The 55,700-nt window shown below is 61.4% G+C and carries 56 protein-coding genes (1 of these 56 running past the window's edge); 27 read left to right on the top strand and 29 right to left on the bottom strand.

What is annotated here, in order from left to right; genetic code table 11:
* Nucleotides 1–778: the beginning of a response regulator gene (locus AACY45_RS20875; protein ID WP_339547214.1), read on the bottom strand. 2,846 nt of this gene lie to the left of the window's left edge; 778 of the gene's 3,624 nt are visible here — the first part of the coding sequence; it begins with the start codon at nt 776–778; the stop codon falls past the left edge of the window.
* Between the two features lie 103 nt (nt 779–881).
* Nucleotides 882–2,108 carry an EAL domain-containing response regulator gene (locus AACY45_RS20870; protein WP_339547213.1) on the bottom strand — a complete coding sequence of 409 codons (1,227 nt, stop codon included), beginning with the start codon at nt 2,106–2,108 and terminating at the stop codon, nt 882–884.
* A 205-nt stretch (nt 2,109–2,313) separates the two neighbouring features.
* Here AACY45_RS20870 and AACY45_RS20865 point away from each other — a divergent pair, with 205 nt between their 5' ends.
* The 9 genes from AACY45_RS20865 to AACY45_RS20825 all read left to right on the top strand — a co-directional run bounded on the left by AACY45_RS20865 (nt 2,314) and on the right by AACY45_RS20825 (nt 10,955).
* The gene (locus AACY45_RS20865) at nt 2,314–2,940 is read left to right on the top strand and encodes a response regulator transcription factor (protein WP_339547212.1); all 627 of its coding nucleotides are present in this window, start codon (nt 2,314–2,316) and stop codon (nt 2,938–2,940) included.
* 171 nt (nt 2,941–3,111) lie between these two features.
* Nucleotides 3,112–3,663: a fimbrial protein gene (locus tag AACY45_RS20860; protein WP_339547211.1), complete on the top strand. Its 552-nt coding sequence runs from the start codon at nt 3,112–3,114 to the stop codon at nt 3,661–3,663.
* Between the two features lie 562 nt (nt 3,664–4,225).
* Nucleotides 4,226–6,766, top strand: a complete 2,541-nt coding sequence (locus tag AACY45_RS20855; RefSeq protein ID WP_339547210.1) for an outer membrane usher protein — start codon at nt 4,226–4,228, stop codon at nt 6,764–6,766.
* A 164-nt stretch (nt 6,767–6,930) separates the two neighbouring features.
* Nucleotides 6,931–7,626 (top strand): fimbria/pilus periplasmic chaperone, encoded by a 696-nt coding sequence (locus AACY45_RS20850; protein WP_339547209.1) that lies wholly within the window; start codon nt 6,931–6,933, stop codon nt 7,624–7,626.
* Nucleotides 7,627–7,954: 328 nt separating this feature from the next.
* Nucleotides 7,955–8,482 carry a fimbrial protein gene (locus AACY45_RS20845; protein WP_339547208.1) on the top strand — a complete coding sequence of 176 codons (528 nt, stop codon included), beginning with the start codon at nt 7,955–7,957 and terminating at the stop codon, nt 8,480–8,482.
* A gap of 26 nt (nt 8,483–8,508) precedes the next feature.
* A complete protein-coding gene (locus AACY45_RS20840) occupies nt 8,509–8,979 on the top strand; it encodes a fimbrial protein (RefSeq protein WP_339547207.1) in 471 nt (156 codons plus the stop codon).
* 32 nt (nt 8,980–9,011) lie between these two features.
* Nucleotides 9,012–9,479 (top strand): fimbrial protein, encoded by a 468-nt coding sequence (locus tag AACY45_RS20835; RefSeq protein WP_339547206.1) that lies wholly within the window; start codon nt 9,012–9,014, stop codon nt 9,477–9,479.
* Nucleotides 9,476–10,003: a fimbrial protein gene (locus tag AACY45_RS20830; RefSeq protein ID WP_339547205.1), complete on the top strand. Its 528-nt coding sequence runs from the start codon at nt 9,476–9,478 to the stop codon at nt 10,001–10,003. Before AACY45_RS20835 ends, AACY45_RS20830 begins: the two co-directional genes overlap by 4 nt.
* Entirely contained in the window at nt 9,996–10,955 is a 960-nt protein-coding gene (locus tag AACY45_RS20825; RefSeq protein WP_339547204.1) for a reverse transcriptase domain-containing protein, read from the top strand. The genes AACY45_RS20830 and AACY45_RS20825 overlap by 8 nt, the downstream gene beginning before the upstream one ends.
* Before the next feature lie 1,378 nt (nt 10,956–12,333).
* Here AACY45_RS20825 and AACY45_RS20820 read toward each other — a convergent pair.
* Together AACY45_RS20820 and AACY45_RS20815 are read right to left on the bottom strand one after the other, a co-directional pair.
* Complete coding sequence (locus AACY45_RS20820) at nt 12,334–13,158, bottom strand: alpha/beta fold hydrolase (RefSeq protein ID WP_339547203.1); 825 nt, start codon at nt 13,156–13,158, stop codon at nt 12,334–12,336.
* Nucleotides 13,159–13,194: 36 nt separating this feature from the next.
* Nucleotides 13,195–13,749, bottom strand: a complete 555-nt coding sequence (locus AACY45_RS20815) for a cysteine hydrolase family protein (protein ID WP_339547202.1) — start codon at nt 13,747–13,749, stop codon at nt 13,195–13,197.
* A gap of 96 nt (nt 13,750–13,845) precedes the next feature.
* Here AACY45_RS20815 and AACY45_RS20810 point away from each other — a divergent pair, with 96 nt between their 5' ends.
* The 3 genes from AACY45_RS20810 to AACY45_RS20800 all read left to right on the top strand — a co-directional run bounded on the left by AACY45_RS20810 (nt 13,846) and on the right by AACY45_RS20800 (nt 16,884).
* The gene (locus AACY45_RS20810) at nt 13,846–14,841 is read left to right on the top strand and encodes a GlxA family transcriptional regulator (protein ID WP_339547201.1); all 996 of its coding nucleotides are present in this window, start codon (nt 13,846–13,848) and stop codon (nt 14,839–14,841) included.
* Between the two features lie 185 nt (nt 14,842–15,026).
* A complete protein-coding gene (locus AACY45_RS20805; protein ID WP_339547200.1) occupies nt 15,027–16,136 on the top strand; it encodes a DUF3182 family protein in 1,110 nt (369 codons plus the stop codon).
* On the top strand, nt 16,126–16,884 hold the full coding sequence (locus AACY45_RS20800; protein ID WP_339547199.1) for an alpha/beta hydrolase family protein: 759 nt from the start codon (nt 16,126–16,128) through the stop codon (nt 16,882–16,884). Before AACY45_RS20805 ends, AACY45_RS20800 begins: the two co-directional genes overlap by 11 nt.
* 51 nt (nt 16,885–16,935) lie before the next feature.
* Here the strand turns inward: AACY45_RS20800 and AACY45_RS20795 are convergent, their stop codons facing one another.
* The 4 genes from AACY45_RS20795 to AACY45_RS20780 all read right to left on the bottom strand — a co-directional run bounded on the left by AACY45_RS20795 (nt 16,936) and on the right by AACY45_RS20780 (nt 24,514).
* Nucleotides 16,936–17,922, bottom strand: coding sequence for a lysylphosphatidylglycerol synthase domain-containing protein (locus AACY45_RS20795; RefSeq protein WP_339547198.1), 987 nt, complete (start codon nt 17,920–17,922; stop codon nt 16,936–16,938).
* Nucleotides 17,909–19,216 carry a cardiolipin synthase ClsB gene (gene clsB, locus AACY45_RS20790; protein ID WP_339547197.1) on the bottom strand — a complete coding sequence of 436 codons (1,308 nt, stop codon included), beginning with the start codon at nt 19,214–19,216 and terminating at the stop codon, nt 17,909–17,911. The genes AACY45_RS20795 and clsB overlap by 14 nt, the downstream gene beginning before the upstream one ends.
* Nucleotides 19,213–20,022 carry an endonuclease/exonuclease/phosphatase family protein gene (locus AACY45_RS20785; protein WP_339547196.1) on the bottom strand — a complete coding sequence of 270 codons (810 nt, stop codon included), beginning with the start codon at nt 20,020–20,022 and terminating at the stop codon, nt 19,213–19,215. Before AACY45_RS20785 ends, clsB begins: the two co-directional genes overlap by 4 nt.
* A gap of 145 nt (nt 20,023–20,167) precedes the next feature.
* On the bottom strand, nt 20,168–24,514 hold the full coding sequence (locus AACY45_RS20780) for a DEAD/DEAH box helicase (RefSeq protein ID WP_339547195.1): 4,347 nt from the start codon (nt 24,512–24,514) through the stop codon (nt 20,168–20,170).
* Between the two features lie 220 nt (nt 24,515–24,734).
* Here AACY45_RS20780 and AACY45_RS20775 point away from each other — a divergent pair, with 220 nt between their 5' ends.
* Together AACY45_RS20775 and AACY45_RS20770 are read left to right on the top strand one after the other, a co-directional pair.
* Nucleotides 24,735–25,619, top strand: a complete 885-nt coding sequence (locus AACY45_RS20775) for a sugar nucleotide-binding protein (RefSeq protein WP_320333112.1) — start codon at nt 24,735–24,737, stop codon at nt 25,617–25,619.
* Nucleotides 25,612–26,541: an NAD-dependent epimerase/dehydratase family protein gene (locus tag AACY45_RS20770; protein ID WP_339547194.1), complete on the top strand. Its 930-nt coding sequence runs from the start codon at nt 25,612–25,614 to the stop codon at nt 26,539–26,541. Before AACY45_RS20775 ends, AACY45_RS20770 begins: the two co-directional genes overlap by 8 nt.
* A 58-nt stretch (nt 26,542–26,599) precedes the next feature.
* On the opposite strand, the gene AACY45_RS20765 is transcribed toward AACY45_RS20770, so the two are convergent.
* From AACY45_RS20765 to AACY45_RS20745, 5 genes are all read right to left on the bottom strand, one after another.
* Nucleotides 26,600–27,298: an OmpW/AlkL family protein gene (locus AACY45_RS20765; protein ID WP_339547193.1), complete on the bottom strand. Its 699-nt coding sequence runs from the start codon at nt 27,296–27,298 to the stop codon at nt 26,600–26,602.
* A gap of 163 nt (nt 27,299–27,461) precedes the next feature.
* Entirely contained in the window at nt 27,462–27,980 is a 519-nt protein-coding gene (locus tag AACY45_RS20760; RefSeq protein WP_159998167.1) for a DUF3299 domain-containing protein, read from the bottom strand.
* Between the two features lie 9 nt (nt 27,981–27,989).
* Nucleotides 27,990–29,255 carry an ABC transporter permease gene (locus tag AACY45_RS20755; protein WP_339547192.1) on the bottom strand — a complete coding sequence of 422 codons (1,266 nt, stop codon included), beginning with the start codon at nt 29,253–29,255 and terminating at the stop codon, nt 27,990–27,992.
* A 1-nt stretch (nt 29,256) separates the two neighbouring features.
* The gene (locus tag AACY45_RS20750; protein WP_339547191.1) at nt 29,257–29,967 is read right to left on the bottom strand and encodes an ABC transporter ATP-binding protein; all 711 of its coding nucleotides are present in this window, start codon (nt 29,965–29,967) and stop codon (nt 29,257–29,259) included.
* A 151-nt stretch (nt 29,968–30,118) separates the two neighbouring features.
* The gene (locus AACY45_RS20745; protein ID WP_339547190.1) at nt 30,119–30,727 is read right to left on the bottom strand and encodes a DUF2796 domain-containing protein; all 609 of its coding nucleotides are present in this window, start codon (nt 30,725–30,727) and stop codon (nt 30,119–30,121) included.
* Nucleotides 30,728–30,860: 133 nt separating this feature from the next.
* Between AACY45_RS20745 and AACY45_RS20740 the strand changes: the two genes are divergently transcribed.
* Nucleotides 30,861–31,220, top strand: coding sequence for a hypothetical protein (locus AACY45_RS20740; RefSeq protein WP_339547189.1), 360 nt, complete (start codon nt 30,861–30,863; stop codon nt 31,218–31,220).
* A 48-nt stretch (nt 31,221–31,268) separates the two neighbouring features.
* On the opposite strand, the gene trxA is transcribed toward AACY45_RS20740, so the two are convergent.
* The 3 genes from trxA to AACY45_RS20725 are packed head-to-tail and all read right to left on the bottom strand — an operon-like array spanning nt 31,269 to nt 33,329.
* Nucleotides 31,269–32,141, bottom strand: coding sequence for a thioredoxin (gene trxA / locus AACY45_RS20735; RefSeq protein ID WP_339547188.1), 873 nt, complete (start codon nt 32,139–32,141; stop codon nt 31,269–31,271).
* Between the two features lie 31 nt (nt 32,142–32,172).
* Nucleotides 32,173–32,868 (bottom strand): class I SAM-dependent methyltransferase, encoded by a 696-nt coding sequence (locus AACY45_RS20730; protein WP_339547187.1) that lies wholly within the window; start codon nt 32,866–32,868, stop codon nt 32,173–32,175.
* Nucleotides 32,865–33,329, bottom strand: coding sequence for a YbaY family lipoprotein (locus tag AACY45_RS20725; RefSeq protein WP_339547186.1), 465 nt, complete (start codon nt 33,327–33,329; stop codon nt 32,865–32,867). The genes AACY45_RS20730 and AACY45_RS20725 overlap by 4 nt, the downstream gene beginning before the upstream one ends.
* Nucleotides 33,330–33,457: 128 nt before the next feature.
* On the opposite strand from AACY45_RS20725, the gene nrdR reads away from it, so the two are divergent.
* From nrdR to AACY45_RS20665, 12 genes are all read left to right on the top strand, one after another.
* Nucleotides 33,458–33,922 (top strand): transcriptional regulator NrdR, encoded by a 465-nt coding sequence (gene nrdR, locus AACY45_RS20720; protein ID WP_339547185.1) that lies wholly within the window; start codon nt 33,458–33,460, stop codon nt 33,920–33,922.
* Nucleotides 33,919–35,052 (top strand): bifunctional diaminohydroxyphosphoribosylaminopyrimidine deaminase/5-amino-6-(5-phosphoribosylamino)uracil reductase RibD, encoded by a 1,134-nt coding sequence (gene ribD / locus AACY45_RS20715; protein WP_339547184.1) that lies wholly within the window; start codon nt 33,919–33,921, stop codon nt 35,050–35,052. Before nrdR ends, ribD begins: the two co-directional genes overlap by 4 nt.
* A 43-nt stretch (nt 35,053–35,095) precedes the next feature.
* Nucleotides 35,096–35,761, top strand: a complete 666-nt coding sequence (locus tag AACY45_RS20710) for a riboflavin synthase (protein WP_339547183.1) — start codon at nt 35,096–35,098, stop codon at nt 35,759–35,761.
* Nucleotides 35,762–35,792: 31 nt separating this feature from the next.
* On the top strand, nt 35,793–36,884 hold the full coding sequence (gene ribBA, locus AACY45_RS20705; protein ID WP_339547182.1) for a bifunctional 3,4-dihydroxy-2-butanone-4-phosphate synthase/GTP cyclohydrolase II: 1,092 nt from the start codon (nt 35,793–35,795) through the stop codon (nt 36,882–36,884).
* Between the two features lie 91 nt (nt 36,885–36,975).
* A complete protein-coding gene (gene ribH / locus AACY45_RS20700; protein WP_003228649.1) occupies nt 36,976–37,452 on the top strand; it encodes a 6,7-dimethyl-8-ribityllumazine synthase in 477 nt (158 codons plus the stop codon).
* A complete protein-coding gene (gene nusB / locus AACY45_RS20695; RefSeq protein WP_339547181.1) occupies nt 37,449–37,949 on the top strand; it encodes a transcription antitermination factor NusB in 501 nt (166 codons plus the stop codon). The genes ribH and nusB overlap by 4 nt, the downstream gene beginning before the upstream one ends.
* A gap of 17 nt (nt 37,950–37,966) precedes the next feature.
* A complete protein-coding gene (thiL, locus tag AACY45_RS20690; protein ID WP_339547180.1) occupies nt 37,967–38,932 on the top strand; it encodes a thiamine-phosphate kinase in 966 nt (321 codons plus the stop codon).
* Nucleotides 38,929–39,432 (top strand): phosphatidylglycerophosphatase A family protein, encoded by a 504-nt coding sequence (locus AACY45_RS20685; RefSeq protein WP_339547179.1) that lies wholly within the window; start codon nt 38,929–38,931, stop codon nt 39,430–39,432. Before thiL ends, AACY45_RS20685 begins: the two co-directional genes overlap by 4 nt.
* 23 nt (nt 39,433–39,455) lie before the next feature.
* Nucleotides 39,456–40,211 carry a substrate-binding periplasmic protein gene (locus AACY45_RS20680; protein ID WP_339547178.1) on the top strand — a complete coding sequence of 252 codons (756 nt, stop codon included), beginning with the start codon at nt 39,456–39,458 and terminating at the stop codon, nt 40,209–40,211.
* 109 nt (nt 40,212–40,320) lie between these two features.
* Nucleotides 40,321–40,938: a GTP cyclohydrolase II gene (gene ribA / locus AACY45_RS20675; RefSeq protein WP_027617724.1), complete on the top strand. Its 618-nt coding sequence runs from the start codon at nt 40,321–40,323 to the stop codon at nt 40,936–40,938.
* Complete coding sequence (locus tag AACY45_RS20670) at nt 40,935–41,354, top strand: MFS transporter (RefSeq protein ID WP_339547177.1); 420 nt, start codon at nt 40,935–40,937, stop codon at nt 41,352–41,354. The genes ribA and AACY45_RS20670 overlap by 4 nt, the downstream gene beginning before the upstream one ends.
* Nucleotides 41,354–42,148, top strand: a complete 795-nt coding sequence (locus AACY45_RS20665) for a cobalamin-binding protein (RefSeq protein ID WP_445261206.1) — start codon at nt 41,354–41,356, stop codon at nt 42,146–42,148. Before AACY45_RS20670 ends, AACY45_RS20665 begins: the two co-directional genes overlap by 1 nt.
* A 49-nt stretch (nt 42,149–42,197) precedes the next feature.
* On the opposite strand, the gene AACY45_RS20660 is transcribed toward AACY45_RS20665, so the two are convergent.
* The 13 genes from AACY45_RS20660 to AACY45_RS20600 form a co-directional block, all read right to left on the bottom strand.
* Complete coding sequence (locus tag AACY45_RS20660; protein WP_339547176.1) at nt 42,198–44,096, bottom strand: TonB-dependent receptor domain-containing protein; 1,899 nt, start codon at nt 44,094–44,096, stop codon at nt 42,198–42,200.
* A gap of 157 nt (nt 44,097–44,253) precedes the next feature.
* Nucleotides 44,254–46,152, bottom strand: coding sequence for a 1-deoxy-D-xylulose-5-phosphate synthase (dxs, locus tag AACY45_RS20655; RefSeq protein ID WP_339547175.1), 1,899 nt, complete (start codon nt 46,150–46,152; stop codon nt 44,254–44,256).
* Between the two features lie 99 nt (nt 46,153–46,251).
* A complete protein-coding gene (ispA, locus tag AACY45_RS20650; protein ID WP_339547174.1) occupies nt 46,252–47,139 on the bottom strand; it encodes a (2E,6E)-farnesyl diphosphate synthase in 888 nt (295 codons plus the stop codon).
* The gene (locus tag AACY45_RS20645) at nt 47,136–47,378 is read right to left on the bottom strand and encodes an exodeoxyribonuclease VII small subunit (protein ID WP_095080522.1); all 243 of its coding nucleotides are present in this window, start codon (nt 47,376–47,378) and stop codon (nt 47,136–47,138) included. Before AACY45_RS20645 ends, ispA begins: the two co-directional genes overlap by 4 nt.
* Nucleotides 47,379–47,869: 491 nt before the next feature.
* Nucleotides 47,870–48,619 carry an XRE family transcriptional regulator gene (locus AACY45_RS20640; protein WP_339547173.1) on the bottom strand — a complete coding sequence of 250 codons (750 nt, stop codon included), beginning with the start codon at nt 48,617–48,619 and terminating at the stop codon, nt 47,870–47,872.
* 227 nt (nt 48,620–48,846) lie between these two features.
* Nucleotides 48,847–49,374 (bottom strand): inorganic diphosphatase, encoded by a 528-nt coding sequence (gene ppa / locus AACY45_RS20635; RefSeq protein ID WP_166590464.1) that lies wholly within the window; start codon nt 49,372–49,374, stop codon nt 48,847–48,849.
* A 111-nt stretch (nt 49,375–49,485) separates the two neighbouring features.
* Nucleotides 49,486–50,298 (bottom strand): M90 family metallopeptidase, encoded by an 813-nt coding sequence (locus AACY45_RS20630; RefSeq protein ID WP_339547172.1) that lies wholly within the window; start codon nt 50,296–50,298, stop codon nt 49,486–49,488.
* 6 nt (nt 50,299–50,304) lie between these two features.
* A complete protein-coding gene (locus tag AACY45_RS20625) occupies nt 50,305–50,961 on the bottom strand; it encodes a DedA family protein (RefSeq protein ID WP_339547171.1) in 657 nt (218 codons plus the stop codon).
* A 284-nt stretch (nt 50,962–51,245) separates the two neighbouring features.
* Nucleotides 51,246–51,707, bottom strand: a complete 462-nt coding sequence (locus tag AACY45_RS20620; protein WP_339547170.1) for a GNAT family N-acetyltransferase — start codon at nt 51,705–51,707, stop codon at nt 51,246–51,248.
* A 130-nt stretch (nt 51,708–51,837) separates the two neighbouring features.
* The gene (gene eutC, locus AACY45_RS20615) at nt 51,838–52,662 is read right to left on the bottom strand and encodes an ethanolamine ammonia-lyase subunit EutC (protein ID WP_339547169.1); all 825 of its coding nucleotides are present in this window, start codon (nt 52,660–52,662) and stop codon (nt 51,838–51,840) included.
* 11 nt (nt 52,663–52,673) lie between these two features.
* Nucleotides 52,674–54,068: an ethanolamine ammonia-lyase subunit EutB gene (locus AACY45_RS20610; protein ID WP_339547168.1), complete on the bottom strand. Its 1,395-nt coding sequence runs from the start codon at nt 54,066–54,068 to the stop codon at nt 52,674–52,676.
* Between the two features lie 41 nt (nt 54,069–54,109).
* On the bottom strand, nt 54,110–55,390 hold the full coding sequence (eutH, locus tag AACY45_RS20605) for an ethanolamine utilization protein EutH (protein WP_339547167.1): 1,281 nt from the start codon (nt 55,388–55,390) through the stop codon (nt 54,110–54,112).
* A 186-nt stretch (nt 55,391–55,576) separates the two neighbouring features.
* On the bottom strand, nt 55,577–55,700 hold a 124-nt coding region (locus AACY45_RS20600), incomplete at its 5' end, for an aldehyde dehydrogenase family protein (protein WP_139274230.1).

The raw sequence follows: 55,700 nt of genomic DNA, 5'->3' as shown, positions 1-55,700 counted from the left end.
CGATGGACGCAATGGCGACGTTGACCAATTGCTGCAAGCGCGTGTTGTCTGCGCGCAAGGCGTAGCTATACCCGCTGATGGGCAGGTCACTGAAGCGTTCGAAGCGCATATAGCCGTAGAACGAGCGGTTAATCTGGTAATAGGCGCTGTACAAATCGTCGACGTACACATCTGCCTGACCAAAGGCGGCGGCCGCTATGGCCTGATCATGGCTGCCATAGACCTTCAGGTCGGCCCGTGGATAGCGTTGTTGCAACTCCTGCAGATGGTCGCCGGTGACTGCCACCCGCAAACCCGCCAGGTCGGTGGGCGAGTCGCGTGGTTCAGCGCTGCGCTTGAACACCGCCAACCGGTCACGGGCGTAGGGGATGCTGGAAATCAGACCCTGGCTCGCCTCATAGCTGCCATGGCGGGTGATGACATCGATGGTGCCCGCTTGCAGGGCCTGCTCAGCGGCCAGGGAGGTGGCAAATGGCACGATTTTGATCTTTAGGACCAGCATTTGAGCAACGAGGGCCGTTACATCGGCGCTGATACCTTCGTACTGATTGCTCTGGGCATTGACTGAGAACGGTGCCGACTCGTCAGGTGATACGCCAACCCTGAGTTCGGCCTTGTGGCGCAGCCACTGCCAGTCCACTTCGGAAATCCCGATGTCCTGACGCTGGATGTGTAGCTGGCTGGAAAGCGTCTGCGGTGCCAAAGGCGACGTTGCGGCCCCCGCCAGGGAATTGAATGACAGCGTGCACAAGGCCAGCCAGAAAAGGCGTAAATACATCGGGAAGAGACCGAATGAGTCAGAGAGGGCTGGAGCCAGTCGCGTGCAGAAGGAGCGTCCGTGGAGGTAGTGCGATGTAGCAGAGTCGTTGTGGCTGGCGCGATTATAGTTCAAAGCCATTGCCTTTAGTCATCGGTCCTACTCTTGCGAGCAGCTTGCTCCTACAGTAGTCGATAAAGTGGCTTTCCGGCATGGGTCGAGCAAACAGGTAGCCTTGGGCAATCGTGCAGCCCAGCTCGATCAGGCGGCTTTGTTGTTCGGCGGTTTCTACCCCCTCGATGACTAGCGAGATGTTCAGCGCCTGCGCCAGTGCCACCGAGCAACTGACGATCGCAGCACTTCTGGGTTGGTTCTGCATTTTGTGGACAAACGTTCGATCCAGTTTGATCTCGCTGAATGGCAATTCGCTGAGCCGATCCAACGAGGAGTAACCGGCGCCAAAATCATCCATGGCCAGGCCGCAACCGAGAATGCGCAGACGCACCAGATTCTCAAGGCTACTGGCCGGTGCACTGAGCAGTCCCGATTCGGTGATCTCAAAGATCACGCAGGTCGCAGGCACGTGCGCGCGCTTGAGCATCACCGGAATGCGTTCGGTCAATGCGCTGCAAGCCAACTGAGACGGGTGCAGGTTGAACGCAAGGTTGATCGTCAAGCCCTGCGCGGCCAGGCGCCGGTGCAGAGCCAGTCCTTGTTCAAACAGATGCCAGAACATTCTGTCGATCAGGTTGTGCTGCTCCATCACGGGTAAAAAGTGGGCAGGGGCCAGGACTCCCCACTGCGGGTGCACCCAGCGAGCGAGGACTTCGGCGCCGACCAGCGTTTGCCCTTGCAGGTTGATTTTGGGTTGGTAGTAGGCCTCGAACGCGCCGTTGTCCAAGCCTTGCAACACGTCGTTCAACGTTGGCATCTCAGCTGGTAACAGCGACCTTGGCGCGGCGTTGCAGTGTGACTTGTAACGCTTGACCAGTTGGTTGAACCCCTCGATGTTGAACGGTTTGCCCAAATCACCGAGAAAGGTCAGGCCAAGGCAGTGGATCATCAACACGGTGGCCTGACGCAAGACGGGGTCCAGTCCGCTGCACAGCACAACGGCACGCACTTTGCCGCTGCTGGTGGCATGGCGCAGAAAGGCCAGGCCATCCATGCCGGCCATTTTCAGGTCGCACAGAAGAATATCCACATGCGCGCAGCCCGCCAGGGCCAGGACGGCCTCATTGCCGTCGGCTGCTTGCAGAACCGTCCCGAGCATCAGCTTTTCGAGCGCGGTCACAGTGACCAGTCGCTGGAAGGGCTCATCCTCCAGCACCAAAACTGTCAAGGTCTGCATCGCTCATCTACACCTAAAGGAGGGAGGTCAGTGTGGGAGTGGAGTTTTAGTACCTAAATGGGAAATGTCCGACATGGCCTAGGAAATTTCCGAAGCTATGCTTCGTGAAGTCTTACGCTCCGCTCGGCTTGGCTAATAGTGTTAGCCTTAACCGCTTCAAGCTGTACCGTTCAGTAGCAAGTGCGTTCAAGAGGTTAAAGACACCATGCATAGCGTTCTCATTGTTGACGATCACCCGGTGATTTTACTTGCGGTCGGCGTTCTGCTGGAAAAACACGGCATGCGCGTGGTGGGTGAAGCGAGCAATGGCCTCGATGCTGTTCGATTGGTGCGTGAGCTGACCCCGCAGGTGGTGGTGCTCGACATTGGTATTCCAAAACTCGATGGCTTCAGTGTGATTACCCGCATCAAGGCCCTGAATGTTCGCACTGAGATTTTGATCCTGACGTCACAGCCGGCAGACTCGGTATGCCGACGTTGTATCCAGTTGGGTGCCCGCGGTTTTATCAATAAAGAAGAAGGTCTGGACAAGCTGATCACTGCTATTAAAGCCGTAGACGCCGGTTATACTTTTTTTCCTTCGCTGGCCTCGGATAGTGTCAGTTCGGCAGATCAGCTGACCGAACTCAAGCAAATTCAATCGTTGACGGATCGGGAGCTGACGGTGTTGCAGTACCTGGCCCATGGTTTTTCGAATAAGCAGATTAGTGAAAAGTTATTCCTTAGCCCTAAGACCATCAGCACCTATAAGACCCGATTATTGCAAAAGATCGGTGTTGCTTCGTTGGTGGATCTGGCTGAGTTCGCCAAGCGCAATTCGCTGACTGTCTGATAGGTGCCTGAAACCATGTAGGAAATTTCCTAGCCGGTCTTCGGTAACGTCCTACGTACTTCGACATTCCTAACTCGTATGCTAGCCCTGGCTCGATGATTACGCGATATCTGAGCTTCGAGAGCTTCACTGAGCTCCCGATAGGACAGAACACCAACTTAGGAATGTAAAATGAAATTCGCAAAACTGGCTATCGTTACAGCGTTGATGTTAGGTGTTGCCTGTGGCGTACAGGCTGACGATGACGACCCCGTCAAGAATGTTGATCAGGGCCACGGTAAAATCACCTTTACCGGCGCTGTTATTGACGCTCCTTGTTCTATTGATCCGAACTCTGTCGATCAAACTGTTGAGTTGGGTTCGGTATCTAACGTGTCTCTGGCAGGCAGCGGTAACTCTGAGCCGAAACCTTTTGAAATCCGCCTGGAAAAGTGCAGCCTGACGACCGCTAAAACGGTCAAGACAACGTTCGATGGTCCGGCCGGTTCAGGTGGGTTGCTAGGTATCACCGGCGATGCTAGCGGTGCTGGCATTGCAATTACTGATGGTAACGGTGCGCAGATTGTTCTGGGGACCGCGACAGCCGGCCAACTCGTTAGCGTAGGTGCTACTAACGCCACTCTGGCGTTCAGTGCTTATCTCAAAGGTAACGGTGGCGCTGCAGACACAATCATTCCTGGTGAGTTCAGCAGCGTGGCTAACTTCATGCTGTCCTACAACTAAATAGATGGGTTATGCATGTGGGAAGTATTTCCCCATGCATTTTTATCTGTTTTAGGATTAGTCGTCTGATCGCTTGCGGCCTTCTATGGTTATGCTGATAAGTGGTAGTTCGATACTTGCATTGTGTGAGCTGATTAACTGCTCGGCAGTGAGAGTGCGCGTGTTGAGTTATTTTTATTATAAATGGTGATCGTGAATCCAAGTTTGGTGTTCGAATGTTAAATAGATAGGTGTCTTCTTCAATATGATATTTGATAGTCAAATAGAAATAGAGCTTCACAGAATTTATGTGTATGCACATTTTTATGTGCTGCAGTTGGCACGCAGTGGCCAAATTGTTACAGCTTCGGGAAGCACTTCGCAGTTATAGGCTTGGTCAAGGTCAGTGGTGCTTGAACGGCCCATGGTCTGGTGCTGACGGGCAGCTCGTCGGCGGCCAGGGTGTTTTGTGTTCGTTTTGGGCTTTTTGGTCTGCGGTGGAGTGTGGCCAGGCACAACTATTTTTTTGAAAATAGTTGGCGTGTGTGCGGCGCGAACAAAAATTTAATTGGATAAGTTAAGTATGAGGGCGCCAAGCTGGACGCTGTTACCTTTTTGCTCGCGCGTACTTGGCACTTTTATAGTCTGCGCATTTAGCGGTGTCGGGTTTTATGCTGTCGCGGAAGAAATACAGTTCAATACTGATGTTCTAGATGTTAAAGATCGCGAGAATATTGATTTGAGCCAGTTTTCCCGTGGCGCGTATATTATGCCGGGCGATTACACGATGCTTGTGCGTATTAACAGGCAGGAACAGCCTGAGCAGTCTGTGGTTTTTTACCCCTCAGAGCAGGATGCCAGCGACAGTGTGGCGTGTCTAAGTCCGACGCTGGTCGATCAGTTCGGTTTGAAGCCGCAGATCACTAAAAAACTCATATGGTGGCATCAGGGACAATGCCTGCTGCTTGAAAGTCTTCCAGGGGCGACAGCACGTGCTGAACTAGCAACTTCCAGCCTGATGGTGAGCGTACCGCAGGCCTATCTGGAATACGCCATAGACAGCTGGGATCCGCCCTCGCGTTGGGACGAAGGTATCCCCGGCCTGTTCGTCGACTATTACATGAACGGCCAAAGCCAGCGCGAGGAGCATGGTGGTGGTACCTCCTACGGCCTGAGCGGCAATGGCACGGTGGGCGCCAACATGGGCGCTTGGCGCTTGCGTGCCGACTGGCAAACGCGGCTGGATCATCGGAGCAATGGCCAGGGATCGAGCAATAACTGGGACTGGAGCCGTTACTACGCATACAAGGCTATTCCAGCCCTCGGGGCGCAGGTTTCGCTGGGTGAGAACTTCCTGTATTCCGATATTTTTGACAGCTTTCGTTTTACCGGTGTCAGCCTGATCACCGATGACAGCATGTTGCCGCCTAACCTGCGCGGTTATGCCCCGGAAGTTGCAGGCGTTGCTCGTACCAACGCTAAAGTGGTGATCAGCCAGCAGGGCAGGGTTTTATATGAAACTCAAGTTGCCTCGGGGCCGTTTCGTATTCAAGACATTAATGATGCCGTTTCTGGGCAATTGGATGTGCGGATAGAGGAGCAAGATGGCAGCGTACAGTCGTTCACTGTCGAAACCGCCAGTGTTCCTTACCTGACAAGGCCAGGCGCCGTGCGTTACAAGGTCAGTAGCGGCCAACCCTCAGACTTCAGCCATAGTACCGAAGGGCAACTGTTCATCGCTGGAGAGGCTTCGTGGGGGGTGAGTAATGGGTGGTCGCTTTACGGAGGAGGTGTAGACGGCGGTGATTACAAAGCCCTGGCTTTAGGCATGGGACGTGACTTGATGACATTTGGGGCATTGTCGTTTGACATTACCCAGTCGCGGGCCCGAGTGCCTCAAACGGAGCAAAACACATTGAGCGGCGCCTCTTATCGGCTGCGCTATTCGAAGAACTTCGACAAGTACGACAGTCAAGTGACGTTTGCCGGGTATCGTTTCTCGGAGGAAGACTACATGTCCATGACCGATTATCTGGATGCCCGTAACTTTGGCACACGTAATGAAAACAGCAAAGAGCTATATAACGTCAGTTTCAGGCAGAACTTCCGCGACAGCGGGTTGAGTACCTACCTCAACTATGACCACCAGACCTATTGGAATACCAAGGCCAACGACCGATACACCTTTACCTTGTCCAAGAACTTCAGCTTCGGTCAGTTCAGGGCACTAAACCTGTCGATGACGGCGTACCGTAACAAGTACAACGGTTCCAATGATGACGGCATGTACCTCTCGCTCTCAATACCGCTGGGTGGAGGTAACAGTTCTGTCAGCTACAGCGGCAGCTACGATCGTGATGCAAACAGTCATCAGGTGGGCTACTACGATCGTCTCGAAAATGGCGACAGTTATCAGCTTAATGGCGGCAGAAACAGTAACGGTACCACCGCCAGTGGTTTCTACAGCCATGACGGCACTCTGGCCCGGATCAATGCCAATAGCAGCTATCAGGAGGGCCGTTATGCGTCGGTCGGTATGTCGCTGCAGGGCGGGGCTACCGCGTCCACGAAGGGTGCAGCGTTGCACCGCTCGAACATGATTGGCGGTACTCGAATCCTGGTCGACACCGATGGCGTCGCAGACATTCCGATCTCGGGGTATGGCGCCTCCGTTCGCACTAACCGATTTGGTAAAGCTGTGGTCACCGACGTCAACAGTTATCACCGCAACCAGGTCAGCATTGACCTTAACAAATTGCCGGAAAACGCCGAAGTGGCGCGCTCGGTGACACAAGCCACTCTGACTGAAGGGGCTATTGGCTATCGCCGGTTTGAGGTAGTGGCCGGTGAGAAAGCAATGGTGGTCATCCAACTGAGCGATGGTTCCACCGCACCTTTTGGTGCCACGGTGAAAAACTCCAAGGGCCAGAAAGTGGGCCTCGTGAGCGACGATGGCAGCGTCTACCTCAGCGGCATTCAACCCGGTGGGGAAATGAGCGTGTATTGGAATGGTGAAGCGCAGTGTGCGCTGCAGATGCCAGCGCAGATTTCCGAGGGCGACATGGCAGAACTGGTATTGCCTTGCACACGGATATCTGCCAGCGATTCGCCAATAAAAAGTTGAGTTGGCGCCGTACTGCAAGACACCTGCTGCATGTTCGGCAGGCTAGCGTGACGTTCCTTTTGGCGGACTTTCTTATTTTTTACAGTGACGCAAACGGTGGGTAACTAAAGATGAACATACAGAGTAATCCTCTCTGGAACGTGGTTGGCGGCCTGCTGTTGAGCATGCTGGGCCTGCAGGTGCAAGCTGCCGTGTCACTGGATCGGACCCGGGCGGTGCTTAACGGTGGCGACAAGTCCATCAGCCTCAGTATCAGCAATGAAAACAAAACTCTTCCTTATCTGGCGCAAGGCTGGGTGGAGGATGAGCAGGGCAATAAGATCACCAGCCCCTTGACCGCACTTCCGCCTCTGCAGCGCCTGGAGCCTGGGGCCAAAAGCCAGATCAAGGTACAGGCCATGCCGGCCGCCAATCTGTTAGTGCAGGACCGCGAGACGCTGTTCTATTTCAACCTGCGTGAAATCCCGCCCAAGAGCGATAAACCCAACACGTTGCAGTTGGCACTGCAGACACGCATCAAGCTGTTTTATCGGCCCAAAGCCCTGGGCGCAACCATGGGGATGGTGCCTTGGCAGGAACAACTGACGCTGAAGAAGCAGGGTGACAAATACCAGGTGAATAACCCCACGCCGTATTACGTGACGATAGTCGACGCTGACAGCAAACCCGGCAGCACCGGCGCGGAGGGGTTTGAACCGATCATGTTGGCGCCAAAGAGTAACGAAACGCTGAACCTGAGCGTTTCCGTGCTGGGCCCGACTCCGGTACTGACCTATGTAAATGACTATGGAGGTCGCCCGCAGCTGCAGTTCACCTGCATCGGTGAGGACTGCAAGGCGAAGCCCGTCAAGCCAAATTGATGACCGGTGCTGGGGTGTCATGAAGCAATGAAGGAGCCGAACATGCAACAGCGAAAAAAAGCCGATACAGCTCTGTCTCTCCACGAGTGGCAATCCCTGTGGGTAAAGCCGGCGGTGGTGCGAGTGGCACCGCTACAGCCGGTTGCCCCAGCTGAAGATAACGCCTGTGTGGACATTGTTAAGGGTGTGTTGCGTGTGCATGACGCGTTCACGGGAAGTGCCTGTCGGCTGGAAATGCCCTCGACGCAATGGGCTATGGGGCAGGGAGATATAGGTCGCAACCGATTGGCGCAGGCATGTTTAGCCCAACCGAGTTTGCGAACTGACTATGAGTAGCGTGAGCAGTGTGGCCAATGAAACTTTACACCGGTATGTGCGCCGTGCCTTGTGCGTTGCTTTGGTTGCGCTGGTAGCTCCAGTTCAGTCGGTCATGGCGTCCTCATCCAGCACCATCAATGTGACGGTGATCCTCACGGCGCCGCCGTGCACGGTTAACAACAATGGCATTGTGGTAGTCGACTTCGGCAGCGATGTGCAAACCACCCTGGTAGACGGCAGCTATAAAGTAATGCAAGTGCCTTACTCACTGCAGTGTCCGGCGGGGGGGGGCAAGACGATGGGTATCCGGATAGAAGGAACGGGGGCCGCGTTTGATCGCAATGTGTTGGGGACCAATATCAGCAATTTTGGCATTGCAATATTGAATGGTGGTACTCGGCTGCCTATCAACAGCTCGAAGGAATTCACCTATCCGAACTGGCCGAAGCTTTACGCGGTGCCGGTCAAACGTAACGGTGCCACGCTGAGTGGTGGTGTCTTCTCTGCGATAGCGACCATTAGGGTGGAATACCAGTGAACAGGTATAACGTGACGAAATTTTATATGGGCATGCTGCTGTTTCTGGTGAGTGGCATCTTGAGTGCAGCAGATTGGGAGGTTGATAACCTGAGATTCCGCGGCACCCTGATTGAGTCAATACCGTGCAAGGTGAGTAGCAATAACATTATTGTCGTTGACTTCGGCAGCGACGTGCAGACCACCCTGGTGGACGGCACCTATAAAAAAATGCAAGTTCCGTACTCCGTGCAATGCCCGGCGGGAGCCCCCACTGCGATGAGTATCCGGATAGAAGGCTCGGGCGCGGCGTTTGACAGTAAGGTGTTGGTGACCAATATCACTGACTTCGGCATTGCAATATTAAATGATGACACTCGGCTACCTATTAACAGCTCCAAGGAATTCACCTACCCGAACTGGCCGAAACTTTACGCAGTGCCGGTCAAACGTAACGACGCCACGCTGAGTGGCGGTGTCTTCTCTTCGATCGCGACCATGAGGGTGGAGTACCGGTGACCGGGTCTAAGGTGTCGAAACTGTATGCAGGCATGTTGCTTTTTCTGGTCAGTGGCATCTTGAGCGCCGCCGACTGGGAGACAGATAACGTGAGGTTGCGCGGCACGTTGATTGAGTCACCGCCGTGCACCATCAACCAAGACGGCAAGGTGGATGTGAATTTTGGTACTCGGGTAGGCGTGAAAAAAGTGGATGGCGTGAACTACAAGCAAGTGATGAATTACGAAATCACCTGCGATCCGAGTTCCATTGCCAGCGACATGACGCTGGAAATCATGGGTATACCGGCGGATTACGATCCCGCGGCAGTGACCAGCAACGTGAATGATTTGGCGGTCCAGATCCAGCAAAACGGCGTTCCTTTTGAATTGAACAAGCCGATTCCCATCAGTCAGACCAGTCCGCCGAAGCTGTACGCCGTACCAGTCAAACGGGCGGGCGCAGTCTTGATAGAGGGACCATTCGAGGCCACGGCGACCCTGCGGGCGGTGTACCAATGAGCCGGAGCAAGAGGCATCTCTATGCACTGCCGCTGGTGTTGATGCTTAACCAGACGGTGCAGGCCGAGAATGTTCGGCTACACGGCTCCTTGGTAGCAGAACCTTGTGTGATTGCGCCTGGAAGCGAGAGCGTGACACTGGACATTGGCACGGTCACAGACAAGTACCTGTATACCAACCAGCGCACTCGCGGCCAGACGTTTGAAATTCGCCTGACGGAATGCGACGCGAGTCTGGGTAAAACCGTGAAGGTGGCCTTCAGCGGTATTGAAAACCCAAATCTGGACGGGTTACTGGCGGTTGCGGGTGGCAGCCAGGCCAACGGTATTGCCATCGGAATGGAAACCCTCGCCGGCCAGAAACTGCCGCTGAATAAGCCCGGTGAAGGCTTCCGGTTGGTCAACGGCAGCAACACCCTGACGATGTTGGCTTTTGTGCAGGGCGAACCGCAGGCGATAGCCAGTAAGAGCATCGAGCGTGGACCTTTCAGTGCTATCGCCACCTTTAGCCTGGAATATGAATAAGGCCGAGCGTGACTGGTTGGTGGCGTATGTCTGGCTGGGCAAACGACGCCGACATGCTTCTCCAAATGCGGATGTTTGGCACCTGCGTTTCCATTGGCCACAACAAGGTGAGGCGTTGTACCAGCAGGTGCGTGGCGGTAATTATCGCCTGCAACCGATGCAGTTATATCGGGGCCATGACCGCAGTTGGGTACAGTGGTGCGCACAAGACGCCCTGGTGCTGAAATGGGTTGCACTGCAGGTGGAAAATCGGTTGCCGATGCATGAACGCTGCGCCCATATCAAAGGGCGGGGCGGGGGAAGGCAGTCGGTGAATGAAGTTTGGCGGGCACTAGCCTCGGGGGACTTTCCATTCGTCTATCGCACGGATATTCGCGGTTATTACCGTCATATCCGCAAGGAGCAATTGCTGAGTCTTGTGCGCCAGCACGTCGATGATCCAGCGCTTACTGACCTTGTCGAGCAGTATCTGTATTACAGCGTCGAGGACGGCGGGGATATTTTTACGCCTGACAAAGGGATATGTCGGGGTTGTGCGCTCAGTCCGCTCATGGGGGCTGCGCTGCTGTACCACGTGGATGGCCATTTTGCTGCCGTGAGGGGCATCTTTTATGCGCGCTATATGGACGATTTTGTGCTGCTAACCCGCACGCGCTGGCAACTGCGACGCTGTGTAAAACACCTACATGAGTTTTTTAACCAGGGTGGTTTTGAAACGCATCCGGACAAAACCCAACTGGGAAGGATAGAACATGGATTTGACTGGCTGGGCGTATGGTTCACCCCCACGGGGACCTCCATTGCGCCTCGCGCGTTAGAAAACCATCGTGCACAACGGTTGCTGCTTTACGAGCAAGCCCGACGGCGGGGACTGTCAGCGACAGACGCCAACGCGCGGGTGCAAGCGTATTTGATACGGTGGAACATATGGGTAATGCAGATATTGGGATGATCCATCCTTCTCCCGTCTGCGTATGGCCTCAGCGTGATCTATCATGCGCGACTACCGGCCCCGGAACGAACCACCGCACATGACCGTGTGTACCCGCGCATACCGGGAAACACGGCGAACCCCCAGGTCGAATGATGAAAAAAGTAGCCCTTATACTCGCGATAACCGCGATCTCCGTGACACACGATGCGCTGGCGGCCTCGACCATCTGGATGTCAAAAGTACCAGACACCCCATGGACCGACGGGTGGGTGATTACCGCGATATCGGTCGACAGCGTCCATGCCATCATGGACACTCCGGCTGTCTGGAAAATGGGGAACATTCTCAGAGTCACCACTGACCCAACCGGTCCCACTTCCGGTCTCCTCACCTGCTCCAAGACTATGACTGCTGACTGCTATCAATGGAAGCCACCACCCGCGACCCCCCCCTGCGACACGAATCTGGCCACGGCTCAACACGCCCAACAGCTCGTGGGGCTCGGGGTCACTACAAAGAAAGGCGAACGGCCCTACAACTGGTCGTACTACTGTGTGGACCGTGCAGGAACCAACACCACCCGGTCCATTCCTGCTGGGACGGTGATTGCGACCGATGCCCCCGTATCGTGCACTATCGCCAATGCCCAGCTTACGTTCCGCGGACGCGTTGGTGAACGGGCGAAAACGTCAACGAACCTGAACATTCAATGTGACTCGCCAGCGACACTCCGCCTAACGTTAAGTGATGGGGGGCTGGTCAGGGTGGGGGGAGAGGGGGAAGTGCGATTGACATTCGGAAAAAACGGCAGGGACGTTCTAGACGTAAGCGGAACCGCTCCCCTCGTAGATATTGAAGGAGAACTGACCAAATCTCCACCCACTGCAGGAACCTATAGTGGTTCTTCTGTGCTTCGCCTCGACATACTGTAGCGTGCTGGGCGACTGTCCGCATCGCCAATACGCCGTTCGTAGCTTCAATCACGGTGTAAGGTTGGAGAAGCAGAACCTATATCTTCGGGGGCTGGGCTTAGGACCTGCAAGCGCATCAACTGAAATGGGGCGCTTGCCGCCGCAGCACGCGTTTTACGTAATCGATTTGTTGGACTAGGCACAAAACAAGAAAAGACTGATGGAGGGTTTAAAGTGCCAAAAAATATAAAGGTATATTTGTAATTTTTGAAGTCATGGCACAATAAAAATTTTACAAAATAATTAACTTTATTGGTTGTTGTGGCTTTTAAATACTTCAACCAACTGAAAATTAAACGTTTTCTTTATAGTTGTTATTCGCATGGCAATGAAGAGGTGTTTACAAAAATTGTGACGAACACCTGAGGCATTTTTGTAAAGTTTCAGCCTGAAAGCCCCGATCTAGGGGCTTTTTTTATGGGTGGCTACTGCTGCGCAAATCGCAACATATCCGCGTTCACTTGCGTTTTATGAGTATCCGTCAGCCCATGGGGAGCTCCTGGGTAAACGATCAGTTCGGCATGTTCGATCAAGCGTTTGCTCTCACGGCCAGCGGCCTCGATCGGGACGATCTGGTCGTCGTCGCCATGGATGATCAAGGTGGGGATGTCGAATTTCTTCAGGTCCTGGCGAAAGTCGGTTTCCGAGAACGCCTTGATGCTGTCGAAGGTGTTTTTATGGCCACCCATCATGCCCTGCATCCAGAAGGCGTCGATCAGCCCCTGGGACGGTGTGGCGCCGGGGCGGTTGAAGCCGAAGAACGGGCCGCCGGCCACGTCCTTGTAGAGCTGCGAGCGGTCGGCAATGGAGCCCGCACGGATGCCGTCGAAGACTTCGATTGGCAGGCCCTTGGGGTTGGTCTCGGTTTTCAGCATCAACGGCGGCACCGCGGAAATCAACCCGACCTTGGCCAGTCGTTGGGTGCCGTGGCGGCCGATATAGCGGGCGACTTCACCGCCGCCGGTGGAGAAACCGAAGAGAATCACGTTGTTCAGGTCCAGGTGTTCGATCAGTGCGGCGAGGTCGTCGGCGTAGTGATCCATGTCATTGCCGTCCCAGGGCTGGCTGGAGCGTCCGTGCCCACGCCGATCATGGGCAATGGCGCGAAAGCCATTGTCGGCAAAGTGCAGCATCTGTGACTCCCAGCTGTCACTGGAGAGCGGCCAGCCATGGCTGAAAACTACCGGTTGCCCACTGCCCCAGTCCTTGTAGTACAGGGTGTTGCCTTCGCGAGTCGTGAAAGTAGCCATGTCGATCGTCTCCAATGAATGCTCAGGGAATCAGGCTTAGGGCTGTGCCGCCAGGAACTCGGCGGTGGACACCACGCTGGCGTAGGCAAACCCCAGGGCCGACATGAAGGCGGCGTGCACCTGGGCGGCGGGTACGACCTGGCCGTTGAATTCCAGGTCGCGGGACGCGCAGGCGTCGTGGATCACTGTGACGTGGTAGCCAAGGTCCGCCGCGGCGCGCGTGATGCCGTCGATGCACATGTGGCTCATGCTGCCGACCACCACCAGATTCTCGATGCCGTGCTGGTCGAGGATTGACTGTAGTTCGGTTTCGCGGAAAGCGTTGACGAAGTGCTTGAGCACCACCGGCTCGTCACTGCGATTGAGCACCTTGGGGTGCAATTTGGCGCCGTCGGAGCCGGGGGTGAAGAACGGGGCATCGCTGGAGGTGAATTCGTGGCGGATGTGCACCACCGGGTGGCCGGCCTCGCGGAACGCCTGGAGCAGTGTTGCCGCGTTGTCGGCGGCGGCATCGGCGCCCACCAGCGGCCATTTCCCTTGGGGGAAGTAGTCATTCTGGATATCGACTACGATGAGTGCTTGCTTGGCCATGGGTGTTTCCTCGGGAGTGTGTGTGGGCGCCAGTATTGCGGCGCACGCACGCTTAGAGGATTGGCCGCACCGACAATAGAAGGGGGAAAACTGACAATGGGCATAGAACGCGCAGTCGCCGAGTTGGGCGTGCTGACCTATCCCGGTGCACAGCTGGCGGCAGTACACGGCTTGACCGATCTGTTTGGCGTCGCCAATCGCATTGCCGCCGAGCACCAGAGCGCGCAATTGCCGTTGTTGCGGGTCAGCCACTGGCAGGCAGAGGCCGGGCGCGCCCCACAGCGCGTCTACGACAGTCATCCTGGCCCCGATGGGAGCTTGATGGCGCTGCTGATTCCGCCGTCGATCGGCGGCTTTTGCGAAGGGCAGGCGTCAGCGCCGCTGATCCGGTGGCTGCGCCAGCAACACGCGAGCGGCGCAACCTTGGGCGGGGTGTGCGTGGGATCGATTCTGCTGGCCGAAAGCGGCCTGCTGGATGGCCGTAGCGCTACCACCCACTGGACCTCGGCCAAGCAATTCGCCGAGCGTTATCCCCAGATCAAGCTCAACGCCGACACCCCCATCGTCGATGATGGCGACCTGATCACCACCGCCGGCCTGATGGCCTGGTCCGAGCTGGGCCTGCGTCTGGTGGATCGTTTGCTCGGGCCGAGCATTGCCACCGGTACTGCGCGCTTTCTGGTGGTCGAACACAGTGACAGCGCAAGCCAGTGCGGCAGTAACTTCGCGCCGATCCTCAGCCATGGCGACGCGGCGATCCTCAAGGTCCAGCACTGGCTGCAAGCCAACGGCGCGGTGGAGGTCTCGTTGAGCGTGATGGCCCAGCAGGCAGGTCTGGAGGAGCGTACCTTCCTGCGCCGCTTCCGCGCGGCCACCGGCTTGAAACCCACCGAGTACTGCCAGCACCTGCGGGTGGGCAAGGCTCGGGAAATGCTCGAGTTCACCAACGGCACGATTGACCATATCGCCTGGAGCGTGGGGTACGCGGACCCCAGCGCGTTTCGCGCGACCTTCAGGAAAATTACCGGGCTGGCGCCCAGCGATTACCGCAGCAAGTTTGGGGTATCGCCGACGGCGGTGCTGGCGCGGTAACGCCGTGCAGGGATCGTGCAAAATGCCAGAGCGTTGGCGACAGTCGTGCAGAATAAGACAGGCCCGTTGCCAGCTGTGACTCCCACGGCCAGCGAATTAACCGCGCATCCGCCGCGACCCGGGGTTGGCCTGATCCCTGCAGCGCCCTGAGCTATATTCATCAAGCGCAGATGGCAGGGGGACGCATGACCCCGACTAATCGCAACAAACTGGTGGTGGCCCATTCCGTGCGACCCCAGGCGCCACTGCACGAGGTCGAGACCAACCGAGCACTGGCTCACTGGCTGGCGCAGATTCTCGGCTACCAATATGGCGGCAGTTACCACCCCAACACCCATGCCGGGCGCGACCTGTACGTGCTGCCTACCCAGACCCTGGTCGGTGGTGCGGCCGCTCGTCAGTTGGGGGTCAAAGGGCCGGACGATCTGTGGGGCGGCTACGTCGACCACCCGTTCATCTGCACCAAAGCCATTACCCATGGTCTATTGAACAGGCAGGCCAAGGCACCTGAAGGCTGGGCACCCTCGTTTGCGGAACGGGTACGCCAGATGGTGCTGGAGGGCATCAGTGTGTTTTCCCTCGACGATGCCCTGCCAGCGGCTGAACAACTGCTCGAACGTGGCCCGCTGCGCCTGAAACCGATACACGCCTGTGCCGGACGCGGTCAGGAAGTGATCAGCAACCTCGCAGCCTTCAGGCAAGTCCTGGGCCGTGCCGACGCCGCCGAGCTGTTCGCCAGCGGGGTAGTGCTGGAGCAGGACCTCAAGGACGTCGTCACCCACAGCGTCGGCCAGAGTTTTATCGGCGACACCGTGCTCAGTTACTGCGGCGAGCAATACCTGACCGAAGACGGGCTAGGCGAAAAAGTCTATGGCGGCTCGGACCTGCTGGTGGTCCGGGGCTATTATGACGACCTGCTCCAATTGCCCCTGGCCGACGATGTGCGCCTGGCCATCGAGCAGGCGCAGGTATTCGACGTTGCGGCGGACGAGGCCTACCCGGGGTTTTATGCATCGCGGCGCAACTACGACATCGCCCAGGGTCTCGATGCCCAGGGGCAGCGTTGCAGCGGTGTGCTCGAGCAGTCGTGGCGCATGGGCGGGGCCAGCAGTGCGGAAGTGGCGGCGTTGCAGAGTTTCGTCAACCAGCGGGGTTTGCCGGCGATTCGTGTGTCGTCGGTGGAAACCTACCGTGACCAGCCCCTGCCGGCAGGCGCCATCGAGGTGTACCGCGGCCCGGCGGAAAACAGTCCATTTCTCCTCAAGTACGTGACGGTCCAACCTTATGACGGCTAGAAGCGAAACCATTGAAATCGAAATAGACGACGAACACATGAGCGGGACCTTTCTGAGTCCCAAATCCAAGGTCCCGGGTGTGTTGTTCGTGCACGGCTGGGGCGGTAGCCAGGAGCGTGACCTGGAGCGGGCCAAGGGCATTGCCGGCCTGGGCTGCGTGTGCCTGACCTTCGACTTGCGTGGACACACCGGCGGCACGGGGATCCCGCTGACCCGGGTGACCCGCGAAGATAACCTCAAGGATCTCTTGGCCGCCTATGACCGCCTGCTCGCCCACCCGGCCATCGACACTTCCGCGGTGGCGGTAGTCGGCACCAGTTACGGTGGCTACCTGGCGGCGATCCTCACCACGTTGCGCCCCGTGCGCTGGCTGGCACTGCGGGTGCCCGCGCTGTACCGCGACGAACTGTGGCACACCCCCAAGCGCGACCTCGACAAGCAGGACCTGCTCGATTACCGCAGCACCCTGGTCCACGCCGAGAGCAATCGGGCCCTGTATGCCTGCTCGCAATTCACCGGCGATGTGTTGCTGGTGGAATCGCAAACCGATGATTACGTACCCCATGCCACCATCATGAGTTACCGCGCGGCGTGCCGGCAGACCCATTCCCTGACCCACCGCATCATCGATGGCGCCGATCACGCCCTCAGCGAGCCCGTGGCGCAACAGGCCTACACCGCGATCCTGGTGGGCTGGATTACCGAGATGGTGGTGGGTGAGCGCTTGAGCATCATCCAGTCCAACTGACGGGCTTCTTTTCGGTGGGTGCGAGCCCGCTCCCATCGTGGATGTGGGCGTTCAGGAAGGTTTCTTCTCGATCCGCAATGCCTTGGCCTTGGCTTCCACCACCAGGTACATGGCCACCGTGATCAACAGCGGCAGCAGGAAATAGATCGCCCGATAGGCCAGCAGGCCGGCGACCAGGCTGCCGCGAGAGGCCTGGTGTTGCAGCAGGGCGACAAACACCGCCTCCAGCACCCCGAGCCCGGCCGGAATATGGGTAATCACCCCGGCGATGGCACTGATCAGCAGCACCCCAAGCACCAGTGGATAGTCGAGCTTGCTCGGCAGCAGGGTGAAAATCACCGCCGCCATCAGCGACCAGTTCAACGCCCCCAGCGCCAGTTGCAGCAGCGCCATGCGCAGTGACGGCAGGTTGATCTCAACCCCACGAATCGACCATTCGCGACGGCTGGAAAAACGGCACGCCGCCAGGTAGCCCGCGCTCACCAGCAGTAACAGCAGGCCCACGCCCTGCAAGGCCGCGCTGCTGAGCTTCCAGCCCGGCGGCATGTGCACCAGGCCGCTGCTGAAGATCGCCCCGGCCACCACCATGTAGCCAAACCAGTTGGTGGCCAGGCTCAGGCCCAGGATCTTGGCAATGTTGCCCTTGCTGACCCCCAGCCGCGAATACAAGCGATAGCGCATGGCGATGCCGCCTACCCAGGCGCTCAGATTGAGGTTGAACGCGTAGCTGATCACCCCCACCGGCAGGATTTGCCGCCAGGTCAGGTTCTGCCCGATGTAGGTGCGGCCGATCAAGTCGAAGCAGGCGTAAGTGAGAAAGCTCAGCAGGGTAATCATCGAGGCGATGATCAGGGTCCGGACCTTGAAATCCTTCAGCGTGTCGAACACTTCGCTCCAGTCGATGCGGTGGGCGAGCAGGGTGAACAACACAATCAGCAGCAGGAAGAACAGCGCCGTGAGGGGCTTTTTCAGGCGCCGCCAACGGGAAGGCGCCTGCTCGGCAGCCGCGGGCGTGTCTTGGCTTTCAGCGCGACTCATCGGCGTCATCCTGCACCTGTCCCGCAGACGTGAAGGGCTGCAGGTGCGGTTTGTGTGCCGGCAGCCAACCGGCCCAGGCGGGGAAGTGCCGCAGGCAATGGAACACCAGAAAGCCGATGGTCATGCGCCACAGTAATCCACGGGGTCGCTGGTTGGCCGGCATGACCTTGCAGTGATGGTCACTCAATTCCTCCAGGCGCTCGCACAGCTCGCGGTTGAATGCCCGGTCGCGAATCAGCACGTTGGCCTCCAGGTTCAACGACAGGCTCAGGGGGTCGAGGTTGCTCGAGCCGACCGTGCTCCAGTCCTCATCCACCAGGGCGACTTTGCCGTGCAGCGGGCGCTCGCAGTATTCATAGATCTTTACTCCCGATTGCTGCAGGTAGTCATAAGTCAGGCGGGCCGCCAGCTTGGCCACCAGCATGTCCGGTTGGCCCTGCAGGATCAGCCGCACCTCGACACCCCGGCGGGCGGCGTTGCGAATCTCGCGCAGCAAGCGGTAGCCGGGGAAAAAGTAGGCGTTGGCGATGATCACCCGGCGTTGGGCGCTGCGCAGCACCTGCAGGTACACGTCCTCGATGTCCCGGGGGTGGTCGTGGTTGTCGCGGTAGACCAGGCGCACCTGGCCATCGTGGTCGCTGAACGCCCGCTCGCTGCGCCGGTGCTTGCGCCGCAGCCAGCCAGACCGCGCCCCGGCGTGGCGCCCGCTTTGCAGCAGGGCAAAGTGATGGATGTCCACCACCGCCGGCCCTTCGACTTGCACCGCATAATCCTGCTTGGCCTCGGGGCCGAAGTCCGCCAGGTGGTCGGCGCTGAAGTTGATGCCGCCGATAAAGGCGATGCGACCGTCCACCACCACGATCTTGCGATGCAGGCGACGGAACCAGTTGGTGCGGATGCCCAGGCGCCGGGGGGCCGGGTCGAACATTTGCAAGTGCACGCCGGCATCACACATCGCCAGGAGAAACTCGCTGGTCAATTCGCCGCAACCAAAACCGTCGAGGCTGACGGTGACACGCACGCCGCGCTGCGCAGCTTCGATCAGGATCTGCTGCAACTCGCTGCCGACCTTGTCCTCGAACAGAATGAAGGTCTCCAGCAGAATCTCGCTCTTGGCCTGGCGCAGGGCCTCGAACACCTTGGGAAAGTAGGCCTCGCCATTTTCCAGCAATACCACGCAGTTATTGCCGTGCCAGCCATAGTCGGGGTCGACGAGGGCGCGTCCGGTCGCAGCCGATTCGGGGGTGGCCGCCTGGGGCTCGAGCAGGTTTTTTTCCAGCGGGGCGCTGCTCATAGCTCAATCTCCACCGACAGCGGAACATGATCGGAAAGGTGCGACCAGGGGCGCGCCGCCAGTACCTGCGGGCGATGGGCCTTGAGGTTGCGCACGTAGATGCGGTCCAGGCGCAGGAGAGGCAGGCGGGCGGGAAAACTGCGCGCCGACTGGCCATGGTGCTCGCTGAATACTTCGCGCAACCCCAGAGGCCTGAGCCATGCGTCGGCGCGCTGGCGCCAGTCGTTGAAGTCGCCGGCGACGATCACTTTGGCGTCGGCGGGCAACGCTTGCAGGCGCTTTATCAACAGTTGCAGCTGTTCGTCGCGATGGACCTGGCGCAACCCCAGGTGCACGCACATGGCATGCACCTGCTGGCCTTCGCCGGGCAGGCGTAACACGCAATGCAGCACGCCCCGGCTCTCATGGCCGCTGATGGAGACGTCGAGGTTGTCGTGACGGATGATCTGGAATTTCGACAGCAGGGCATTGCCGTGGTCGCCTGCCGGGTACACCGCGTTGCGCCCATAGGCGAACTGCGGCCAGAGGCTGTCGGCGAGGAATTCGTACTGGGGCATGCTGGGCCAGTTGCTGTAGCGCCGAGGATGATGCTCATGGGTGCCGTGTACTTCCTGCAGGAACACCACGTCGGCGCCGACACTGCGCACCGCTTCGCGCAGTTCGGGCAGGATGAAACGCCGGTTCAGGGCGGCGAAGCCCTTGTGGGTATTGACCGTGAGCACGGTAAAACGGCGTACCGAGGTCCGGCTTGCACTCGCTGCATCGGGTTGTTCGGCCTGCTCGCCGCTGCTGTCAAACGCCGCCATGTGTGATCCCGCCTGATGATCGTCGGGCTGCCCCCTGTTTGTTGATGACTGTGGGCCAGGGCGGAAAGTTTCGACGGCGTTACGGGCGGTCAGCCCTCCAGACTTATCCACAGCAGGTGCTGCTGCCCAATCCGAGTCACAGCGCCTAAGCCCCCGGCAGCCCATGGTCGGCGACGGGCGAGAGCCGGTACTGGGTCAGTTTTTGCTGCAGCGCGGAGCTTTGCTGCAGGTCCAGTTGCAGCCAGTAATGCTGCACGCCGGCGATCTCGGCCGCCGCCGGCAAGCCGTCGCGGTACACCAGACGATTGCTGGCCAGGGCCGGGACCTTCTGCCCCGGCAGTAAGGTGCCGACCAGATTTAGCGGATCAACCCCACAGACGCTGACCAGGCTGCCGTCGTGGGGCCGGCGACGCACTTCGCGCAGCAGCGGGATGGCTTCGGGCAGGGCGAACTGTTCGCCGGCCAGGCCACTGACAAAACGCCCGCCGCGAATCTCCCCGCGTGCCTCCAGGCGATGAAAGGTGCGCAGTAATTCCCGCCAGTTGGGCAGCCAGTCCGCTTCGCGCTCCAGCAAGCGCCAGAACACCACGCCGTAGCGGCGCAGCAACGTCATGGCGATGTGTTCGAGGGTGCCCACGGGCGTGCCACGCGGGGCATCCCCGATGGGAGCGGCTGTGCGGCGCAGCAGGGCCCAGCGTCCGGCATCGTCCATTCCGCCGACCAGTGGCCCGCGCCCGCGTCGGCTGCTGCGGGCCTGGCGTTTGCTCGCCGGGGTGATCAGCGCGCGCAGGCCGGCGAAACTGTCGGCATTCACCAGGCCTGCGCCGACCAGCTCCTGCAAGGCGATCTCCAGTTCGCTGCGCAGCAGGTGCGCTTCGTGCAGCAACTCATCAAAAAACAGCGCGCCGTGTTGGCTCAGGGCCTGATGGACTTTCTGGGTCTTGGGCGACAAATCGTCGACCTGCGCCTGTTGGGTCAAGCCGCTCCAGAGTGCCACCTGCGCCCTGGGCAACAACAGGATCGGCGTGCTGCGCAGGGCCACGCTGGTCGCCTTGTGGCGCGCGCTCAAGCGAGTCCAGACCAGCTTGCCGCTGCGGCACAGCTCATCCAGCCAGGTGGCCGAGTAGCCTTTGAGCCGCGCCGGCAACAGATCGCTGTCCCAGGCCGATGCCGCTGCCGGGTAGCCTTCGAACTGCGCGACGATCACCGGTAACATGGCGCTGCCCTGGCCCTGGGTTGTCGCGGACAGGTGCTGCCAGTCAAACAGAAAACGCATGAAGTCCTGCAGGGCCACCGGTTCGATTTCCCGGCGCAGGCGCTTGACCGTGTAGCGGTGGATCCGCGCCAGCAAATGCCGTTCGCACCATTGTTCCTGCATCGCACCCGGGCTGAAGCGCCCGCGCAACACGTAACCCTCGCGCTCCAGTTGGGCCAGGGCTTGCTCGACCCGCAGCGGCGCCAGCCCCAGGGGGGCGGCAATCTCACTCAGGGGCAGCGGGCCGAAGGCGCTGAGCCGGGCGCGCAGCAGCTCCACCAGCGCCTCATCAGGTGCCCACACCTGGTCAAAGCCGGGTAGCGGGTGCATGGCCGGTTGCAGCAGTCCCTGTGGATAAATCCCTTGCAGGCAGCTCAGGCGCTCCAGCGCCAGCCACAGGCCATGTTCGGCGTCGATGGCCAGGCGGCTGGCGCGACCTTGCTCGGCCAGCGCCTGCAGCCATGGCAGCCATTGCCCGTCCTGCTGCACCTCGCTATCGGTGATAGCCCCCAGGCTCATCAGCGCTTCATGCATTTCATCGACGCTGCCGGGTTGCGGCCAGGCTTCTTCGCGCACCGACTCGATCGCCTGCGGGTCCAGGGCACCGAGGTCATCGGTCGCCAGCGGGTCGCTCCAGCGGCGGCTGAGCACCGCCTGCGTGCGCCGTTCTTCCAGGGGCGCATCGTCGAGAAAGGTGTAGGGCCGGGCGTTGAGGATTTCCGCTGCCAGGGGCGAAGGGGCGGGCAGGTCGCGGCTGATCAGCCGCAGTTCGCCCCGCTCCATGCGTCGCAGCAAGGCCAGCCAGCCGTTGCAGTCCATGGCGTCGTGCAGGCAGTCGTCGAGGGTTTGCTCAACCAGGGGGTGGTCGGGGATTTCCCGTTCGCCGGCGAGGTTTTCCAGGCAGGCGATCTGGTCGGGAAACACGCTGGCGATCAGGTCTTCGCTTTTCATCCGCTGGATCTGCGGCGGTACCTTGCGGCCACCGCTGTAGCGCGGCAGCGCCAGGGCGACGCCGGCATTCCAGCGCCAGCGCACGCCAAACAGCGGGGCGTCGAGTACCGCCTGGATGAGGAGTTGCTCGGCGCTGTTGCTGTGCAGGTAACGCCAGACGTCCTGCAGTTCGAAGCTGTGGCTGGTGGACAGTGACAGGACGATGGCGTCCTCGCTGGCGGCGGCCTGCAATTCGAAGTTGAAAGTGCGGCAGAAGCGCTTGCGCAAGGCCAGGCCCCAAGCGCGGTTGATGCGGCTGCCGAAGGGCGTGTGGATGATCAGTTGGGTGCCGCCGGACTCATCGAAAAATCGCTCCATCAGCAGCGTGTCCTGGGACGGCAGGGCACCGAGGCTCAGGCGCGCAGGCGCCAGGTAGTCCACCAGTTGTTCGGCGCAGGCCAGGCTCAGGCCGAGGGTCTCGGTCAGCCAGGCCAGGCTCGGTTGCAGATCGCCCGGCGTGGCACCTAGCAGTGGGTCGAGCTGGGCGTGCAGGCGCGCCACGGCGTAGGACAACTCGGCGCTGCGCCCCGGTGCTTCGCCAAGCCAGAACGGGATGGTGGGCGGCTGGCCCTGGGCGTCCTCGACCCGTACCTTGCCGGTTTCGACCCGCAGGATCCGGTAAGAGCTGTTGCCCAGTTGAAAGACATCGCCGGCGATGCTCTCCACCGCGAAGTCTTCGTTGACGCTGCCGATGTTCAGCCCCTGGGGTTCCAGCAGCACGCTGTAGTCGGCGTTGTCGGGAATTGTCCCGCCACTGGTCACGGCGGTCAGGCGGGCCCCGCGGCGGCCGCGCAAGGCGCCGCTGACGGCGTCGCGGTGCAGGTACGCGCTGCGGATGCCCTGGCGGCCGTTGTAGCCTTCGGCAAGCATCTTCAGCAAGGCCTGGTAGTGCGCCTGGTCCAGCGCGGCGTAGGGGGAGGCGCGGCGCAGGGTGTCGAACAGCGCCTGCTCCTGCCATTCCTGGCAACTGACTTCGGCGATGATCTGCTGGGCCAGCACATCCAGCGGCGAGACGGGGATCCGCAGGGTATCGAGCTCGCCCCGGCGCACGCAGTCGAGCAGGGCGGCGCATTCGATCAGGTCGTCGCGGGTGGTGGCGAACAGGCGTCCCTTGGGCGTGCCGCCAACCTGGTGCCCGGAGCGACCGACCCGTTGCAGGAACCCGGCAATCGAACGGGGCGAGGCGATCTGGCAGACCAGCTCGACGTCGCCGATGTCGATCCCCAGTTCCAGCGACGCGGTGGCGATCAACACTTGCAGCTCGCCGCGCTTGAGCCGTTGCTCGGCATCCAGGCGAAACGCCTTGGCCAGGCTGCCGTGGTGCGCGGCCACCGCGTGCTTGCCCAGGCGTTCGCTGAGGTGGCGGCTCAAGCGCTCGGCCAGGCGCCGGGTGTTGACGAAGACCAGGGTGGTGCGGTGTTCGCGGGCGAGGGTGGCGATGCGCTCGTAGACCAACTCCCAGACATCGTTGGCCATCACCGCCGACAACGGCACGGGCGGCACTTCGATGTCCAGGTCCCGGGGGCGGGCGTGGCCGATGTCGACGATCTCACAGGCGCGCCCAGTGCCCACCAGGAACCGCGACACCGCGTCGATGGGCTTTTGTGTGGCAGACAGGCCAATGCGCAGCAGCGGCTCGCGGCACAACGCCTGCAAACGCTCCAGGCTCAGGGCCAGGTGGCTGCCGCGCTTGCTGGCGGCCATGGCGTGGATTTCATCGACGATCACCGTGCGGGTACTGGCGAGCATCCGCCGGCCCGAATCGGAGCCGAGCAGCACATAGAGCGATTCCGGGGTGGTCACCAGAATGTGCGGCGCGCTTTTGCGCATCGCCGTGCGTTCTTTTTGTGGGGTGTCGCCGGTGCGCACTGCGGTGCTGATCTGCAGTTCGGGCAATCCCTGGCGTTGCAGTTGCGCGGTGATGCCGGCCAGCGGTGTCTGCAGGTTGAGTTGGATATCGTTGGACAGCGCCTTGAGGGGCGAGACGTACACCACCCGGGTTTCGTCGGGCAGCTCGCCGCCCCGTGCCAGGCCTTGCCGGACCAGGTCATCGATCACCGCCAGAAACGCGGTGAGGGTCTTGCCGGAGCCGGTGGGCGCGGCAATCAGGGTCGAGCGGCGCTGGCGGATCAAGGGCCACGCGCGCGCCTGGGCGGCGGTGACCGTCGGGAAAGTACTGCTGAACCAGGCGCTGACGGCGGGGTGAAAGCCGTCGAGGACGCTGTCGGCGGACTCGGGGAGATTCATGGGCTCAGTTATGCGACGGCCCGGGCCAAGTTGCAAGTACGCGCGCTGCGCGGCCCAACGTTGCCCCTGGCCGCGGCCACACAGGTGCGGTTGGCAGTTTATAAGTGACGGTTGCGCATTAAACCCGCAAAATGTAACGATTCCGGCAATTCTCAACGGCAACGCCTGTGGGCGCTGTCGCTACACTCATCGTTTCAAACAGATTGGGCCTGCTGACTCTATGCGAATGCGCCTTATGTTACTGGGTGGCGGAAATGCCCTTGGGCAGGCGCTGATTCGCCTCGGTGCGGAGGAAGACATCGGTTTCCTCGCCCCCCGTCCCCCGCAAGACGGCTGGGATGCCGCGAGCCTGACCCAACTGCTCGACGACACTCGCCCGGACGCGCTGATCAATCTCGCCTACTACTTCGACTGGTTTCAGGCCGAACAGGTGCCCGAGGCGCGCCTGGCTGGCCAGGAACGGGCCGTCGAGCGGCTGGCGGAACTGTGCCAGCACCACAACATCGTCCTGCTCCAGCCTTCCAGCTATCGGGTGTTCGATGGCTCGCGGGCCACTGCCTACAGTGAAAAGGACGAGCCGGTGCCACTGGGCCTGCGTGGCCAGGCGTTGTGGCGCATCGAACAGAGCGTGCGCGCAACCTGCCCGCAACACGTGATGCTGCGTTTTGGCTGGTTGCTCGATGACAGTGCCGACGGCGCGCTGGGGCGTTTCCTGGCGCGTGCCGAACAGCCTGAAGAGTTGCTGATGGCCGACGACCGACGGGGCAATCCGACCCCTGTGGACGACGCCGCACGGGTGATCATTTCGGTGCTCAAGCAACTCGATTGCGCGGCGCCGTTGTGGGGCACCTATCACTACGCCGGACACGAGGCGACCACGCCGCTGGCCCTGGGCCAGGCCATCCTGACCGAGGCCCGCACCCTGCATCCGCTGGCCATTGAAGCACCGACCGCGCAGGCCCATGCCGCGCGTCCGGATGCTGCCGAAGAACCGCAACATGCGGTCCTGGCCTGCAAGAAAATTCTGCACACCTTCGGGATCAAGCCGCGCGCCTGGCGTGCCGCGCTCCCGGGCTTACTGGATAGGTTTTATCGTCATGGCTGAAGGCCCTGTATTCATCACCGGCGGCGCCGGTTTCATTGGCTCGCACCTCGCCGACGCCTTGCTCGCCAAAGGCTATTCGGTGCGTGTGCTCGATGACCTGTCCACCGGCAAGCGCAGCAACCTGCAACTGGACGATCCGCGTATCGAATTGATTGAAGGCGACGTCGCCGACGCAGCCCTGGTGGCCAAGGTGATGGTCGGTTGCTGCGCAGTGGCGCACCTGGCTGCCGTGGCTTCCGTACAGGCCTCGGTGGACGATCCGGTGCGTACGCACCAGAGCAATTTCATTGGCACCCTGAACGTCTGTGAGGCCATGCGCCAGGCCGGGGTCAAGCGCGTGTTGTTCGCTTCGAGCGCGGCGATCTATGGCAACAATGGCGAAGGTGAGTCGATCGATGAAGACACCGCCAAGGCGCCGCTCACGCCCTACGCCTCGGACAAGCTGGCCGGCGAGTACTACCTGGACTTCTACCGCCGCCAGCATGGCCTGGAACCCGCGGTGTTTCGCTTCTTCAACATCTTCGGCCCGCGCCAGGATCCGTCTTCGCCGTACTCCGGGGTGATCAGCATTTTCAGCGAGCGCGCGGTCAAGGGGCAGCCGATTACCGTGTTTGGCGATGGCGAGCAGACCCGAGACTTTGTCTATGTCGAAGACCTGGTAGACCTGCTGGTGCAGGCCATCGAAGCGCCCACGCTGGAAGTCGGGGCGGTCAACGTCGGCTGGAACCAGGCCACCACCCTCAAGCAGATGCTCCAGGCATTGCGCGAGGTGGTGGGTGACTTGCCGCCGATCACCTACGGCCCGGCCCGTTCGGGCGATATCCGCCATTCGCGGGCGAACAACCAGCGCCTGTTGCAGCGCTTCACCTTCCCCGAACAGACGCCGATGAGCGTCGGGCTGGCCCGCCTGCTGGGTCGCTAAGCCTTTTGCGAGGATAAAAAAAGGCGCCTGTCGAGGCGCCTTTTTTTGTGTGTGTGATTTAGAACTTGTAGCCCAGGCCGACCATGTAGACCCATGGGTCCACATCGATGTCGACCTTGGCACGGGTGCCTGGGGCGACAGCGTTGTTATCCACATAACCGGTGGTGTCGATGTCGATGTAGCGCACCTGGCCGTTGATCATGACGTTGTCGGTCAGCATGTAGTCGGCACCCACCTGCCAGGCCACGCCCCAGGTGTTTTTGGCCCGGAAGTTGTCGAAGCCGTTGGCGCTGGCCTGGCTGCCGACGTGCTCGTCATAGATCCAGGTGTAGTTGATGCCCGCGCCCACGTAGGGTTGGAACACCGATTTGTGATCCAGCGGGTAGTACACCAGGCTCAGGGTCGGCGGCAGGTGTTTCAAGGAGCCGAGCTTGCCATTGGCGGCGGGCAGGGCGGTGCCTTTGAGTTTGACGTCATGCTCGAACGGCGTGGCCGCCAGCAGCTCGATCCCCAGGTTGTTGGTGATCATGTACGCGAAGTTCAGGCCCAGTTGAGTGTCGCTGCTCATCGTCGCCTTGCCGCCCAGGTCGGCACCCGCCAGCGGGCCGCGATCGACCTTGACGCTGGAACTGTCAGCCTCCGGATTGACGGTGATGGCACCGGCCCGGACGATGATGTCGCCGGCTTCGTGGGCTTGGACGGACGGGGCTGCAAGCGCGAATGCAATGAGAGAAGCGCTAAGCAATGACTTGTGCATGGGGGCTCCAAGGGGCAATTTAAATTCTATAGCCCATTTTATGGAGGCATCCGGCCTGGGACGTTGACACAGCTCAATGAAAGCGTGATGGCGCATTAAGATCGCCCAGGCGCTGGATTGAGCCTATACACCGTTCAGCTCAGCCCATGAACAAGTCGCGGGTTCACTCCTGCAGTTCGTACACGTAGATCTTCTGGGCATCCATCTGGTACCCGGCATCCGCCAGTTCGCTGGTGGAGGCTTTGACCTGCATGGCGCCTTCAATCCAGTACGGCTGGTACAACTCTTCGAGCTTGACCCCGATCTCGCTCCTGACATGCACGATCTGGTTCGACGGCGGTGGAGGAACGTGGATGCAGGCGCCGAAATACGGCACCAGCAAAAACTCGGTGGTGCGCCCCGCCTCGTTGACCTCCAGCGGCACGATGTAGCCGGGCAACCGAATGGCCTGGCCGTCGAGGTTCTGCACCACCGGCGCGTTGGGCAGATCCTGCCTGGCGGCCGGGGCCGACTCGGCCGACAAGGCGTCGCTCATCTGCGACAGGTCGTGCAGCGGCTTCATGTTCGGCACTTCGGCGGGCGCGTCCGGCGGAATCATCTCCGACCAGGTCAGGTCCCTGGGTTCGGCCGCCCACAGGGGCAGGGCGACCAGCATCAACAGCGCAAGCAGAGCGCGGGGCATTTTACGTCCTCATAAACGGATCGACAGACCGTCGGCCAGCGATTGCCGGTAGGCCCGCCAGGCAGGCACGCTGCCCATCAGCAGCGCGGCAAGCAGGATGCCACCGAGCAGCGTCCATTCATACTCGCTTGGCCAGGACAACGGCAGAAACAGGCCGTAGTTGGACTGCACGTAACCTTGCGCCAGGGCGATGCACAGGTACAGCAGGCCGAGGCCGGCGATCACCCCCGACAGTGCCAGCGCAAAGGCTTCCAGCACCAGCAGCGTGGCGATGTGCCAAGGCCTGGCGCCGACCGACCGCAGGATCGCCATTTCCCGCCGGCGTTCGTTGAGGCTGGTGAGGATCGCGGTGAGCATGCCGATCAAGCCGGTCAGCACCACGAACAGCGACACCACGAACAGCGCTTTTTCAGCGGTGCCCATCAGGCTCCAGAGCTCCTGCAAGGCTACGCCCGGCAGGATCGCCAGCATCGGCTCGCCACGGAACTCATTGATCTCGCGTTGCAGGGAGAAGGTCGCGATCTTGCTGTTGAGGCCGAGCATGAACGCGGTGATGGCCTGGGGCGTGAGGTCCATGTTGCGCGCCTGGTCGGCGCTGATCCGCCCCTCGCCACGCGCCGGCACGCCGTTGTGCCAATCGACGTGGATTGCCTCCATGCCACCGAGGCTGATGTGCAGCGTGCGGTCCACCGGGGTGCCGGTGCGCTTGAGGATGCCGACCACGGTGAAGGGCTTGTCGTCATGCTTGACCAGGCTGATCACCGCCACGCCGTGGGCCAGTACCAGTGGGTCGCCGAGTGTGTAGTGCAGCGCGTCGGCCACTTCCGCGCCCAGTACCACCTCGAACGGATCCGTGGCAAAGGCCCGGCCGCTGGCCAGTTGCAGGTGTTGCTGGCGGCCGTACTGGTAATGCTGGAAGTAGGCGTCGGTGGTGCCCATCACCCGATAGCCGCGGTGGGAGTCGCCAAGGGAAATCGGGATCGCCCACTTGACCTTGGGGTTGTTGGCGAAGTGCTCGAAGCTGTCCCAGCGGATGTTGTTGGTGGCATTGCCGATGCGGAACACCGAGTACAGCAGCAGGTTCACTGAACCTGAGCGGGCGCCGACGATCAGGTCGGTGCCGCTGATGGTGCTGGCGAAACTGGCGCGGGCTTCGGTGCGCACCCGCTCCACGGCCAGCAGCAGGCAGACCGACAGGGCGATGGCAAGGGCTGTGAGGAGGGCGGTGAAGCGGCGGTTAGCCAGGCTGGCCATGGCTAGACGGAACAGATACATCTCAGACCTCTGCGGGCGTGGCGGCGCGATTGAGTTCGGCCAGCGACAGGTGACGATCGAACAGCGGCGCCAGGCTCTGGTCGTGGCTGACGAACAACAGGCTGGAACCGGCTTCCCGGCATTCGGCGAACAGCAGGCGGATGAAGGCCTCGCGAGCGTCGTAGTCGAGGGCCGAGGTCGGCTCGTCGGCGATCACCAGTTCTGGCTGGCCGATCAGTGCGCGGGCAGCGGCGACCCGTTGCTGTTGGCCAATCGACAGAGAGTCGGCCCGCCGCCCAAGCAGGCCTGGATCCTTGAGCCCCAGGTGTGCCAGCAGCGTCGCGGCGGCGCTGTCGACGCTGCCATGGCGCTGGATCGCGCGGTGGGCGCGCACGCTGGAGAAGTGGCACGGCAGCTCGACGTTTTCGCGCACAGAGAGAAACGGCAGCAGGTTGAACTGCTGGAAGATGTAGCCGGTGTGGTCGACCCGAAAACGATCCCGGGCGCCGGCCGACAGGTCCGTCAGTTCCTGCCCGAGCAAACGGATGCTGCCGCGATTGGGCTTCTGCACGCCGCCGAGCAGGCCCAGCAGGGTGGTCTTGCCGCTGCCGCTGGGGCCTTTGAGAAACAGGGTTTCACCGGCCTCCAGGCGGAACGCCGGGATGTCCAGCAAGGGCGGGTGACCGGGCCAGTGGAAGCCCAGGTCGGTCAGTTCGATGAGTGCTTGGGTCATGTAGCGCCGGTAGGTTGGTGGTGAACCCTGTGGGAGCGAGCGCCCGCTTGCGGCTTGCTCGCGAAAGCGGTCTTCCAGTCACATCAGTGCTGCCGTCTTCGCGAGCAGACGGAGCGCCGCCCGACTCGCGCCCACATTGGATAAGCGTTGGTCAGAATTTAAGGGCAGCCGTCTTGGCCGTCACCTCGACCCCTTGCTGGCCGTTGGGGCTGATGAGTTGTACCTGAATTTTCTGGGTGGCGGGGAAGGTCTTGAACACCTGGGCCAGGTCCAGGTTCTTCAGTGCATCCGGCTGGCTGCAGGTGAACTGGTAATGCGCGTGGATTTCGCTGTGGTCATGGGGGTGTTCATGGCCGTCGGCGTCCTTGGCGTCTTCAGCGTGGTCGTGGTCATCGTCGACGTCCGGTTTGTCCCCGAACAACGGACTGTTCAGCGCCTGCCGGCTGAGCACGCAGTTGGCGGCCTGCGGCAGGCTGAACAGCACCAATGGTTGCTCCAACTGTGCCCGTACAGCGGCGACCTTGGCCATGTCTGCCGGCGTGCTGGCGACATGCTCGAAGCCCACCAGGTTCATCGCCGGGCTGTCCAGCTCCAGCTCCAGGGTCTGGCCATCCAGCGCCGCGTTCAAGCGTCCGACGCCATGCTCGTGGGCACCGAGGCTGGCGTGTTGATGGTCGTGGTCATGCTTATGTTCGTCAGCCGCCTGGGCGATGGCCAGCGGCAACAGGGCAAACGGCAAAGCGAGAAGCAGACGGCGCATGGAAAGTCTCCGGGGCGGAAGGTAACTATTCTGTTATGTGATCTTATAACAATATCGGCGGGAGTTTGACTGCATGCTTGGCGTTGCGCAAGACGCGTGGGAGCATGCTCGTCATAAACCTGAGGAAACCCCAATGTTGCGCATACGTGGAAGCATCGGCGACTGGCCGGTGGACCTGACCCTGGAACTCGATGAGGGCGATTGGGCAAAACTTGGCGCGCAGTTGCAGGTGAGCAAGGTCGACGACGTTGTGCCCGCCGCCAATGCTGCGGCGAAACCGGCCAATCCGGACGACGCCCAATGGCAGTTGGCCAAGGCGTTACTGCGCAAGTCCGGGCAACTGAGTGGGCCGGATCTGCTCGAACAACTGGAAGGGCTGACCGGCAGCGCAGCAGCCGGCAAGCGCCTGTTGGTGCGCTTGCGCCACTGCGCCGAGGTCAAGGTGCTGAGCGGCGGCGATACTCCGCTCTACAGCTGGATAGAACCGCTGTAGGAGCGAAGCTTGCTCGCGGTGGCGCGCTCAAGGACGCCATCGCGAGCATCAGTACAACGCGGCAAACAGTTTGCGGCGGTAGGTGGTGACCAGCGGGTGATCGTTGCCCAGCAGCTCGAACACCTGCAGCAAGGTCTTGTGCGGCAAGCCTTCGCTATAGCTGCGGTTGCGGATGAACAGCTTGAGCAGCGAGTCCAGTGCCGGGTCGTATTGCTGGCGGGCCAGTTGCTGGATGGCCAGCTGATAGACGGCTTCGTCGTCCTGTGGATTTTGCGCCAGGCGCGCTTTCAGGTCGGCCACATCCGGCAGGTCCGCTGCCTGGCCGAGGAACTGGATCTGTGCCTTGGCCCCGGCCAGGGCTGCCTTGTGTTCATCGCTCTTGACCGCATCCAGCACGGCCTGGGCTTCGCCCAGCTCGCCGCGCTCGGTCAGGCAGCGGGCATACAGGATCAGTGCGCCGGCGTGGGTGTTGTCTTCCCCCAGCAGCACTTTGAGCGCAGCCTCGGCTTCGGCAAACCGGCCCTCGTTGAACAACCCCTGGGCCAGTTCGAACGGGTCGGCTGCGGGCGGCGGTGGCATCTGCACATGGGGTTCGAGCAGGGCGCGCACCGCGGACTCGGGTTGGGCGCCGGCAAAACCGTCCACCGGCTGGCCGTCCTTGAACAGCACCACGGTCGGCAGGCTGCGAATACCGAAGCGCGCCACGACGTCTGGCTCGACATCACAATTGACCTTGGCCAGCAACAGTTCGCCCTGGTAGCTCTCGGCGATGGTCTGCAGCATCGGCATCAGCGCCTTGCACGGTGCACACCATTCAGCCCAGAAATCCACCAGCACGGGCTTGTGGAACGAGTTCTCGATCACCGACTGCTCGAAATCAGCGGTGGTGGCGTCGAAGATGTACGGCGTGTCTTGACTCATGGGGTATCTCGAAAAAACGTGGATGGGGCAACTATAAGGCTTGGTGGGGTTGGCCGAAAGCGCAGGAAGCCGGGTGACGGGAGGCATGGTACAGGCTCACATGGCGAAACTCTTCAGGCTCCGCCAGGTCGGGCAAGGTCATGGCTTCGAGCATCTCCAGCCGCCGGTAGAGCGGGTGCGAGAAGTCACGCACCCGTGAGTCGGCAACCAGGGCTTCGCGGCCTCGGCTGAGGAATGCGTCCAGTAGCGGCAGGTTGGCGCGGTCGTACAGTACGTCCGCCACCAGGATCAGGTCGAAACGGTCGGCCTCGGCGAAAAAGTCCGTCGAATAGTTGAGCTCAACCCCATTGAGTCGGGCGTTGGCCCGGCAGGCGGCGAGTGCCAGGGGATCGAGGTCGCAGGCCACCACTTCGAGGGCGCCGGCCTTGACCGCCGCAATCCCCGCCACCCCGGAACCGGCGCCGAAATCCAGCACCCGTTTGCCCGCGACCCACTGCGGGTGTTCGGCCAGGTAGCGCGCCACGGCCAGGCCGCTGGCCCAGCAGAAACTCCAGTACGGCGGTTCATGCAGGATGCGCCGGGTTTCTTCCGGGCTGAAGGCGCGGTCCATGTTATCGCCGTCGATCAGCCACAGTTGCAGCTCGGTACCCGGCAGCGGGCAGGGCACCAGTTGCGCATCGCCAAGCAGTTCGCTCAGGGCCTGTTGCAGGTCGAGCGGTGCACTCATGGTGCTTTGACGAACTGCAATTGCCCCAGTGCCTGGGAGGTCGGCTGGAAAATTCGTTGCGAGGGCAGTTGCAGGATCAGTTGCCCGGACTGGCTGGCGCGCCCGCGCAGCTCGACTCGCGCGCCGGCGGGAAAGGTCTCGGGGTTGAAGCGTAGGTGAAACGGCAGGGCCTGGTTGTTGCCGATCAGGTTGGCGCTGGCCAGCAACTGCTGCGGCCGCGAACGCTCGTCGATCACCAGCAGCGCCAGTTCCACTTCGGCCCCCGCGGGCACACCCTGCAACGAACCGCTCAGTTCGCGCTGGTACGCCGGCAAAGGACCTTGGTCGGCGGACGCCTGGGCCTTCTTCTGGGCCATCTGCGGCGCGGGGCCGGAAGCCGGTTCCGCCGGTTTGGGCGCATCACTGCTACAGGCCACCAGCAGGCTGACGAAACTGAGTAAAACAAGCGGTCGTAGCGGCATTTGCGGCTCCAGCGAGGTGAAATCCATGGTTCAAGCACTATAGCCCGTCTGTATACCGTAAACCCTATGGCTTGTCTTGCCACCGGGATGCGCTACCATGGCCCTCCCTTTTTTTGTTGCCTGCCACCATGCACTGTCCCTTCTGCGGTGCCAACGACACCAAGGTCATCGACTCCCGTCTGGTCGCCGAGGGCGAACAGGTGCGCCGCCGGCGTGAATGCCTGGCCTGCGGCGAGCGTTTCACGACGTTCGAGACCGCCGAGCTGGTGTTGCCGCGCCTGATCAAAACCGACGGCAGCCGCCAGCCGTTCGACGAAGAAAAACTTCGCGCCGGCATGCAGCGCGCCCTGGAAAAACGTCCGGTGAGCGTCGAGCGCCTGGAGTCCTCCCTGGCGCACATCAAGTACAAGCTGCGGGCGACCGGCGAGCGCGAAGTCAAATCGCTGGTGGTCGGTGAGCTGGTGATGGCCGAGCTGCAGAAGCTCGATGAAGTCGCCTACATTCGTTTCGCTTCGGTGTATCGCCGCTTCCAGGACCTCAACGAGTTCCGCGAAGAGATCGATCGCCTGGCCCGAGAACCGGTCAAACCATGACGATTTCCACTGAGCAAGCGATCCTCGACGCCCACTACATGGCGCGCGCGCTGGAACTGGCACGCAAGGGGCACTACAGCACTCACCCCAATCCACGGGTCGGTTGCGTGATCGTGCGTGACGGGCAGATCGTCGGCGAAGGCTGGCATGTGCGCACTGGCGAACCCCATGCCGAAGTCCACGCCTTGCGCGACGCCGGCGAGCAGGCGCGGGGGGCGACCGCCTACGTGACACTCGAACCCTGCAGCCATCACGGCCGCACGCCACCGTGCGCCGATGGGTTGGTCACGGCGGGTGTGGCGCGAGTCGTTGCCGCCATGCAGGACCCCAACCCGGAAGTGGCCGGGCGTGGCCTGCAACGTCTGGAACAGGCCGGCATCGCCACCACCTGCGGCGTGCTCGAAGGCGAGGCACGCCAGCTCAACCAGGGTTTTCTCAAGCGCATGGAGCACGGCTTGCCGTTCGTGCGGGTCAAGTTGGCCATGAGCCTGGATGGGCGCACCGCCATGGCCAGCGGCGAAAGCCAGTGGATCACCGGCCCGGCGGCGCGTTCCGCGGTCCAGCGCCTGCGGGCGCAGGCCAGCGTGGTGTTGACCGGTGCCGACACGGTGCTGGCGGACGACGCGCGCCTGACTGTGCGCGCCGACGAGTTGGGGCTGGATGCCGAGCAAAGCGCCCTGGCCATGAGCCGTCCACCGTTGCGGGTGCTGATCGATGGCCGCCTGCGGGTGCCCCTCGATGCCCCGTTCTTCAAGGCTGGCCCCGCGCTGGTCGCCACCTGCGTGGCCGTGGAAGAGCAGTACGCCAGCGGCCCCGAGTGCCTGATCGTGCCGGGTGAAGAGGGGCAGGTCGATCTGCTCAAACTATTGCTCGAACTGGCTGCCCGCGGCGTCAACGAGGTGCTGGTGGAAGCCGGCCCAAGGCTGGCGGGGGCCTTTGCCCAGCAAGGCCTGGTGGACGAGTACCAGATCTTTGTCGCCGGCAAGTTCCTCGGCTCCACGGCGCGGCCGTTGCTCGACTGGCCACTGGCACAAATGAAGGATGCGCCGGCGCTGAAAATCACTGACATTCGCGCGGTTGGCGATGACTGGCGAGTCACTGCCATTCCCGTGCCCGCCGCGAGCGTATAATTCCCGGCTGCGGCCAAGAAGGTTTTGTTCTCGAGGAGGACTCATGTTTACCGGCATCATCGAATCCATCGGCAGTATTCGTGCATTGACCCCAAAAGGCGGAGATGTGCGGGTTCACGTAGCCACCGGCAAGCTCGACCTGAGCGACGTCAAGCTGGGCGACAGCATCGCGGTCAACGGCGTCTGCCTGACGGCCGTCGAACTGCCGGGCGACGGCTTTGCGGCGGACGTCAGTCGCGAAACCCTCGACTGCACCGCCATGAATGACCTCAAGAGCGGCAGCCCGGTCAACCTGGAAAAAGCCCTGACCCCGACCACCCGCCTGGGTGGCCACCTGGTCAGCGGTCACGTCGACGGCGTCGGCGAAGTGGTCGTCCGCACCGAAAACGCTCGGGCTGTGGAGTTCCGTATCCGTGCCCCGAAGGAACTGGCCAAGTACATCGCCCATAAAGGCTCGATCACCGTCGACGGCACCAGCCTGACGGTGAACGCGGTCGATGGCGCCGAATTCCTGCTGACGATCATTCCGCACACCCTGAGCGAAACCATCATGGCCGCGTATCAGCCGGGTCGTCGGGTGAACCTGGAAGTGGACCTGCTGGCCCGTTACCTGGAGCGACTGCTGCTGGGCGACAAGGCCGCGGAGTCGACTGCCGGCAGCACCATCACTGAAAGCTTTCTGGCCGCCAACGGCTACCTCAAATCCTGAAGCTCAAATTTCGAAAGAAGGGGGGTGCCTTGTGGCGCTCAATAGCATCGAAGAACTGGTTGAAGATATCCGCCAAGGCAAGATGGTCATCCTCATGGATGACGAAGACCGCGAGAACGAAGGCGACCTGATCATGGCCGCCGAGTGCTGCCAGGCTGAGCACATCAACTTCATGGCCAAGCACGCCCGTGGCCTGATCTGCATGCCGATGAGCCGCGAGCGCTGCGAACTGCTGAAGCTGCCCCTGATGGCGCCGCGCAACGGTTCCGGCTTCGGCACCAAGTTCACCGTGTCGATCGAGGCCGCCGAAGGCGTGACCACCGGCATCTCCGCCGCCGACCGTGCGCGTACCGTGCAGGCCGCTGCCGCCAAGGATGCCAAGGCTGAAGACATCGTCAGCCCGGGACACATTTTTCCGCTGATGGCCCAGGCCGGCGGCACCCTGGCCCGTGCCGGCCACACCGAGGCCGCCTGCGACCTGGCGCGCATGGCCGGTTTCGAGCCGAGCGGGGTGATCTGCGAAGTGATGAACGATGACGGCACCATGTCCCGTCGTACCGAATTGGAAGCCTTTGCCGCTGAACACAACATCAAGATCGGCACCATTGCCGACCTGATCCACTACCGGATGATCCACGAACGTACCGTTCAGCGGATTGCCGAGCAGCCACTGGACAGCGAACTGGGCCAATTCAACCTGGTGACCTATCGTGATTCGGTGGAAGGTGACGTGCACATGGCCCTGACCCTGGGCACCGTGTGCGCCGAAGAGCCGACCCTGGTGCGGGTGCACAACATGGACCCATTGCGTGACCTGCTGATGGTCAAGCAACCCGGCCGCTGGAGCCTGCGCGCCGCCATGGCTGCGGTTGCCGAGGCGGGCAGCGGGGTGGTGCTGTTGCTCGGTCACCCGCTCGATGGCGACGTGCTGCTGGCGCATATCCGCGAAACCGCGGACCAGGCACCGGCGAAAAAACCGACCACCTACAGCATCGTCGGTGCCGGTTCGCAGATCCTGCGTGACCTGGGCGTACGCAAAATGCGCCTGATGTCGGCACCCATGAAATTTAATGCGATATCCGGTTTCGATCTGGAAGTTGTAGAATACGTGCCCTCCGAATAAAGGCCGGTGTTTTTCCACCCCTTGTTCGCGGTTCAAATATCACTGAGGGACGCGTACTGAACGCGTCCCGGCTCTTTAAGAGATTTGTCGAATGACCCTGAAGACCATCGAAGGTACCTTCATCGCCCCCAAAGGCCGCTACGCCCTGGTTGTTGGCCGTTTCAACAGCTTTGTTGTCGAAAGCCTGGTAAGCGGTGCGGTTGATGCCCTGGTTCGCCATGGCGTGAGCGAAAGCGACATCACCATCATCCGTGCCCCTGGCGCCTTCGAAATCCCGTTGGTTGCGCAGAAAGTCGCCCAGAAAGGCGAGTTCGCGGCAATCATCGCCCTGGGCGCAGTCATTCGTGGCGGTACACCGCACTTCGAATACGTGGCCGGTGAATGCACCAAGGGCCTGGCCCAGGTGTCCATGGAGTTCGGCGTTCCAGTCGCTTTCGGCGTGCTGACCGTTGATTCCATCGAGCAAGCCATCGAACGTTCCGGCACCAAGGCCGGTAACAAAGGTGCCGAAGCTGCCCTGTCCGCTCTGGAAATGGTCAGCCTGCTGGCGCAGTTGGAGGCCAAGTGATTAGCGACGAAAGCGATCGTTTCAATCCGCGCGATCCGCGACCTGCGGACGCTGGCAAGCCATCCAAGAGCGTCAAGCGTCGCGAAGCTCGTCAGCTCGCGACTCAGGCACTGTATCAATGGCACATGGCCAAGCAGTCGTTGAACGAGATCGAAGCGCAGTTCCGGGTCGATAACGATTTCACGGATGTCGACGGTGCTTACTTCCGCGAGATCCTGCACGGGGTTCCGGCACACAAGAGCGAAATCGACAAGGCCCTGGCCCCTTGCCTGGACCTGACCATCGAAGAGCTGGACCCGGTTGAACTGGCGGTGTTGCGCCTGTCCACGTGGGAATTGATGCAGCGTGCCGACGTGCCGTACCGCGTGGTGATCAACGAAGGCATCGAGTTGGCCAAGGTCTACGGCTCCACTGATGGCCACAAGTTCGTCAACGGTGTCCTCGACAAGCTGGCTCCGCGCCTGCGTGAAGCTGAAGTGAAGGCGTTCAAGCGCTGATACGCGCTTGAGACCTCATGGGCGAGTTTGAACTGATCCGTAATTACTTCGCCGCTGCGCCCTGCGCGCAGGCGGGCGATGGCGTTGCGTTGGGGATCGGCGACGACTGCGCCTTGCTCGCTGTTCCCGCAGGGGAGCAGTTGGCGATCTCCACCGACACCCTGGTGACCGGTGTGCACTTCGCAGATCCCTGCGACCCTTTTCTGCTCGGTCAGCGCTCGCTGGCGGTGGCCGTCAGTGACCTGGCTGCCATGGGCGCCACCCCCGTTGCCTTTACCCTTGCCCTGACCTTGCCGACGGTGACCGCCGATTGGCTGGAGGCCTATGCCCGTGGATTGAACCAGAAGGCGCAGGACTGCGGCGTGCGGCTGGTGGGCGGCGACACCACGCGCGGCCCACTGAGCCTGACCGTGACCGTGTTCGGCCGTGTCCCGGCCGGCCAGGCCTTGACCCGTAGCGGTGCGCAGGTCGGCGACCTGCTGTGTGTCGGCGGAGACCTGGGCAACGCCGCTGGCGCCTTGCCCCTGGTGCTCGGCCAGCGTACGGCGCCCGCGGCCATCGCCGAGCCGTTGCTGGCGCATTACTGGTCGCCACAGCCGCAACTGGCGTTGGGCCAGGCGTTGCGCGGCAAGGCCAGCGCGGCGCTGGATATTTCCGATGGCCTGCTCGCCGACTGCGGGCATATCGCCAAGGCGTCGGCTGTCGGTTTGCTGGTTGAAAACCACAAACTGCCGCTATCGGCGGCACTGTTGGCGTTTCTCGGCGAGAATGCGGCCCGGGTGGCAGCGGTCAGTGGCGGTGACGACTACGTGCTGGCATTCACTTTGCCGCCGGCTCATTTGCCGACCCTGCTGGCCGAGGGCTGGCCGATCCACGTGGTCGGCCGGGTCGTGGCCGGGCAGGGCGTAACGCTGCTGGACGCCAATGGGCAGGACATCACCCCGAACATCCGGGGTTATCAACATTTCCAGGAGACACCGTGACAGATCATCCTAAACAGGTCCCGGCCGAGTTCGTGCCGCCATCGGTCTGGCGCAATCCCTGGCATTTCCTGGCCTTCGGCTTTGGCTCGGGCACCTTGCCCAAGGCACCCGGCACCTGGGGCTCGCTGGTTGCACTACCCTTTATCCCGTTGTGGCAGATGCTGCCCGATTGGGGCTACTGGCTGATGCTGGGCATCACCATGCTGTTCGGCTTCTGGCTGTGCGGCAAGGTTGCCGACGACTTGCGCGTGCACGACCACGAGGGCATTGTCTGGGACGAAATGGTCGGGATGTGGATTACCCTGTGGCTGGTACCGGAGGGGTGGTACTGGTTGTTGGCGGGGTTCCTGATGTTCCGCTTTTTCGACATCTTCAAGCCCTGGCCAATTCGCTGGATCGACCGGCATGTCCACGGCGGCGTCGGGATCATGCTCGATGACGTGCTGGCGGGGGTCTTTGCCTGGCTGGGGATGCAGGGGCTGGTCTGGTGTTTCACCTGAGGGAATGTTCGAGGGGCTAGGGAATGGTGCGGCGCGGTTGCTGGATTCTGCTGTTGGCTATGATCTGCTCGGTCGCTCGTGCGGTGGAAGTACCCACTGCCCCCGCAGTAATCCATCTGGCGAGCGAGGAGTGGGAAGACTACACGGCCGCGGACGGGCACGGCCTGGCCTGGGACATCTTGCGTGAGGTGTTCGAGCCGGCGGGGGTCAAGCTGGATATCCGCACGGTGCCTTACACCCGCTCCATCGGCCTGGTGCAACTGAAGGAAGTCGATGCCCTGGTCGGGTCCTACCGGGACGAAGCCAAGGGCGTGTTGTATCCGCACTGGAACTTCGACTCCGACCACATCTATGCCCTCGGCCTGGCGAACAGTCCGGCACCGACCCAGGCCACCCTGGGCAAGTACCGCTTAGCCTGGGTGCGCGGCTATCGTTACGAAAACTACCTGCCCAATGTGCGCCGTTTTAACCAGATCGAGCGCCGCACCGGCATTCTGTCGATGCTCCAGCAGGGCCGTGCCGACTATTACATCGACGCCCAGACCGAGGTTGAAGCGGTGCTCAAAAGCGCCGTGGATGTGCAGCAGTACCGTTACACCCACTTGGCCGAACTGCCGCTGTTCCTGGGGTTTGCCGATACCTCCCAGGCCAGGTCGCTGATGAAGCTGTATGATCAGCGCATGACCCTGCTGGTCGGCAACGGCCGGCTGAAACCGATTTTCGAACGCTGGAAACAACCGTACCCGTTCGAGGGCAACCTGAAGCCCGCCGACCAGTGATCAAACTATTTGATCGTTATGGCCGATAATTCAGCCTAAGCGTGGTTCCGAGCCTGCTGTTACAATGCCGCCTCTGCGAATCTCCAGCACATAGATCAGGAGCACACCGGTGCCTGTCGTTTTTGTCGCCGCTTCCAAGCTGCCAACGCCTTTTGCGCAATTCACCATGCATGGCTTTCTCGATGAGTCCACCGGCCGCGAGCACGTCGTGTTGAGCTTGGGTGATGTGGCCGATGGTGCCCCGGTACTCGGCCGGCTGCACTCCGAATGCCTGACCGGCGATGCCTTGTTCAGCCAGCGTTGCGACTGCGGTTCACAACTGGAAGCCGCGTTGCAGGCCATCGCCCGCGAAGGCCGTGGTGTGTTGCTGTACTTGCGCCAGGAAGGCCGGGGCATTGGCCTGCTGAACAAAATCCGTGCCTATGAGTTGCAAGATGGCGGCGCCGACACCGTTGAAGCCAATGAGCGTCTCGGTTTTGCCGCTGACCAGCGTGACTACGCCATGTGCCTGCCGATGCTCGAGCACCTGGGCGTCAAGTCCCTGCGCCTGATGACCAACAACCCGCGCAAGGTCAAGGCATTGACCGACATGGGCATCGTGGTCGCCGAGCGCGTGCCGCTGCACACCGGTCACAACCCGCACAACAAACTCTACCTGGCGACCAAGGCCAGCAAGCTCGACCACATGATGGGCAACGAGCACCAGGGCGAGGCAGACCGGGCGTGACCCGCGGCCAGGTACGGCGGCGCCTGTCCGTCAATTGGTGGCAATACTTCGCGCTGGCCCTGTTGCCGTTGCTGGTGATCAATGGCCTGTTTGGCGAGGGTGAAGCCCTGGCCCCGATCCTGGCGATGCCGCTCTTCATCGCCGGCATGGCCTCGATGTTCGTCAGCCTGAAGTTTTTCGGTGGCTACAAACACGGCCTGATCGCTACCCAAAAAGCCCTGGATACCCCCGAAGAGCCAGCAGCCTGGATCGCCCTGGCCGCTCAGCGCCGCAGCGCCATGCTGGTGGCCTCCTTGCCCGCCTGGATCGGCGCGCTGGCGGTGTTCGTCGGCCTGGAGGCGGTGCCTCTGGTGCTGCTGGGGTTGGCCACCGCCGTGCTGTTCTACCTCTACCGTATTCCGCGTCAACTCGGCTGATGGGGCGCTGGCTGGCGCTGCTGCTGGCCCTCAGTGGTCCGGCGGCTGCCGTGGAGCGGGTGATCAGCCTGGCACCGTCCCTGTCGGAAATCGTTGTTGAGCTGGACGCGGCCGACCTGCTGGTTGGTGTGCTGGATGCCGGCGAGCGTCCGCCAGCCCTTGAGTCGGTGCCGTCAGTGGGGCGTTATGGCCAGTTGGACATGGAGCGTCTGCTCAGCCTCAAGCCCGATCTGTTACTACTTTGGCCCGGCAGTGTCGGCCCGGCGCAGCGCGAGCAACTGAGCCGGCTGGGCATCCCCACCTACATCGCCGAACCCCACAGCCTCAACCAACTGACCACCCAGATCGAAGACATTGCCCGGCAACTGGGTCGACCCGAGCGTGGGCAAGTGCTGGCGGCCGACCTGCGCCGGCAATTGGATGCCCTGCGCCAGCGCTACCGGCGCGACGTGCCGCTGCGGGTGTTCTATCAGGTCTGGGACCAGCCGCTGTACACCGTGGGCGGCGGGCAGATCATCAGCGATGCGCTGGCGGTGTGTGGCGCGCGGAATGTGTTCGCCGACCTGCGCCTGCCGGCACCGCAAGTCAGCATCGAGTCAGTGCTGGCGCGTAATCCCGAGGTGATCCTCGCCAGCAGCCAGGCTCAGCTCGATGCCTGGCAAGCCTGGCCACAGGTCATGGCGGTGAGTAATGGGCAGTTGCTGCGGGTGACCGACAAAGGCCTGGAGCGGCCGAGCGGGCAGATGATCGAAGCGACGGCGGCGTTGTGTCGGTTGATCGCGCCTGATCAGTAAAGCCGAGGCGTGGCTATCGCGCGCAGGCCGCAGCACCGCTGATCTCAGTTCAGCGCTGCGGCATCCACGTCACCCCGAACATCAACGCCCGGCCTTCCTCACGATACCCGTACTGCTCGCCTTGGTACTGGTACAGCGCGCGGCTGTAGCCCTTGTCCAGCAGGTTGTCGATTTTCATCTGCAGGGTGACTTCGTGGTTCAGCGCCCAACTGCTGCGCAGGCTCAGCAGGCCATAGCCGCCCAGGGGCTGGAGGTTTTTCTCGTCGTCATAACTACTGCTCACCGCTTGCCAGGTCGCCCCCAGTCCGAGCTGGTCGAACTGCCGGTCCAGGTCCAGGTTCAAGGTGCGGCGGGCGCGGCGGGCCAGGGTGTGGCCGCTGTCGCGATCCCGCGGGTCGATGATCGAAACGCCCAGGTTGCTCTGCCAGCCGAACAGCTCCTGCTTGAGGGCGGCTTCAAAGCCGTTGATCCGCGCCGAGGCGACGTTTTCCGGGCGGCTGCCATAGATGATCGCGTCTTCGAGGTCGGTGCGGTAAAGCGAGGTCTCCAGTCGACTGCTATCAGTCAGTTGGCTGCGCCATTGCAGTTCGTAGCTCTTTGAGGTTTCAGGTTTCAGGCCGGGATTGTTGTAGTCCGGGTAGTACAGGTCGTTGAACGTCGGCGCCCGGAAACCTTCGCTGTAGCTCAGCAGTACGTCATTGTCGGCGTTCAGCGGCAGGGTGAAGGTGGCGCTCCAGCTGTTCTGGCTGCCGAACTGTTGATTGTCGTCGCGGCGCAGGCCCAGTTCGGTGGAGAAGTGCTCGGCGGTGAAATGATGCTGAATGAACGCGGCGCGGTTCCAGCGACTGTCTTCGCCTAAAGCTGCGCGCGCCCCGTAGTAGTCAAAGTCGCTGTTGACCCGATCTTCGTACCAGTCACCACCCAGGATCAGGCTGTTCTGCTCGTTGAGGGCCACGTCGTTCTGCCAGTTCACGGAGTCGCGGTAGGTGTTGAACACCGAGTCTTCGGCGCTGAGCTTGTCGCGGGTTTGTTCGCGGTTCTCACTGTGGCCCACTTCGACGCGAGTCTTCCATGCCGGGTTAACGCGGGCATCGATATAGCCGCTGACGCTGCTGACATTGAAATCGCTGTAGGGCTTTTGTTGGTAGCTTTGCCCTGTGCTTGAGTCGTAGCGACCGAACGGGCTATCGAACTCGCTCTTGCCGCGGTTATCCAGGAGATTGACGCCCGCTTCCAGGTCATCACTGAAGCCATGGCTCAGGCTCAGGCTCAGCGACTGGTTGCGGTAGGCGTCGTGATCGCCATCGCTGGGATAGGACGCGTGGGTGCGGTCGATCCCGGCGGTTTCATCCAGGCTGGCACCGAGGTTGAAGCGGGTATGCTCATCGCCACCGGACAGACCCAGGCTGCGCTCCCAGGTCTGGTTGCTGCCCAACCCCATGTGCAGGCGTGGCTGCAGGCCGGGCTCGGCGCTGCGCCGGGTGAAGATCTGAATCACCCCGCCAATCGCATCGCTGCCATAAATCACCGAGCGCGAGCCGCGCAACACTTCCACGCGCTCGACCTGTTCGATGTTGATGTGCTGCAGGTTGCTGTCGCCCGAGGTCGAGTTGCCAATGCGCTGGCCATCCACCAGCACCAGGTTCTGCGCGGACTTGGTGCCCCGAATGGAGATCCCCGGCAAGCTGCCGCGCCCGCCCGCCTGGGTGACTTGCACCCCCGGCACCCGGCTCAGCAGGTCGGTGACGCTGGAGGGTTGCAGGCGGTCGATATCATCGCGGGTGAACACCGTGTTGGCCGCGCTGCTGTCGTTGCGCGCTTCGACCTGGCGATTGGCGCTGATCAGTACTTCGGGCAGCTTCAGCGCCTGTTCGCGCTCGAAGGTGTCGGCCAGCAGCGGGCCAGACGGCAGAAGGGTCAGCGTCAGGGCGAGGGGGGAGAGTTTCATCGGCGATCCGTTGAGGCTTGGCGGCAAATAGAGATTTGATAGGCGCTGAAAACTACTGTGGGAGCGAGCTGGCTCGCGATAGCGGAGTATCAGTCAAGGTTTCAATCGACTGAAAGACCGCCATCGCGAGTAAGCTCGCTCCCACAGGGGTTTGCGTTTAGATGTTGAGCAGTTGCAAGCGCTCGCGAATCGACGCTTCGATTCCGGCCTCATCCAGCCCGCACTCGGCCAGCATCTGCGCCGGCTTGGCGTGTTCGACGTAGCTGTCCGGCAACCCCAGGTGCAGCATCGACTTGAGGATGTTCTCGCGGGCGAGGAATTCGCTGACCGCGCCACCGGCACCGCCCATGATCGCGTTTTCTTCGATGGTCACCAGCAGCTCGTGGTTGGCGGCAATCTCGCGCACCAGCGCTTCATCCAGCGGCTTGACGAAACGCATGTCGACCACGGTCGCATCCAGGGTCTCGGCGACTTTCAGCGCTTCGGCCAGTTGCACGCCGAACACCAGCAGCGCGACTGTACTGCCTTGGCGGCGCACCACGCCCTTGCCGATCTCGATCGGCTCCAGGTCTTTGTCGATAGTCGCGTTCGGGCCGTTGCCCCGTGGATAGCGCACTGCCGCCGGGCCGTTGTACAGGTGGCCGGTGGTGAGCATCTTGCGCAGTTCGTTCTCGTTGCTCGGGGTCATCACCAGCATGCCGGGGATGCAGCGCAGGAACGACAGGTCGAAGCTGCCGGCGTGGGTCGGGCCGTCTTCGCCCACCAGGCCGGCGCGGTCGATGGCAAACAGCACATCGAGGTTCTGCACCGCCACATCATGCACCAGCTGGTCGTAGCCGCGCTGCAGGAAGGTCGAATAGATCGCCACTACCGGTTTTGCGCCTTCGCAGGCCATGCCGGCGGCTAGGGTTACCGCGTGTTGCTCGGCGATTGCCACGTCGAAATAGCGCAGCGGGAAACGTTCGCTGAACGCCACCAGGTCGGAGCCTTCCTTCATTGCCGGGGTAATGCCCACCAGGCGCGGGTCGGCGGCGGCCATGTCACACAGCCATTCGCCAAACACACCGGAATACTTCGGCCCGCTGGCCTTCTTCGGCGCGGCGGCCGGGGCATCCAGGGGCTCGAGCTTGGTGATGGCGTGATAGCCGATCGGATCGACTTCCGCTGGGGCGAAACCTTTGCCTTTTTTGGTCACCACGTGCAGGAACTGCGGCCCCTTGAGGTCACGCATGTTACGCAGGGTGGCGATCAGGGTCGGCAGGTCGTGGCCGTCGATCGGGCCGATGTAGTTCCAGCCCAGCTCTTCGAACAGGGTGCCGGGCACCAGCATGCCCTTGGCGTATTCTTCGGTACGGCGGGCGATTTCCCAGGCGCCGGGCAGGCGCGACAGGACCTTTTTGCTGCCCTCGCGCATGCTCGCGTAGGTGCGACTGGAGAGGATCTTGGCCAGGTAGTTGGAGAGCCCGCCGACATTGCGCGAGATCGACATGTCGTTGTCGTTGAGGATCACCAGCATGTTGGCGTCGACTTCGGGGGCGTGGTTCAGCGCCTCGAAGGCCATGCCAGCGGTCAGGGCGCCGTCGCCGATCACCGCAATGGCCTTGCGATCACTGTTCTGCAGGCGGGCGGCGATGGCCATGCCCAGCGCTGCGCTGATCGAGGTGCTGGAGTGGCCGACGCCAAAGGTGTCGTATTCGCTCTCGGAGCGGCGCGGGAAGGCGGCGACCCCGTCTTTCTGGCGCAGGGTGCCCATGCGCTCACGACGGCCGGTGAGAATCTTGTGCGGATAAGCCTGATGACCCACGTCCCACACCAGCCGGTCGTCCGGGGTGTCGAAGACGTAATGCAGCGCGATGGTCAGCTCGATCACGCCAAGGCCCGCGCCGAAATGCCCGCCGGTCTGACCGACCGTGTAGAGCAATTCCAGGCGCAACTCATCGGCCAGGGTTTCCAGCTCGGCTTCACCTAACCGGCGCAGGCCGTCCGGCGTGTTGGCACGGTCGAGCAGGGGCGTGGTCGGGCGCTTGCGGGGAATCTCATGAAACGTCGTGGGCATCAGGCGAATCGTTATAGGTATAAAAGATGCGGCAGTTTACCTGATGCAACGCACGCTGCCCACGCAGAGCGCGGAACTTGCTGGGCAGCGTGCGCCGGATCAGTTGCGGCGGTCGACGATATAGCGGGCCAGATCGCGCAGCGGCTCGGCTGACGCGTCAAACGGTCGCAGCGCGTGCAGGGCCAGATCGCGCAGCTCCAGGGCATAGGCCTTGGCCGCTTCGAGGCCGAGCAGGGCCGGGTAAGTCGGTTTGTCCCGGGCAATATCGGCGCCCTGGCGCTTGCCCAGGGTCTGGGTATCGCTTTCGACGTCGAGAATGTCGTCCTGCACCTGGAACGCCAGGCCGATGGCCTGGGCGTAGGTCTGCAGCGACTTGAGCTCACTCTTCTCGGCCCGACCGCTGGCCAGGGCGCCGAGCCGGACGCTGGCTTCGATCAGCGCGCCGGTCTTGTGCCGATGCATGTATTCCAGGGCGTGCTGGTCGAGCTTCATACCGACCGAGCCGAGGTCGATGGCCTGGCCGCCGACCATGCCGGCCGGGCCGGCCGCCAACGCCAGGGCGCTGACCATTTGCAGGCGGATCTCGGCGTCGGCGTTGTTCAGGCGCGGATCGAGCAGGGCGCTGAAGGCCAGGCTCTGCAGGCCGTCACCGGCAAGAATCGCGCAGGCTTCATCGAATTGCTTGTGGGTAGTGGGCTGGCCGCGGCGCAGGTCGTCGTCGTCCATGGCCGGCAAATCGTCATGCACCAGCGAGTAGGCGTGGATCAACTCCACCGCACAGGCCGCGCCGTTGGCTTGCTCAGCCTCGCCGCCCAGGGCCTGGCACGCGGCGTATGCCAGTAGCGGGCGCACGCGCTTGCCACCGTTCATCACGCTGTAGCGCATGGCTTCGTACAAGCGCGCGAGCTCCGGGCTCGGCGCGATGAACAGGCTTTCCAGCGCGGCGTTGACCCGGGCCTGACTGCTGGCCGAATACGCCGCGATCATTCTGGCTGTTCCGCGTCGAACGGCGCCTCGGCCAGTTCGCCATCACGCTCCAGCAGCACCTGGACCTTCTGCTCGGCCTGTGCCAGTGCAGCCTGGCAATCGCGGGTCAGGCCGATGCCTTGCTCGAAGGCTGTCAGCGAGTCTTCCAGCGACAACTCGCCGTTCTCCAGACGCTCAACCAGCGTTTGCAGGTCGGCGAGGGATTGTTCGAAATCCAGTGCAGCTTTTTTGCGGGCCATGGCGGCTATCCAGGTGACATTTGAACCGGCGCGACACTAGCAGATAGGGGGGTGTGGGGCAAATGAGCAGGGCTGCGGTTCTTGGGCATTCGGCTCAGCGTCCAGTCCACTGACCGCGCTAGCAACCTTGATTTTGATCTGTGCGGGCAGTATTCACGGCCGGAGGTGTTTCAGTTGAGGGTCAATACAGCGCCGATGCAGGCGGTGTTTGGGGAGGGATGATTTGCGCGGAGAGGGGATTAGCGGGCATTAAAAAGCCGGCTTGTGGCCGGCTTCTCGGGGACTGGCTTGGTTTATTTTTGGTAAACCGTACCAGCCTTCAAAACGTACACCCGGATCTTGCGTCCGGCTGTGGGACTTGGCGAGAAAGTCATCTGCCTTGTCGGTGCGATCGGACCGGCGCGGGGCGGGTCGATGCAAATGTGGGGCGCAGCATACTGATTTTTTTGGGGAATTCCCAGTGTGATGTGTATTGCCGGGCGTTGCGGTGGTCATGCAAAGGGTACTGGCGGGCGTTGTTTGTTGAGGGTGCACCACCAGAACACCCAACCGAGGACGCCGATGTTCTGTTTTTTGATTTGTTCGGCGCTGAAGATTTCGTCCGGGTAGCCGCTGCTGTTGTGGCTGCGCAGGCGCAAGGCGCCGTCGTGGAGGCGGTGCAGGTATTTGATGCGCAGCATGCCGTCGTGCTGGAGGGCGTAGATCTGGCCGTCAATGATATGGGTCAGGCTGCGGTCGATGGCCAGGGTCGAGCCATCCTGGATTTTCTCCGACATGCTGTCGCCGACCATGGGTACGCAGATAGCGTGGATGGGGTCGACTTCCAGGCTCTCCAGGTAGTGACGTGGCAGGCGAACGGCTTCGTCGGGGATTTTGACAATGTGGGTGTCGCTGGAGCCGAGGGCTTTGGGTAGTTCTTTGTAGAGGGGCAGTTCGATGTCGGGTGAGTCGACACAGACGTGGTAGTGCTCGCGAGACTCCTGGGTGTCCAATGGCTTGTCGGGTTGCTCGGGCGCTTGGCCGATAACGGGGTGCTTGGGACCTTCGCCGTTGATCAGCCATTGGCTGTTGACGCTAAGCAGGCGGGCGATTTCTTCGACTCGGGGGTAGGGGACGCCGCGGATGTACCAGTTGTTGATGTGCTGGGGCTCGACGTTGCAGAAGGTGGCAAACTCCGAGGGGGTGATTTTCACCTCCTTGAGGAGTGCCTTGAAGCGTGGGCCGCATTTGTATTTTTTCATAAACGCGGATTTTACTCAGTCAACTAACGGGATTGAATAAACAAACCGAACAATTTATGCAGGAATATTCTGTTGTTTTGCAAGAGGTTGTAAGTGAGCGCTAAACGCAACTAAACATCATGCCAAATTGTATTAATTAAATGCTTATCCGAAGTTTTGATAGTTATAAAAAAACCCCGGATAACCGGGGTTTTTCAAGCCGTCAGTGGCGCCAGGCCAATGCCGTCTCAGCCTTTGTAGGCAGCAACCGACTTCATGATTTCGGCGCGCGCAGCTTCGGCGTCGCCCCAACCGTCGATCTTCACCCATTTGCCTTTTTCGAGATCTTTGTAGTTCTCGAAGAAGTGCTTGATCTGTTCCAGCAGCAGGGCTGGCAGGTCGGTGTATTCCTTGATATCGACGTACAGCTGGGACAGCTTGTCGTGTGGCACGGCGATAACTTTGGCATCGCCGCCGCCGTCGTCGGTCATGTTCAGGATGCCGACTGGACGCGCGCGGATGACCGAGCCTGGAGCAACCGGGTAAGGGGTTACAACCAGCACGTCGAGGGGATCACCATCGTCAGCCAGGGTGTTGGGGATGAAACCGTAGTTGGCCGGGTAGAACATTGGGGTGGCCATGAAACGGTCAACGAACAGGCAATCGCTGTCTTTGTCGATTTCGTACTTGATCGGCGCGTGGTTAGCCGGGATCTCGATCGCGACGTAGATGTCGTTCGGCAGGTCTTTGCCAGCCGGAATCTTGCTGTAGCTCATTGGGCGGTGCCCCCGTTAGTGGCCAAATGACTTGGCCGGATTGACCAAAAAGTGGCGGCGATTATAGGCATATTCCTGAGCCTGTGCCACGTACCAGAAGTCGTGTAGACCTTAGTCGTGTGGCTGATACGCCGGATGTTCGGCTTGCAGATGCGTCAGCCTGGCCAGGGGATCCTGGCGGTAAAACAGCTGCAGTTGCTGATAGACCTGTGGATAAGTGCTGTGCAGCAAATCCGGGGCGCTGAAGAAGTATTCGCTGGCGACGGCGAAGAACTCGGCGGGATTTTCCGCGGCGTAGGGGTCGATCGGCGTGTCTGCGTCGGGATTGTGGTCGAGTTGGCGGTTGAGGTCGTCGTAGGCGTGTTGCATCACCTGCGCCCAGTCCGAGACCCGCATGTCACTGTGCAGCGGTGGCAGGCCGTTGGCGTCGCCGTTGAGCATGTCGAGCTTGTGCGCCAGTTCGTGGATCACCAGGTTGTAACCTTCCCAGCCACCACTGGCCATCACCCCCGGCCAGGCCAGGATGATCGGCCCCTGCTGCCAGGCTTCACCGCTGTGTTCGCCGTCCCACTCATGCTCGACGCCACTGGCATCGCGATGACGCTGCGGGCTGAGGAAGTCGTCGGGGTACAGCACGATCTCGTGGAAGCCCTGGTACCAGTTCAACTCGCCCAGGTGCAGCAGCGGCAACTGGGCCTGGGCGGCGAGCAGCAGGCGCTGCTCCTGGTGCAGTTCCACGCCGGGCAGGCAGCTCAGGTGTTTGTCGTGCAGGAACAGCACGGCCGATTCGCGCAGCCATTGGTCCTCGGTTTCGCTCAGGCCGTCGAGAAAACTCAGGTGCTGGCGAACCCGCTGCCAGGTTTCATCGGCAACGGGGTGCTTGGCCAGGGTGCGTTGGCGACGCCAGGTGCTGAGCAAGCCCATGGACGATCAGCGCGACTGGGCTTTGGAGCTCGAGCGACCAAAGCGGCTGCGGACCACGCCAATGATCATCGGCACCAGCGACAGCAGGATGATACCCACCACCAGCAGCGACAGGTTCTTCTTGATGAAGGGCACGTTGCCGAAGAAGTAGCCCAGGGTCACCAGGCCGCCGACCCAGAGGATGGTGCCGAACACGCTGAAGGCGAAAAAGCGCGGGTAGGGCATCTTGGCGACACCGGCGACGAAGGGTGCGAAAGTCCGGATGATCGGCAGGAAGCGCGCCAGCGTCACGGTCTTGCCGCCGTGCTTTTCATAAAAATCGTGGGTTTGTTGCAGGTAGTCGCGACGGAAGATTTTCGAGTTCGGATTGCTGAACAGTTTTTCCCCGGCCGTTCGACCGACCACATAGTTGGTACTGTCTCCGAGGATCGCCGCCAGCATCAGCAGGCCGCCCAGCAGCACCGGGTCCATGCCCCCACCGGCGGCGACGGCGCCGGCGATGAACAGCAGTGAGTCACCCGGCAGGAAGGGCATGACCACCAGGCCGGTTTCGCAGAAGATCACCAGGAACAGAATGGCGTAGATCCATGGCCCGTAGTTGGTGACCAGCATATCGAGGTACACGTCGAGATGCAGGACAAGGTCGATCGGGTTGAAATCCATGGAGGGCACCTGTGTGGCGGCTCGACTCGGCAAGCCTGTGCGGAAAATCTGAAAAATATGGCTACAAGGCCGTGAACTATTTCTTACGGCCGATAAAGATCGCGATTATACGGACAGCAAAGTGAAAAGCGTGCGGGTTTTGTAGCGAGGGGTTACGAAGGCGACGGGGTGACGGATATCAGGGCAATTCAGTGCATCGGCTACAGCCTGGATTCAGGTTTCAGGGGTGCAACGCACCCCCCAGCAGGAGCGTGTGCCCTCAGCACCTGGAAACATTGGGAAAGTCAGAGTTCATCGCTGATCGGCAAGGTGTAGTTCTTGAACTCGCTGTCTTCACGAAATCCCATGGACTCGTAGGTTTTTTGAGCCACCAGGTTGTTGCTGCTGGTGGACACGCGCATGCGCACGGCCTGGGTTTCCTTGGCCATTTTTTTCGCGGTGCGCATCAGGTTGTCGGCGACCAGTTGGCGGCGGGCGTCTTCGGCGACGTAGATGTCGTTGAGGATCCATACCCGCTTGAGCGACAGGGACGAGAAGCTTGGGTACAGCTGGCAAAAGCCCAGCAGTCGGCCATCGTCGTCATCCGGCAGTGCCAGGTAAATCACCGACTCCTTGCGGCGCAGGCGTTTTTCCAGGAACGCGCGGGAAGAATCAGGATAAGGCAGTGAGCCGTAAAACTCGCGGTACTTGACGAACAGAGGCGTCAGCAGGTCCAGGTGCTCGAGAGTAGCTTGAATAATCCGCATGCTAGAGGCCTCAACTTCAAGTAGATATGACGGCAGTTTCCAGTGGATTTGACGGCAATTGATCGATCACTTGGGCAGCCGTTCGTCGACTCTGCCTCAAAGCGCGACTAAAACGCAATGCGCAGTGGACTCAAGGATTCTGCGGGCCCAGCAGGAAATTGGAGGTGGTCTGTGCGTCGTTTTCTGACTCGATAGTCTGCAGTTGTGCCTCGTCTTTCAGGTTCACGCCTGACAACTGGCGACGACAGGCCTCGCGCATCAGGTACAGCAAGCGATGGGCGGCCATGCCGTAGCTCAGGCCTTCCAGGCGGACGTTGGAGATGCAATTGCGGTAGGCGTCCGTCAGGCCGACCTTGGGGTTGTAGGTGAAATACAGGCCGAGGCTGTCGGGAGAACTGAGGCCGGGGCGTTCGCCGATCAGGATCACCACCATTTTGGCCCCCAGCAACTGGCCGATTTCGTCGGCCACGGCGACGCGACCTTGCTCCACCAGGATAACCGGCGACAGGGACCAGCCTTCGGCCTGGGTCTGTTCTTCCATGCGCGCCAGAAAGGGCAGGGTGTGCCGATGGACCGCGAGTGCTGACAGGCCATCGGCCACCACTACGGCCAGATCAACCCCGCCAGGGTGGGCCACGGCGTAGTCGCGCAGGGTCTGCGCCGAGTGCTCGGAGAGTTTGCGCCCCAGGTCCGGGCGCTGCAGGTAACTATGCCGATCGCTGGCGGCGCTGTGCAGCAGCAGGCTGGCGCGTCCGGCTTCGGCCAGTTGCGCGCTCAGCCCGGCGTGATCGAAGGGCAGGTGCACGGCGTCACGGGCCTGAGCGTGGGCGTACTGGAAATCCAGCTGGGCGCCAGTGGGCATGCTGGTGCCGGATCGGCCCAGGGCAATGCGGGCCGGGGTCAAACGGCGCAGTTCCAGCCAGGGGTTCTGCGGGTCGATTGGTGGTTGTTCCATAAGCACCTCGTTCATCCCAGTTGCGCCAGGGCCTGGCGGAAGGCCGGCGGTAGGTTATTGCCGAACCGGACCTTGCCGTCACCTTGAGTGAAAATGCCCATGTTCGCCAGCCATGCCTCGAATTCCGGGGCCGGTTTCAGGCCCAGGGTCTGGCGTGCATAAAGGGCGTCATGGAACGAGGTGGTCTGGTAGTTGAGCATGATGTCGTCGGAGCCGGGGATGCCCATGATGAAGTTGATCCCCGCCACGCCCAGCAGGGTCAGCAGGGTATCCATGTCGTCCTGGTCGGCTTCGGCGTGGTTGGTGTAGCAGATGTCGCAGCCCATGGGCACGCCAAGCAACTTGCCGCAGAAGTGGTCTTCAAGGCCGGCGCGGATGATCTGTTTGCCGTTGTACAGGTACTCCGGGCCGATGAAACCGACCACGGTGTTGACCAGAAACGGCTTGAAATGCCGCGCCACGGCATAGGCCCGGGTCTCGCAGGTTTGCTGGTCAAGGCCGAAGTGGGCGTTGGCCGACAAGGCACTGCCCTGGCCGGTCTCGAAGTACATCAGGTTTTGCCCCAGGGTCCCGCGGTTGAGGCTCAGACCGGCGTCGTAGCCTTCCTGGAGCACGCTGAGGCTGATGCCAAAACTGGCGTTCGCCGCTTCGGTGCCGGCAATCGACTGGAACACCAGGTCCAATGGCACGCCCCGGTTGATCGCCTCGATGGAGGTGGTGACGTGGGTCAGAACGCAGGCCTGGGTGGGAATTTCGTAGCGTTGGATCACCGCGTCGAGCATTTCCAGCATGGCGCAGATCGAGGCGATGCTGTCGGTGGCCGGGTTGATGCCGATCATCGCGTCGCCATTGCCGTACAGCAGACCGTCGAGAATGCTCGCCGCGATTCCGGCCGGCTCGTCGGTGGGGTGGTTGGGTTGCAGCCGGGTCGACAGGCGACCGCGCAAGCCCAGGGTCCCGCGAAAACGGGTGATCACGCGAATCTTCTGCGCCACCAGCACCAGGTCTTGCACGCGCATGATTTTCGACACAGCGGCGGCCATTTCCGGGGTCAGGCCGGGGGCCAGCGCGCGCAGACTGTGTTCGTCGGCGGCGTCGCTGAGCAGCCAGTCACGAAAGCCGCCGACGGTCAGGTGGCTGACGGTGGCAAAGGCGTTGGCGTCGTGGGTGTCGATGATCAGCCGGGTGACTTCATCGGTTTCGTAGGGGATCAGTGCTTCTTGCAGGAAGTGCTTGAGCGGGATGTCAGCCAGGGCCATTTGCGCGGCCACCCGCTCGCCGTCGTTGTGCGCGGCGACACCGGCCAGGAAGTCTCCGGAGCGTGCCGGGCTGGCTTTGGCCATGACGTCCTTGAGGTCGTCGAAGCGGTAGGTCTGGGCGCCCACGCTATGGGAAAAACTTGCCATTTCAGTCTCCGTTTCAAATAGGACAGTGCGCTGCAGCGGACTCAGGCCGTTGTCTTGGTGCCGTCGGGGTGTAGGGTTTCCGGCAGCGGCAGGCCCAGGTATTCGCCCTTGGCAATGATCCCGGCGGCGCGGTCCTCGGCTTCCAGTTGCAAGGCCTTGGGCACCGACAGCCAATAGGCCAGGCCCACGGCAATGAATCCTGCACTTATCTTGCCAATCAGTACCGGCAGAATGATGGTCGGTTGGAAGTTGGCGGTGAAGGACAGGTGGTCGCCCAACAAAAAGGCTGCGCACACGCCAAAGGCAATGTTGATCACTTTGTCTTTGGGCGGCATGAAGCGCACCAGGCGGAACATGGCCAGGATGTTGGCGATAGTGGCCAGCATGCCGGCACTGCCGACGGCGCTCAGGCCGATCTTGCTGCCCAGGCTTTCCAGTGGCTTGCCCAGGTATTTGCGCAGCAGGTAGACCATCGGGAAGGCACCGGCCAGCATGATGCCGATGTAGCCAGCGGTTTCCAGGGCGCGGGTCTGGTCTTCGGCGTCGGCGATGATCGGGTGGAATCCCCAACTGCCGAACACCAGGGTGAATACGCCGGTGAAGTACTCGACGATGGAGAACACCAGCACCAGCTTGATCGCCGCGTCCAGGGTGCGGCCGAAGATGATGAAACCCTTGATCATCAGGTCAGGCAGAAAGCGCAGGCCCAGAGCCAGGGCCACGACGAAGATCAGGATCGGCAGCAGGTTGGCGAAGATGCTGCCCAGGCCCAGGGCCAATTGATAGGTGGCTTCGCCGTTGGTTGACACCAGGTCCCGTACCAGCGGGTTGCTGAACGCGAGGATGACGCTGGCAATCAACACGCCCAGCGGGATGGTCAGGATGCCCGACATGATGCCCAGGGCCATGTACTTGTGGTCGCGCTTGTCGAGCATCGCCAAACCCATGGGGATGGAGAACACGATGGTCGCGCCGCCCATGAAGCCGGTGATCAGCGCCATGACCAGTGCTTCTTTGCTGGCCGCCAGGGCCGAAGCCAGGTGATAACCGCCCATGTCCGAGGCGATGATCATGGTCGCCGCCAGTGCCGGGTCGGCGCCCAGGGAGCTGAAAAACGGGCCGAAGGCTTTTTCGATGACCACGGTCAGGTAGGGGATGGAGGCCATGATTCCCGCCGCCGGCACGAAGATGTGCCCGGTGGCGTGGATGCCTTCCATGAATTCTTTACCCAGTCCTTCATCGCTGTTGTAGATCGCCGCGAAGGCGCCGAGTACGGCGCAGAACATGATGAGGTAGAGCACGTAGTTGCCGATCTGATCCATTGCGGATTCCTTTCTTATTGTTGTTTTCCAGCGCGGACGCTGTGTTCACCCAAGGCATGCGGGCCTTTGCGTTTTTCTGCTGGCAGCCGTGCACCCGGCCGCCGACGGGGGCCGAATGCATTGCATGAAAAATGAGTCTTGCCGGAACAAGCCACTCCCGGCGACCGAAGTCGCCGGGAGGTTGGATCAGAAGAAGCCCAGCGGGTTGATGTCGTAGCTCACCAGCAGGTTTTTGGTTTGCTGGTAGTGATCGAGCATCATCTTGTGGGTTTCACGGCCGACGCCGGACTTCTTGTAGCCACCGAACGCG

The sequence above is a fragment of the Pseudomonas sp. RA_35y_Pfl2_P32 genome, from assembly GCF_963970735.1.
Classification (GTDB): Bacteria; Pseudomonadota; Gammaproteobacteria; order Pseudomonadales; family Pseudomonadaceae; genus Aquipseudomonas.
Note: the sequence above shows the minus strand (reverse complement) of the source record. Positions and strands in the feature narration are given on the sequence as shown.

Bases quoted from the DNA above. Each gene is read 5' to 3' on its own strand.
- AACY45_RS20870 (WP_339547213.1), bottom strand. From the start codon at position 2,108: ATGCAGACCTTGACAGTTTTGGTGCTGGAGGATGAGCCCTTCCAGCGA.
- AACY45_RS20865 (WP_339547212.1), top strand. From the start codon at position 2,314: ATGCATAGCGTTCTCATTGTTGACGATCACCCGGTGATTTTACTTGCG.
- AACY45_RS20860 (WP_339547211.1), top strand. From the start codon at position 3,112: ATGAAATTCGCAAAACTGGCTATCGTTACAGCGTTGATGTTAGGTGTT.
- AACY45_RS20855 (WP_339547210.1), top strand. From the start codon at position 4,226: ATGAGGGCGCCAAGCTGGACGCTGTTACCTTTTTGCTCGCGCGTACTT.
- AACY45_RS20850 (WP_339547209.1), top strand. From the start codon at position 6,931: ATGCTGGGCCTGCAGGTGCAAGCTGCCGTGTCACTGGATCGGACCCGG.
- AACY45_RS20845 (WP_339547208.1), top strand. From the start codon at position 7,955: ATGAGTAGCGTGAGCAGTGTGGCCAATGAAACTTTACACCGGTATGTG.
- AACY45_RS20840 (WP_339547207.1), top strand. From the start codon at position 8,509: ATGGGCATGCTGCTGTTTCTGGTGAGTGGCATCTTGAGTGCAGCAGAT.
- AACY45_RS20835 (WP_339547206.1), top strand. From the start codon at position 9,012: ATGTTGCTTTTTCTGGTCAGTGGCATCTTGAGCGCCGCCGACTGGGAG.
- AACY45_RS20830 (WP_339547205.1), top strand. From the start codon at position 9,476: ATGAGCCGGAGCAAGAGGCATCTCTATGCACTGCCGCTGGTGTTGATG.
- AACY45_RS20825 (WP_339547204.1), top strand. From the start codon at position 9,996: ATGAATAAGGCCGAGCGTGACTGGTTGGTGGCGTATGTCTGGCTGGGC.
- AACY45_RS20820 (WP_339547203.1), bottom strand. From the start codon at position 13,158: ATGGCTACTTTCACGACTCGCGAAGGCAACACCCTGTACTACAAGGAC.
- AACY45_RS20815 (WP_339547202.1), bottom strand. From the start codon at position 13,749: ATGGCCAAGCAAGCACTCATCGTAGTCGATATCCAGAATGACTACTTC.
- AACY45_RS20810 (WP_339547201.1), top strand. From the start codon at position 13,846: ATGGGCATAGAACGCGCAGTCGCCGAGTTGGGCGTGCTGACCTATCCC.
- AACY45_RS20805 (WP_339547200.1), top strand. From the start codon at position 15,027: ATGACCCCGACTAATCGCAACAAACTGGTGGTGGCCCATTCCGTGCGA.
- AACY45_RS20800 (WP_339547199.1), top strand. From the start codon at position 16,126: ATGACGGCTAGAAGCGAAACCATTGAAATCGAAATAGACGACGAACAC.
- AACY45_RS20795 (WP_339547198.1), bottom strand. From the start codon at position 17,922: ATGAGTCGCGCTGAAAGCCAAGACACGCCCGCGGCTGCCGAGCAGGCG.
- clsB (WP_339547197.1), bottom strand. From the start codon at position 19,216: ATGAGCAGCGCCCCGCTGGAAAAAAACCTGCTCGAGCCCCAGGCGGCC.
- AACY45_RS20785 (WP_339547196.1), bottom strand. From the start codon at position 20,022: ATGGCGGCGTTTGACAGCAGCGGCGAGCAGGCCGAACAACCCGATGCA.
- AACY45_RS20780 (WP_339547195.1), bottom strand. From the start codon at position 24,514: ATGAATCTCCCCGAGTCCGCCGACAGCGTCCTCGACGGCTTTCACCCC.
- AACY45_RS20775 (WP_320333112.1), top strand. From the start codon at position 24,735: ATGCGAATGCGCCTTATGTTACTGGGTGGCGGAAATGCCCTTGGGCAG.
- AACY45_RS20770 (WP_339547194.1), top strand. From the start codon at position 25,612: ATGGCTGAAGGCCCTGTATTCATCACCGGCGGCGCCGGTTTCATTGGC.
- AACY45_RS20765 (WP_339547193.1), bottom strand. From the start codon at position 27,298: ATGCACAAGTCATTGCTTAGCGCTTCTCTCATTGCATTCGCGCTTGCA.
- AACY45_RS20760 (WP_159998167.1), bottom strand. From the start codon at position 27,980: ATGCCCCGCGCTCTGCTTGCGCTGTTGATGCTGGTCGCCCTGCCCCTG.
- AACY45_RS20755 (WP_339547192.1), bottom strand. From the start codon at position 29,255: ATGTATCTGTTCCGTCTAGCCATGGCCAGCCTGGCTAACCGCCGCTTC.
- AACY45_RS20750 (WP_339547191.1), bottom strand. From the start codon at position 29,967: ATGACCCAAGCACTCATCGAACTGACCGACCTGGGCTTCCACTGGCCC.
- AACY45_RS20745 (WP_339547190.1), bottom strand. From the start codon at position 30,727: ATGCGCCGTCTGCTTCTCGCTTTGCCGTTTGCCCTGTTGCCGCTGGCC.
- AACY45_RS20740 (WP_339547189.1), top strand. From the start codon at position 30,861: ATGTTGCGCATACGTGGAAGCATCGGCGACTGGCCGGTGGACCTGACC.
- trxA (WP_339547188.1), bottom strand. From the start codon at position 32,141: ATGAGTCAAGACACGCCGTACATCTTCGACGCCACCACCGCTGATTTC.
- AACY45_RS20730 (WP_339547187.1), bottom strand. From the start codon at position 32,868: ATGAGTGCACCGCTCGACCTGCAACAGGCCCTGAGCGAACTGCTTGGC.
- AACY45_RS20725 (WP_339547186.1), bottom strand. From the start codon at position 33,329: ATGCCGCTACGACCGCTTGTTTTACTCAGTTTCGTCAGCCTGCTGGTG.
- nrdR (WP_339547185.1), top strand. From the start codon at position 33,458: ATGCACTGTCCCTTCTGCGGTGCCAACGACACCAAGGTCATCGACTCC.
- ribD (WP_339547184.1), top strand. From the start codon at position 33,919: ATGACGATTTCCACTGAGCAAGCGATCCTCGACGCCCACTACATGGCG.
- AACY45_RS20710 (WP_339547183.1), top strand. From the start codon at position 35,096: ATGTTTACCGGCATCATCGAATCCATCGGCAGTATTCGTGCATTGACC.
- ribH (WP_003228649.1), top strand. From the start codon at position 36,976: ATGACCCTGAAGACCATCGAAGGTACCTTCATCGCCCCCAAAGGCCGC.
- thiL (WP_339547180.1), top strand. From the start codon at position 37,967: ATGGGCGAGTTTGAACTGATCCGTAATTACTTCGCCGCTGCGCCCTGC.
- AACY45_RS20680 (WP_339547178.1), top strand. From the start codon at position 39,456: ATGGTGCGGCGCGGTTGCTGGATTCTGCTGTTGGCTATGATCTGCTCG.
- AACY45_RS20665 (WP_445261206.1), top strand. From the start codon at position 41,354: ATGGGGCGCTGGCTGGCGCTGCTGCTGGCCCTCAGTGGTCCGGCGGCT.
- AACY45_RS20660 (WP_339547176.1), bottom strand. From the start codon at position 44,096: ATGAAACTCTCCCCCCTCGCCCTGACGCTGACCCTTCTGCCGTCTGGC.
- dxs (WP_339547175.1), bottom strand. From the start codon at position 46,152: ATGCCCACGACGTTTCATGAGATTCCCCGCAAGCGCCCGACCACGCCC.
- ispA (WP_339547174.1), bottom strand. From the start codon at position 47,139: ATGATCGCGGCGTATTCGGCCAGCAGTCAGGCCCGGGTCAACGCCGCG.
- AACY45_RS20645 (WP_095080522.1), bottom strand. From the start codon at position 47,378: ATGGCCCGCAAAAAAGCTGCACTGGATTTCGAACAATCCCTCGCCGAC.
- AACY45_RS20640 (WP_339547173.1), bottom strand. From the start codon at position 48,619: ATGAAAAAATACAAATGCGGCCCACGCTTCAAGGCACTCCTCAAGGAG.
- ppa (WP_166590464.1), bottom strand. From the start codon at position 49,374: ATGAGCTACAGCAAGATTCCGGCTGGCAAAGACCTGCCGAACGACATC.
- AACY45_RS20630 (WP_339547172.1), bottom strand. From the start codon at position 50,298: ATGGGCTTGCTCAGCACCTGGCGTCGCCAACGCACCCTGGCCAAGCAC.
- AACY45_RS20625 (WP_339547171.1), bottom strand. From the start codon at position 50,961: ATGGATTTCAACCCGATCGACCTTGTCCTGCATCTCGACGTGTACCTC.
- AACY45_RS20620 (WP_339547170.1), bottom strand. From the start codon at position 51,707: ATGCGGATTATTCAAGCTACTCTCGAGCACCTGGACCTGCTGACGCCT.
- eutC (WP_339547169.1), bottom strand. From the start codon at position 52,662: ATGGAACAACCACCAATCGACCCGCAGAACCCCTGGCTGGAACTGCGC.
- AACY45_RS20610 (WP_339547168.1), bottom strand. From the start codon at position 54,068: ATGGCAAGTTTTTCCCATAGCGTGGGCGCCCAGACCTACCGCTTCGAC.
- eutH (WP_339547167.1), bottom strand. From the start codon at position 55,390: ATGGATCAGATCGGCAACTACGTGCTCTACCTCATCATGTTCTGCGCC.